General features: G+C 67.8%; 54 protein-coding genes (2 of these 54 only partly in view). 25 read left to right on the forward strand and 29 right to left on the reverse strand.

All coding sequences use genetic code 11. The annotated features are described in order from the left end of the window. A protein-coding gene (locus tag D5S18_RS20180) for a DUF2332 domain-containing protein (protein ID WP_120042603.1) crosses the window boundary here: on the forward strand, positions 1–641 show its 3' portion. Its footprint begins 325 nt before the window's first position; the window shows 641 of its 966 coding nt (coding positions 326–966); its start codon lies beyond the left edge, outside the window; it ends in the stop codon at positions 639–641. Positions 642–659: 18 nt separating this feature from the next. Here the strand turns inward: D5S18_RS20180 and D5S18_RS20185 are convergent, their stop codons facing one another. Next, positions 660–1,628 carry a helix-turn-helix transcriptional regulator gene (locus D5S18_RS20185; protein WP_120042604.1) on the reverse strand — a complete coding sequence of 323 codons (969 nt, stop codon included), beginning with the start codon at positions 1,626–1,628 and terminating at the stop codon, positions 660–662. Between the two features lie 63 nt (positions 1,629–1,691). Here D5S18_RS20185 and D5S18_RS20190 point away from each other — a divergent pair, with 63 nt between their 5' ends. Beyond that, complete coding sequence (locus tag D5S18_RS20190) at positions 1,692–4,016, forward strand: ATP-binding cassette domain-containing protein (RefSeq protein WP_120042605.1); 2,325 nt, start codon at positions 1,692–1,694, stop codon at positions 4,014–4,016. Between the two features lie 5 nt (positions 4,017–4,021). Further along, positions 4,022–4,885, forward strand: a complete 864-nt coding sequence (locus D5S18_RS20195) for a family 43 glycosylhydrolase (protein ID WP_239003890.1) — start codon at positions 4,022–4,024, stop codon at positions 4,883–4,885. A gap of 24 nt (positions 4,886–4,909) precedes the next feature. Here D5S18_RS20195 and D5S18_RS20200 read toward each other — a convergent pair whose 3' ends face one another. The 4 genes from D5S18_RS20200 to D5S18_RS20215 all read right to left on the reverse strand — a co-directional run bounded on the left by D5S18_RS20200 (position 4,910) and on the right by D5S18_RS20215 (position 9,334). Next, the gene (locus D5S18_RS20200; RefSeq protein ID WP_120042607.1) at positions 4,910–5,905 is read right to left on the reverse strand and encodes a glycoside hydrolase family 172 protein; all 996 of its coding nucleotides are present in this window, start codon (positions 5,903–5,905) and stop codon (positions 4,910–4,912) included. Between the two features lie 7 nt (positions 5,906–5,912). Continuing rightward, positions 5,913–6,371: a thioredoxin family protein gene (locus tag D5S18_RS20205; RefSeq protein WP_120042608.1), complete on the reverse strand. Its 459-nt coding sequence runs from the start codon at positions 6,369–6,371 to the stop codon at positions 5,913–5,915. Positions 6,372–6,440: 69 nt separating this feature from the next. Then, on the reverse strand, positions 6,441–7,922 hold the full coding sequence (locus D5S18_RS20210) for an FGGY-family carbohydrate kinase (RefSeq protein ID WP_203236823.1): 1,482 nt from the start codon (positions 7,920–7,922) through the stop codon (positions 6,441–6,443). After that, the gene (locus D5S18_RS20215) at positions 7,922–9,334 is read right to left on the reverse strand and encodes an L-fucose/L-arabinose isomerase family protein (RefSeq protein ID WP_120042886.1); all 1,413 of its coding nucleotides are present in this window, start codon (positions 9,332–9,334) and stop codon (positions 7,922–7,924) included. The genes D5S18_RS20210 and D5S18_RS20215 overlap by 1 nt, the downstream gene beginning before the upstream one ends. 185 nt (positions 9,335–9,519) lie before the next feature. Between D5S18_RS20215 and D5S18_RS20220 the strand changes: the two genes are divergently transcribed. Further along, positions 9,520–11,100: a peptide ABC transporter substrate-binding protein gene (locus D5S18_RS20220; protein ID WP_120042609.1), complete on the forward strand. Its 1,581-nt coding sequence runs from the start codon at positions 9,520–9,522 to the stop codon at positions 11,098–11,100. A 150-nt stretch (positions 11,101–11,250) separates the two neighbouring features. On the opposite strand, the gene D5S18_RS20225 is transcribed toward D5S18_RS20220, so the two are convergent. After that, complete coding sequence (locus D5S18_RS20225) at positions 11,251–11,691, reverse strand: hypothetical protein (RefSeq protein ID WP_120042610.1); 441 nt, start codon at positions 11,689–11,691, stop codon at positions 11,251–11,253. 49 nt (positions 11,692–11,740) lie between these two features. Between D5S18_RS20225 and xylB the strand changes: the two genes are divergently transcribed. The 3 genes from xylB to D5S18_RS20240 all read left to right on the forward strand — a co-directional run bounded on the left by xylB (position 11,741) and on the right by D5S18_RS20240 (position 15,382). Continuing rightward, positions 11,741–13,123 (forward strand): xylulokinase, encoded by a 1,383-nt coding sequence (xylB, locus tag D5S18_RS20230; protein ID WP_120042611.1) that lies wholly within the window; start codon positions 11,741–11,743, stop codon positions 13,121–13,123. 79 nt (positions 13,124–13,202) lie between these two features. After that, a complete protein-coding gene (locus D5S18_RS20235) occupies positions 13,203–14,807 on the forward strand; it encodes an esterase/lipase family protein (protein WP_147404030.1) in 1,605 nt (534 codons plus the stop codon). 50 nt (positions 14,808–14,857) lie between these two features. Beyond that, complete coding sequence (locus D5S18_RS20240) at positions 14,858–15,382, forward strand: DinB family protein (RefSeq protein ID WP_120042613.1); 525 nt, start codon at positions 14,858–14,860, stop codon at positions 15,380–15,382. A gap of 37 nt (positions 15,383–15,419) precedes the next feature. Here the strand turns inward: D5S18_RS20240 and D5S18_RS20245 are convergent, their stop codons facing one another. Further along, on the reverse strand, positions 15,420–17,171 hold the full coding sequence (locus D5S18_RS20245; RefSeq protein WP_120042614.1) for a 2-isopropylmalate synthase: 1,752 nt from the start codon (positions 17,169–17,171) through the stop codon (positions 15,420–15,422). Positions 17,172–17,351: 180 nt separating this feature from the next. Between D5S18_RS20245 and D5S18_RS20250 the strand changes: the two genes are divergently transcribed. After that, entirely contained in the window at positions 17,352–18,020 is a 669-nt protein-coding gene (locus D5S18_RS20250) for a FadR/GntR family transcriptional regulator (protein WP_120042615.1), read from the forward strand. A 19-nt stretch (positions 18,021–18,039) separates the two neighbouring features. Continuing rightward, positions 18,040–18,825: an ABC transporter ATP-binding protein gene (locus D5S18_RS20255; protein WP_120042616.1), complete on the forward strand. Its 786-nt coding sequence runs from the start codon at positions 18,040–18,042 to the stop codon at positions 18,823–18,825. A gap of 24 nt (positions 18,826–18,849) precedes the next feature. Here the strand turns inward: D5S18_RS20255 and D5S18_RS20260 are convergent, their stop codons facing one another. Beyond that, a complete protein-coding gene (locus D5S18_RS20260; RefSeq protein ID WP_203236824.1) occupies positions 18,850–19,506 on the reverse strand; it encodes an HAD family hydrolase in 657 nt (218 codons plus the stop codon). Between the two features lie 142 nt (positions 19,507–19,648). Here D5S18_RS20260 and D5S18_RS20265 point away from each other — a divergent pair, with 142 nt between their 5' ends. Further along, entirely contained in the window at positions 19,649–20,320 is a 672-nt protein-coding gene (locus D5S18_RS20265) for a PaaI family thioesterase (RefSeq protein WP_120042617.1), read from the forward strand. 46 nt (positions 20,321–20,366) lie between these two features. Here the strand turns inward: D5S18_RS20265 and D5S18_RS20270 are convergent, their stop codons facing one another. Genes D5S18_RS20270 through D5S18_RS20280 form a run of 3 tightly spaced genes read right to left on the reverse strand, consistent with a single transcriptional unit; the run spans position 20,367 to position 23,492 of the window. Continuing rightward, positions 20,367–21,530, reverse strand: a complete 1,164-nt coding sequence (locus D5S18_RS20270) for a sulfotransferase family protein (RefSeq protein WP_239003891.1) — start codon at positions 21,528–21,530, stop codon at positions 20,367–20,369. Between the two features lie 22 nt (positions 21,531–21,552). Next, positions 21,553–22,329, reverse strand: a complete 777-nt coding sequence (locus D5S18_RS20275; RefSeq protein ID WP_120042890.1) for an SDR family oxidoreductase — start codon at positions 22,327–22,329, stop codon at positions 21,553–21,555. Next, a complete protein-coding gene (locus D5S18_RS20280; protein WP_120042618.1) occupies positions 22,329–23,492 on the reverse strand; it encodes a hypothetical protein in 1,164 nt (387 codons plus the stop codon). Before D5S18_RS20280 ends, D5S18_RS20275 begins: the two co-directional genes overlap by 1 nt. 105 nt (positions 23,493–23,597) lie before the next feature. On the opposite strand from D5S18_RS20280, the gene D5S18_RS20285 reads away from it, so the two are divergent. The 7 genes from D5S18_RS20285 to D5S18_RS20315 all read left to right on the forward strand — a co-directional run bounded on the left by D5S18_RS20285 (position 23,598) and on the right by D5S18_RS20315 (position 31,527). Next, positions 23,598–24,512, forward strand: a complete 915-nt coding sequence (locus tag D5S18_RS20285) for a helix-turn-helix domain-containing protein (RefSeq protein WP_203236826.1) — start codon at positions 23,598–23,600, stop codon at positions 24,510–24,512. Between the two features lie 25 nt (positions 24,513–24,537). Next, positions 24,538–25,470 (forward strand): sulfate adenylyltransferase subunit CysD, encoded by a 933-nt coding sequence (gene cysD / locus D5S18_RS20290; RefSeq protein WP_120042619.1) that lies wholly within the window; start codon positions 24,538–24,540, stop codon positions 25,468–25,470. A 1-nt stretch (position 25,471) separates the two neighbouring features. Further along, complete coding sequence (gene cysC, locus D5S18_RS20295) at positions 25,472–27,331, forward strand: adenylyl-sulfate kinase (protein WP_120042620.1); 1,860 nt, start codon at positions 25,472–25,474, stop codon at positions 27,329–27,331. 193 nt (positions 27,332–27,524) lie between these two features. Next, positions 27,525–28,370: an alpha/beta fold hydrolase gene (locus D5S18_RS20300; protein ID WP_120042621.1), complete on the forward strand. Its 846-nt coding sequence runs from the start codon at positions 27,525–27,527 to the stop codon at positions 28,368–28,370. A 174-nt stretch (positions 28,371–28,544) separates the two neighbouring features. Then, positions 28,545–30,335 (forward strand): acyl-CoA dehydrogenase, encoded by a 1,791-nt coding sequence (locus D5S18_RS20305; protein ID WP_120042622.1) that lies wholly within the window; start codon positions 28,545–28,547, stop codon positions 30,333–30,335. 53 nt (positions 30,336–30,388) lie between these two features. Then, positions 30,389–30,997: a TetR/AcrR family transcriptional regulator gene (locus D5S18_RS20310; protein ID WP_120042892.1), complete on the forward strand. Its 609-nt coding sequence runs from the start codon at positions 30,389–30,391 to the stop codon at positions 30,995–30,997. A gap of 38 nt (positions 30,998–31,035) precedes the next feature. Then, positions 31,036–31,527 carry a phosphoribosyltransferase gene (locus D5S18_RS20315; protein ID WP_120042623.1) on the forward strand — a complete coding sequence of 164 codons (492 nt, stop codon included), beginning with the start codon at positions 31,036–31,038 and terminating at the stop codon, positions 31,525–31,527. 6 nt (positions 31,528–31,533) lie between these two features. Here D5S18_RS20315 and D5S18_RS20320 read toward each other — a convergent pair whose 3' ends face one another. Both D5S18_RS20320 and D5S18_RS20325 read right to left on the reverse strand, forming a co-directional pair. Then, the gene (locus tag D5S18_RS20320) at positions 31,534–31,965 is read right to left on the reverse strand and encodes a DUF4254 domain-containing protein (protein WP_120042624.1); all 432 of its coding nucleotides are present in this window, start codon (positions 31,963–31,965) and stop codon (positions 31,534–31,536) included. Positions 31,966–32,154: 189 nt separating this feature from the next. Next, positions 32,155–32,556 (reverse strand): MarR family winged helix-turn-helix transcriptional regulator, encoded by a 402-nt coding sequence (locus tag D5S18_RS20325; protein WP_239003916.1) that lies wholly within the window; start codon positions 32,554–32,556, stop codon positions 32,155–32,157. Positions 32,557–32,887: 331 nt separating this feature from the next. Between D5S18_RS20325 and D5S18_RS20330 the strand changes: the two genes are divergently transcribed. The 5 genes from D5S18_RS20330 to D5S18_RS20350 all read left to right on the forward strand — a co-directional run bounded on the left by D5S18_RS20330 (position 32,888) and on the right by D5S18_RS20350 (position 39,627). Next, the gene (locus tag D5S18_RS20330; protein WP_120042626.1) at positions 32,888–33,217 is read left to right on the forward strand and encodes an ArsR/SmtB family transcription factor; all 330 of its coding nucleotides are present in this window, start codon (positions 32,888–32,890) and stop codon (positions 33,215–33,217) included. Between the two features lie 91 nt (positions 33,218–33,308). Then, the gene (locus D5S18_RS20335) at positions 33,309–35,138 is read left to right on the forward strand and encodes a phosphoenolpyruvate carboxykinase (GTP) (protein WP_120042627.1); all 1,830 of its coding nucleotides are present in this window, start codon (positions 33,309–33,311) and stop codon (positions 35,136–35,138) included. Beyond that, positions 35,135–36,793, forward strand: a complete 1,659-nt coding sequence (locus D5S18_RS20340; protein WP_120042628.1) for a SulP family inorganic anion transporter — start codon at positions 35,135–35,137, stop codon at positions 36,791–36,793. The genes D5S18_RS20335 and D5S18_RS20340 overlap by 4 nt, the downstream gene beginning before the upstream one ends. Beyond that, entirely contained in the window at positions 36,790–37,170 is a 381-nt protein-coding gene (locus D5S18_RS20345) for a DUF5313 family protein (protein ID WP_120042629.1), read from the forward strand. The genes D5S18_RS20340 and D5S18_RS20345 overlap by 4 nt, the downstream gene beginning before the upstream one ends. A 135-nt stretch (positions 37,171–37,305) precedes the next feature. Then, positions 37,306–39,627 (forward strand): FdhF/YdeP family oxidoreductase, encoded by a 2,322-nt coding sequence (locus D5S18_RS20350; RefSeq protein WP_120042630.1) that lies wholly within the window; start codon positions 37,306–37,308, stop codon positions 39,625–39,627. 15 nt (positions 39,628–39,642) lie between these two features. On the opposite strand, the gene paaI is transcribed toward D5S18_RS20350, so the two are convergent. The 11 genes from paaI to D5S18_RS20405 form a co-directional block, all read right to left on the reverse strand. After that, a complete protein-coding gene (gene paaI / locus D5S18_RS20355; RefSeq protein WP_120042893.1) occupies positions 39,643–40,014 on the reverse strand; it encodes a hydroxyphenylacetyl-CoA thioesterase PaaI in 372 nt (123 codons plus the stop codon). A gap of 53 nt (positions 40,015–40,067) precedes the next feature. After that, positions 40,068–41,372 (reverse strand): phenylacetate--CoA ligase PaaK, encoded by a 1,305-nt coding sequence (paaK, locus tag D5S18_RS20360; protein ID WP_120042631.1) that lies wholly within the window; start codon positions 41,370–41,372, stop codon positions 40,068–40,070. Between the two features lie 116 nt (positions 41,373–41,488). Then, complete coding sequence (gene paaE, locus D5S18_RS20365; RefSeq protein WP_120042632.1) at positions 41,489–42,565, reverse strand: 1,2-phenylacetyl-CoA epoxidase subunit PaaE; 1,077 nt, start codon at positions 42,563–42,565, stop codon at positions 41,489–41,491. A 1-nt stretch (position 42,566) separates the two neighbouring features. Further along, the gene (gene paaD, locus D5S18_RS20370) at positions 42,567–43,073 is read right to left on the reverse strand and encodes a 1,2-phenylacetyl-CoA epoxidase subunit PaaD (protein WP_439651151.1); all 507 of its coding nucleotides are present in this window, start codon (positions 43,071–43,073) and stop codon (positions 42,567–42,569) included. Further along, positions 43,070–43,987, reverse strand: coding sequence for a 1,2-phenylacetyl-CoA epoxidase subunit PaaC (gene paaC, locus D5S18_RS20375; protein WP_120042634.1), 918 nt, complete (start codon positions 43,985–43,987; stop codon positions 43,070–43,072). The genes paaD and paaC overlap by 4 nt, the downstream gene beginning before the upstream one ends. A gap of 9 nt (positions 43,988–43,996) precedes the next feature. Then, positions 43,997–44,290 (reverse strand): 1,2-phenylacetyl-CoA epoxidase subunit PaaB, encoded by a 294-nt coding sequence (gene paaB, locus D5S18_RS20380; protein ID WP_120042635.1) that lies wholly within the window; start codon positions 44,288–44,290, stop codon positions 43,997–43,999. After that, positions 44,287–45,225 carry a 1,2-phenylacetyl-CoA epoxidase subunit PaaA gene (gene paaA / locus D5S18_RS20385; RefSeq protein WP_120042636.1) on the reverse strand — a complete coding sequence of 313 codons (939 nt, stop codon included), beginning with the start codon at positions 45,223–45,225 and terminating at the stop codon, positions 44,287–44,289. The genes paaB and paaA overlap by 4 nt, the downstream gene beginning before the upstream one ends. Positions 45,226–45,236: 11 nt before the next feature. After that, positions 45,237–46,019 carry an enoyl-CoA hydratase/isomerase family protein gene (locus D5S18_RS20390; RefSeq protein ID WP_120042637.1) on the reverse strand — a complete coding sequence of 261 codons (783 nt, stop codon included), beginning with the start codon at positions 46,017–46,019 and terminating at the stop codon, positions 45,237–45,239. Then, positions 46,016–46,903 carry a 3-hydroxyacyl-CoA dehydrogenase family protein gene (locus D5S18_RS20395; RefSeq protein WP_120042638.1) on the reverse strand — a complete coding sequence of 296 codons (888 nt, stop codon included), beginning with the start codon at positions 46,901–46,903 and terminating at the stop codon, positions 46,016–46,018. The genes D5S18_RS20390 and D5S18_RS20395 overlap by 4 nt, the downstream gene beginning before the upstream one ends. Next, positions 46,900–47,628 carry an enoyl-CoA hydratase/isomerase family protein gene (locus D5S18_RS20400; protein WP_120042639.1) on the reverse strand — a complete coding sequence of 243 codons (729 nt, stop codon included), beginning with the start codon at positions 47,626–47,628 and terminating at the stop codon, positions 46,900–46,902. Before D5S18_RS20400 ends, D5S18_RS20395 begins: the two co-directional genes overlap by 4 nt. After that, entirely contained in the window at positions 47,625–48,842 is a 1,218-nt protein-coding gene (locus D5S18_RS20405) for a thiolase family protein (RefSeq protein ID WP_120042640.1), read from the reverse strand. Before D5S18_RS20405 ends, D5S18_RS20400 begins: the two co-directional genes overlap by 4 nt. A gap of 107 nt (positions 48,843–48,949) precedes the next feature. Between D5S18_RS20405 and D5S18_RS20410 the strand changes: the two genes are divergently transcribed. Continuing rightward, positions 48,950–49,564 (forward strand): TetR/AcrR family transcriptional regulator, encoded by a 615-nt coding sequence (locus tag D5S18_RS20410; RefSeq protein WP_120042641.1) that lies wholly within the window; start codon positions 48,950–48,952, stop codon positions 49,562–49,564. A gap of 98 nt (positions 49,565–49,662) precedes the next feature. Continuing rightward, a complete protein-coding gene (paaZ, locus tag D5S18_RS20415) occupies positions 49,663–51,675 on the forward strand; it encodes a phenylacetic acid degradation bifunctional protein PaaZ (RefSeq protein ID WP_120042894.1) in 2,013 nt (670 codons plus the stop codon). Positions 51,676–51,770: 95 nt separating this feature from the next. Here the strand turns inward: paaZ and D5S18_RS20420 are convergent, their stop codons facing one another. Continuing rightward, positions 51,771–53,315 carry a long-chain-fatty-acid--CoA ligase gene (locus tag D5S18_RS20420; RefSeq protein ID WP_120042642.1) on the reverse strand — a complete coding sequence of 515 codons (1,545 nt, stop codon included), beginning with the start codon at positions 53,313–53,315 and terminating at the stop codon, positions 51,771–51,773. Between the two features lie 257 nt (positions 53,316–53,572). Between D5S18_RS20420 and D5S18_RS20425 the strand changes: the two genes are divergently transcribed. Next, complete coding sequence (locus D5S18_RS20425; protein WP_282434870.1) at positions 53,573–54,424, forward strand: helix-turn-helix domain-containing protein; 852 nt, start codon at positions 53,573–53,575, stop codon at positions 54,422–54,424. Between the two features lie 22 nt (positions 54,425–54,446). On the opposite strand, the gene D5S18_RS34940 is transcribed toward D5S18_RS20425, so the two are convergent. The 4 genes in view from D5S18_RS34940 to pdhA are tightly spaced (at most 24 nt apart) and all read right to left on the reverse strand, a layout consistent with a single transcriptional unit that may run on beyond the window. Continuing rightward, positions 54,447–54,584, reverse strand: a complete 138-nt coding sequence (locus tag D5S18_RS34940; RefSeq protein ID WP_158607911.1) for a hypothetical protein — start codon at positions 54,582–54,584, stop codon at positions 54,447–54,449. Positions 54,585–54,608: 24 nt separating this feature from the next. Continuing rightward, positions 54,609–55,931, reverse strand: coding sequence for a dihydrolipoamide acetyltransferase family protein (locus tag D5S18_RS20430; RefSeq protein ID WP_120042644.1), 1,323 nt, complete (start codon positions 55,929–55,931; stop codon positions 54,609–54,611). Then, positions 55,928–56,932 carry an alpha-ketoacid dehydrogenase subunit beta gene (locus D5S18_RS20435; RefSeq protein WP_120042645.1) on the reverse strand — a complete coding sequence of 335 codons (1,005 nt, stop codon included), beginning with the start codon at positions 56,930–56,932 and terminating at the stop codon, positions 55,928–55,930. Before D5S18_RS20435 ends, D5S18_RS20430 begins: the two co-directional genes overlap by 4 nt. After that, positions 56,929–57,186, reverse strand: the end of a protein-coding gene (gene pdhA, locus D5S18_RS20440; RefSeq protein WP_239003892.1) for a pyruvate dehydrogenase (acetyl-transferring) E1 component subunit alpha. 864 nt of this gene lie beyond the right edge of the window; only the last 258 of its 1,122 coding nucleotides appear in the window; its start codon lies off the right edge, out of view — the gene reads right to left on this strand; its stop codon occupies positions 56,929–56,931. The genes D5S18_RS20435 and pdhA overlap by 4 nt, the downstream gene beginning before the upstream one ends.

The following is a 57,186-nucleotide window of genomic DNA, read 5'->3' on the forward strand; positions in this document are numbered from 1 at the left end:
ACGAACAGGTCGCGCTCATCGAGATCGGCGCCGCGGCCGGGCTGTGCCTGTTTCCGGACCGCTACAGCTACCGCTACGGCGATATCGAGCTCGATCCCGACGACGGGCGCAGCTCGGTGCTGCTGCCGTGCGCGACCACCGGTCCGGTGCCGATTCCGAAACGGTTGCCGCAGGTCATCTTTCGCGCGGGGATCGACCTGCGTCCGCTCGATGTCCGCAATCCGGAGGATATGCGCTGGCTGGAATGCCTGGTGTGGCCCGAACAGCATCATCGGCTCAGCCGGCTGCGCGATTCCGTCGCCATCGCGCGTCGGGAGCCGCCCCACCTCCTCGCCGGTGATCTGCTCGAAACGGTGGCCGATCTGGTGCACAGTGCGCCGCAGGATGTTCCGATCATCGTGTTCGGCGCGGCCGTGCTGTCCTATCTCGCGCCGGAGGCGCGCGCCCGATTCATCGAGAGTGTGCGCAAGCTGCCCTGCACGTGGATCTCCTACGAAGCGCCCGGCGTGGTGCCATTCGATCCGGCGCTGCTGCCCCCTACCGGGGAGGCCCATAGCCGCCAGTTCATTCTGGCCCGCGACGGGGAACCTCTCGCCTACGCGGGGCCGCACGGCCAGTCCATCGACTGGCCTGCGAACTGACCCGAAAACTCGCGAGCGTCACTGCGAATCTCCCGCCGCGCGTAGCAGTTTCGCGCCGAGATCGCGCAATACCCCGGTCAGTTCCGGTGGTTCGCGCACCTCGAACTCCAGATCGAGGTGCGCGAAACGCAGACTGGTCCATTCCAGTGATTCGGCGGCGGTGCGCAGCAGGCAGGTGCGGTCGTCGATCGGTTCCACCTCGGCCGCCCGCACCGGGAATGCCTCGATCAATTCCGCCGCCGAGGCATGCACCAGCAGGACGACCCCGTACGCCGGGCGCGCGGCCGACAGTTGCCTGCCGACGAAAGCGGCCGGAGCCGCATCGGGCAATTCCCTTGGGGAGCAACGCACTCCGGTCGGCTGCGGTTGGGCGACCCGATCCACCCGGAAGGTGCGCCAGTCGGCTCGATCGATATCCCACGCGACGAAGTACCAGCGTCGGCCCGCGGTGACCAGACTGTGGGGTTCGACGTGGCGACCCGATTCGCGAGCGTCCTTGGCGGTGTAGCGCAGGCGCAGCCGCTCGTGGTCGCGGCAGGCCGCCGCCAGCACCGTCAAAACCTCCGGATCGACCAGCGGTCCGGCAGGCGGGCCGCCCAGCGCGGTGGTGGCGCTGTCGAGCGCGTCCACCCGGCGACGCAACCGGTCCGGCAGCACCTGCTGCAATTTCACCAGGGCGCGGGCTGCCGATTCCGCGCCGCCCGCGACGGCGCCGTAGGCGGCGGACCGCAGTCCGAGGGTGATGGCCACCGCCTCCTCGTCGTCGAGCAGCAGCGGCGGCAGCGCCGTCCCGGTGCCGAGTCGGTAGCCGCCCGCCGCCCCGCGCTCGGCCGCGACCGGATAGTCGAGCGCGCGCAGCCGATCAATATCGCGACGCACGGTGCGCACGGTCACCCCGAGGCGCTCGGCCAACTCCGGCCCCGACCATTCGCGTCGGGTCTGCAGCAGCGACAGCAGGCGCAGCAGCCTGGCAGCGGTATCGGTCACGCTCCCAGTATCACCCGATAATCAGGACCGAATCCGACCTGATCGGCCCATACCGTGACGGCTGTGCCGCACCAGAACCAGACGCACCCGGACACCATCGACATAGTCGGCGCGCGCGCCCACAACCTGCGGAATGTGTCATTGCGGCTGCCCAAGGGCCGCATCATCGTCTTCACCGGCGTCTCCGGCTCGGGCAAGTCGTCGGTGGTCTTCGGCACCGTCGCGGTGGAATCCCAGCGTCAGCTCAATGAGACCTTCACCTGGTTCATCCGCAACCGACTGCCCAAATACGAGCGGCCCGACGCCGACCTCATCGACAACCTGAGCCCCGCCGTGGTCGTCGATCAGCGCCCGATCGGCGGCAACTCCCGCTCCACCGTCGGCACCATGACCGATATCCAGTCGATCGTCCGGGTGCTGTTCTCACGCCACGGCACACCGAGCGCGGGCGCGGCCACCGCCTATTCGTTCAACGACCCGCAGGGGATGTGCCCCGAATGCGGCGGCCTCGGCCAGGTGGTGCGCGTCGACCTGGACCGGCTCCTCGATCCGGACAAGTCGCTGAATGACGGCGCGATCGCGTTCGCGCCGTTCGCCGTCGGCACATGGCAGTGGCAGCTCTACGCCCAGTCGGGTCTGTTCGACCCGAACAGGCCGCTGCGCGAATTCAGCCAGGAACAGTGGCGGCTATTTCTGCGCGGCAATGGTTTTCGCGTGCCGCGGGCGAACAAGACCGGCGCGCAGGGCAGCAACGCCTACGAAGGGCTGCTCGACCGCATCGACCGGCTCTACATCAAACGCGACCTCGGCTCGCTGTCGGAGAAGAATCGGGCCGCCGCGCAGGCGATCGTCAGCGAACAGTGCTGCCCGCTCTGTCACGGCGCACGCCTGAACCAGGCCGCGCTCGCCAGTCGCATCGGCGCGTACGGCATCGCCGACTACGGCCGCTTGGAGATCAGCGAACTCATCGAGGTGCTCGACGCCATCACCGACCCGGTGGCCGAACCCCTCGCGGCGGCCGCGGCCACCCGGCTGCGCCGCATCGAGGAGGTGGGGCTCGGCTATCTCTCGCTGGATCGGGAGACCGCGACACTGTCCGGCGGAGAGGCGCAGCGACTGAAGGTGGTGCGCCACTTGGGTTCCAGTCTCACCGGGATGACCTACATCTTCGATGAGCCGAGCGTCGGCATGCACCCGCGCGATGTCGGCAGGCTCAATCGACTGCTGATCCGGTTGCGCGACAAGGGCAATACCGTACTGGTGGTCGAACATTCGCCCGATGTCATCGCCATCGCCGATCACGTGGTGGATATGGGGCCGGGCGCGGGCGCGCAGGGCGGGCAGGTCATGTTCGAGGGCACCGTCGAAAACCTGCGCACCTCGGGCACTTCGACCGGTGAGCAGCTGCGCCTGGTTCGTCCGGTGCGGGAACGCACCCGCGCTCCGAAGGGTTGGCTGACTGTCACGGGGGCCGACCGGCACAACCTCAAGAATGTGAGCGCCCGCTTCCCCAGCGGTGTGCTCACCGCCGTGACGGGCGTGGCGGGCTCCGGCAAATCCAGCTTGGTGTCGGGCGCGTTCGCCGCCGCGCATCCCGAGGCTGTCGCGGTGGACCAGTCCGCCATTGCCGCCTCACGGCGCTCCAGCCCGGCCACCTACCTCGGTCTCATGGACCCGCTGCGCCAGCTGTTCGCCGCGAAACACAGTGTCAAACCGGGGCTGTTCAGCTTCAACTCCGATGGCGCCTGTGCCGAATGCGGCGGCGCGGGACTGATTTTCACCGATATGGCGTATATGGATCCGGTCACCACCGTGTGCCGCGCCTGCGACGGCCGCCGCTATCGCCCCGAGGTGCTGGCCTACACGGTGCGCGGCGCATCGATCGCCGACGTCCTGGCGATGACCGTCGAGGAGTCCATCGAGTTCTGGAACGGCCACGGCGACAACCGGATAGCGACCCGGCTGCACGCGCTCGCCGAAGTGGGCCTGGGCTACCTGCCCCTCGGCCGCGCCCTGAGCTCCCTGTCCGGCGGCGAACGGCAACGCATCAAACTCGCCGACCGGCTGCGCCACACGGGCACGATCTACCTGCTCGACGAACCGACCACCGGCCTGCACATGGCCGATGTCGATACGCTGCTGGCCCTGCTCGATCGCCTGGTGGATCGGGGCAACACCGTCATCGTCATCGAACACGATCTGGAGGTGGTCAAGCACGCCGACTGGGTCATCGACCTCGGCCCCGACGGCGGAAAACACGGCGGCGAGATAGTTTTCGCGGGCACTCCGCGCGACCTGCTCGACAGCGAGCATTCGATCACCGCGGAATATCTGCGCCGCAACCTCACCCAACCGACCGACCTGAGACCACCGCGCGCGGCATCATGAATTCCATGACAGCGCGCGAGTCGGTGCGGGCCGGGTTCACCGGGATCTACGATCCGAGTGTCGGGGAGGCGGCGCCGTGGTACATCAACGACCACACGCTGATTCGGGATGGTGCGGGCCTGTGGCACCTGTTCGGCATCACCCACCCCGAACCGGCCGATCCTTTTGGCGAAGTGGAATTCGCGCACGCCACCGCGCCGGATCTGCTCGGTCGGTGGCGCAAGCTCGATCCGGCGCTGCGGGCCGATCCGGACTACGGTGAGACGCACCTGTGGGCGCCGCATGTAATCGCCGACAACGGCACGTATTTCATGTTCTACGCGGGCGGCGGGCCGGACCGGACCGCCGCGGCCATCAATCTCGCCACCTCCGAGGATCTCTACCAATGGCAGCGGCATCCGGAGGGTCCACTATTCCCGGACGGCTACGACGCACGCGATCCGATGGTGGCGCGGGTCGGCGAGCAGTGGGTGATGTACTACTGCGCGACCAGTGCTCCGGAGGGCGGGAACCATGTGGTGGCGTATCGGGTCAGCACGGACCTGATCCACTGGGGTGAGCGCGAGATCGCCTACACCGACCCGACTTCGGGGACCGAGGCGGGAAATACCGAATCCCCGTTCGTGGTGCGGGAGGGCGACCGGTGGTATCTGTTCATCGGGCCGCGTCCGGACTATGTGGGCACCGATGTCTTCCGCAGCGACGACCCATTCCACTTCGATATCGACAACAGGGTCGGCCATATCGACGCGCACGCCGCCGAACTCGTGCGCGACGCGGATCGCTGGTGGATCACCTCGGCGGGCTGGGGGCGGGGCGGTGTTTCCATCGCACCGGTCGACTTTCCAGATACCCCTGCGGGACAGTAATATTCCGCGCTGGGATATCCCACGCTAGCCGAGGTACATCCAGGATACCGTGGTGATCTCCGCGTTCACCAGCGGCAGGTAGAGGTTGCCGTCCTGCCAGCCGAGCGCCTGCATCGTCACCCGCAGGCCGCTGGAGAAGCAGATCGGATCGGGCACATGCCACCGGTACATGCCGAATCGCTGTGTCGCGCCGTAGATCTCGTCGGGCGGCAGCACCTGATGCAGGCCGGTGTACGGGCCGGAATAGGTGCGATAGACATGGTCGATATCGAAATTCCAAGCACCGCCGAAATAGTCCTCGGTGCCGGTGCCGCAGATGGTCGGGAATTCGATATCCCCGTCGAAGTAGAACTTGAATTCGCCCTCGCCCCACCAACCGGGGGCATTCGGGCACATGGCGAGGTAGGTGCCCACATAGCGGCCAGGACCGGTGATCTCGTCGACGAGGTTGTGCACCGCCGGATCACCGAGGGGCGCGCTGCGCCGACGACTCGTGTGCAGACGGCCCGCCTCGGCGGGGACCGGCTCCTCGGTGTAGGTGATCTGGAAGTACACCGGCACCTGGCGGCCGCTCGCATTCTCCAGCGTGATGCGGGCGTTCGTATCGAAAGGCATGGGCCAGTAGCTGTTCAGGCCACCGGCGGGCGCGACGACCACCATCCGCGAACTCAGCAGCGCGAGTTCGTCCCAACCGTTGCAGAAGAATTCGCCGAGCGGCAGTTCGACGGCCGCCGGGCCGCCGTCCCAGAATATGCGCAGCGTCAACTGGCCCAGCACTTGGCGATCGGTGGTCAACCAGAAGTGCCGGATCACGCCGGGACCGGAAATATCCGCGAGCGTGGCCGTCTCACCCGCGCCGAGCAGGATGGACGGCGAGACCTTCCAACCGCGGCCGAGCAGCCGCGCCGCCTCCGCGCCGGTGCCCGTGACGGCCATCCCGCCCGAGCCGGGCGCACCCGTCGGATTCTCCGGACTCACCGACCGGGTGCGGGTGCCATCCAGCCGCCACAATTCGTCCATCGTCGCCTCACAATCCTGGCCATCCGTATCCGATCGGTCCCGCCACACCCGCGCGCGGCCGCGCCGGGGCGGGCGGCGCGGGTGCGTTCTGCTGCGGCTGCTCCTGGTCCGCCTGGCGGGCCACTTCGCGCCGCACCTCGTCCATATCCAGCCAGATCACCTGCTGCACCAGGTCTTCCAGCTGGTCGGGTGCGAGGTAGCCCGCACCGCTGTAGACCATGAGACCGTCGCGGAAGACCATGAGCGTCGGGTACTGACTCACCCCCGCCATACCGACGAGCGCTCGCTCGGCCTCGGAATCGACCGTGGCGTACACGATCTCGGGATGTCGCCGGGCCGACTCCTGGAAGACCGGTTCGAAATGCCGACACGGTTCGCACCAACCCGCCCACCAATCGACGAAGACGACCGGATGCCCGTGCACCACCCGGTCGAAAGTGTGCTGGGTGAGAGTCTGGATCGGCATGGCTTCCTCCCTGGATGGGCCGCACGCATCCTCGCACGCCCCGCCACCGGAGGGAACCCGACGGCGCGGTCACGGCGCATCCCGATGCTGCCGCGCCGCCAGGAAATGCGCGATATCGACCGTGTCCCGGTACAGCTCGCGATACCGCCGATAGAACTCGTCGTAGTCCGCGCCGCGGCCCGGATCGGGTTCGACGGTGGCGATCACCGGATTCCAGCCGGAGGTGTCCACCCCGTCGGCCGCGGCCGCCAGCATGGCGTCGCCGAGGGCCGCGCCCATCGTCTCGGCGGGTATCTCCTGCGGCAGCCCGGTGACATCGGAGACGATGCGCGTCCACAGTCCCCCCTTGGTGCCGCCGCCGACCGCGACCAGCCGTCGCGCCCGACCGCCGGCCTCCGTCATGGCCTCGAGATTGTGGCGCACGCCGTAGGCGATCCCCTCGAGCACCGCCCGGTACAGGTGGGCGCGCCCGTGCGCGAGGGTCAGTCCGGCGAGGATCCCGCGTGCGTCCGGGTCGAACAGCGGTGTGCGCTCCCCCGCGAAATACGGCAGCACCAGCAGTCCGGTGCTGCCGGGCGGCACCCGGTCCGCCTCGACCACCAGATCGCCGTAATCGCCGCCGACCAGTCCGCGCAACCAGTCTGTCACCGCTCCCGAAGTGGCCATGCCCGCCGCGAGGGTGTAGGTGTCGGGTCGCAGGCCGCAGGTGCCCCACAGGCCGGGGTGCGGGCGCGGATCGGTGAGCACCTGCACCAGGAACATGGTGGTGCCGTACATGACCATGGCCTCGCCCGGCGCGCGCACGCCGACGCTCTCCGCCTCGGCCCAGGCATCGATGGCGCCCGCGGCGACCGGCAATCCGACGGGCAGACCCGTTGCCGCAGCGGCCTTTTCGGTGACGTGGCCGACTATCTCGGTGGGCCAGGCGAGTTCGGGGAGCGGCAGGCCCGGCGCGACGGCCTGCGCCCATTCCGACCAGTCCTGCGCCCGCAGGTCGTACATCGGCGTGCATTGGCTGGCCGAATGATGGTCGAGCACATAGCGTCCGGTGAGCCGATGGACCAGGAACGAACTCGCCATCAACAGCATGCGCATCTCGGCCGCGACCTCAGGCTCGTGCCGGGCCAGCCAGCGCAGCTTCGGGCCGACGGCCTGACTCGACAGGGGCGATCCGCAGCGTGCCAGGATCGCGCCCGCACCCAGCTCCGCTGTCAATTCCGCTATTTCGGTGGTGGCCCTGGTATCCACGCCGTACAGGATGGCCGGGCGCAGCGGCGTGCCCGAGGCGTCGGCGGGCAGCAGGCACGGGCCGATCCCGCTCACCGCGAGGCCCGCCAGTGGTTCGGTGCCGAGTTCGGCGAAGACAGCGGAGAGTTCGGCGGCGATGGCCCGAAACTCGGCCCACCACACCGCCTCCGCATCGTGCTCGACCCAGCCGGGGCGCGGCGTCGAAACACTGTGCGCCCGTTCGGCTCGCGCGACGATCAGCCCGTCCCTGGTGACCAGCACACCCTTCGAGCTCGCTGTCCCGATATCGATGCCGAGATACATCAGCGGCCGAATTCGTCGACCCGCACGCCGAGCAGCCCGCAGGCGGCCCGCACGGCCGCGCGGTGGTCGCCGGGGACGGCGTGGATGTGGTTCGCGCCGAAGCGGGTCAGGAAATCCTCGGCCCGCGCGTCCAAGCGGGCGAAGGCGTGCGGCCACTCCCGCGTCGACTGCCGCATCAGCGCCTCGTTGGTCGGCTCGTCGTAGGTCTCGAAAGCGCCGCGCAGCAACTGCATTCGATACTCGCCCGCCAGGCGGGTGAGCCGGGCGAATGTCATCTCGCCCGGTGCCGCCAAATGCTGCACCGACGCGCCGCCCGCGGGGAAGAAGAACACCTCCGGATACAGATGCACCCGCGCCAGATTCTCCGCCGGGTCGGCACTGCGCGCGGCGAACCAGGTGGCATGCTGACCGGAGTTGCACAGATCCCAGATATCGCGATCGGCGTGGTAGTGGCGCACATCGGCGAAAAGCACCGGCGTGCCCGCGATCCCCTTCAGCAACTGCATGGTGAGCGCGCCGTCCATATCCGCCTCGGTCGCGCACACATGGGTCTGCTTCGGGCCGTTCCAGTCGTAGGGGTCGTTGAGGATGGCCTCGGTGATATCCATGGTGGCGAAATGACCGGTGAGCTCCGGCTGCCCCTTGATGCCGGAGAAATCCAGCCGCCACTCCGAAATCAGTTCGCGCACCGCGAGATACGAACGGATCTGCCGCTCCAGCAGCTCCGGGGTGAGCTTGACGCCGTCGTAGTGCACGCCCGCCGCGTACCGCTCCAGCCATTCGCGGCCCGCGCGGGCCTCACCCGGATCGGCGAGTTCGGCGCGGCGCACGATCTCCCACTGATCGATCTCCTCGACATCGATGCCGAAGAGCCGCTGCCACTGATCGGTATTGGCCACCGCCGTATTCATCCCCATCGGGCGGCCGCCGAAACGCCCGAAAGTGCTGCCGCGCAACGCGCCGACCGCCGCCGCGGCGCGCGCGTGCGCGCCGATGGCCGCGATCAACTCCGGGTCGGCCGGATCGCCCCACTCGCGCACATGCGCGCGGCCGATCTGATCCAGTGCGCCGCCCGCCGCCAACATGCCGACCATGCCCGGCTGCACCGGGTCGATATTCGACAGCAGCAGCAGCGGACCCGGCGTCGCACCCGCCGCCAGCATGGTGAAATGCGGGAACGCCCACACGGCGTAGTGCAGCACGGTGAGATCGACACCCGCCGCCGCGACCTCGCGCGCCACCGCCGTGGCCAGTGCGTTGTCGCTGACCGGGGCGCGGCCGCGCACGACACGGTGCCCGGCCGCCGCCAGAGCGGCCGCGAGTCTGTCCTCGGCGGCGCGGAGGAAATCCGCGATACCCGCGTGCACATAGTCGCGTCCGTCGGAAATGCTGATCACGCCGATACGGGCCATGCCGGTCCTCCAGGGATGGTCGGACTTCTCGACTCGGTCCTCCAGTATGCCGGACAAGCGGCCGTGAAATGGCTAGTGTCCGAATACATCCCATGGCGGGTTCGTTCGGTGGCCGGAAGATCCCGGCCCGCCGCCGCCCGCCGCCTCCGCTACTTCGGGAGCATGTGTTGAGACTGACCAGAGCAATGGCGCTTGCCGCGACCGGGATACTGGCCGCGGGCCTAGGCCTGGCGGGCTGTTCATCGGCCGAGAAGGCCGATTCGGAGATCGTCACCGTCAACGGCGGCGAACCGCAGAATCCGCTGGTACCCACCAATACCAATGAGAATATGGGCGGCCGGGTGGTCGACCGGCTCTTCGCCGGACTCAAGTACTACGACGGCAATGGCGTCGCGCACGATGAGATGGCCCAGTCCATCGAGACGACCGACCGCAAGAACTACAGGATCACCGTCAAACCCGACTGGAAATTCACCGACGGCACCCCGGTCACCGCCAAATCCTTCGTCAACGCGTGGAACTTCGGCGCCTTGGGCGCCAATGCCCAACTCCAGAGCTACGTCTTCTCGCTCATTGCGGGCTTCGACGAGGTGAACGCGAAAAATCCGACCGCGCAGACCCTTTCGGGCCTGAAGGTGCTCGACGACCGCACCTTCACCGTCGAGCTCAAACAGCCGTCCATCGATTTCGAGACCTCGCTGGGCTTCTCGCCGTTCTATCCGCTGCCCGATGCCGCCTTCACCGATATCAAAGCATTCGGCCAGAATCCGATCGGCAACGGCCCGTACAAGTTCACCAAGTGGGAACACAACGTCAAGATCGACATGGTGCCCAACCCGGACTACAAGGGCGGGCGCGCGCCGAAGAACAAGGGCCTGCGCTTCGTCATGTACCAGTCCTACGACACCGCCTACGCCGACCTGCAATCCAATAATCTGGACGCGCTGGATCTGGTGCCCGACAGCGCCCTGACCACCTACAAGAAGGACCTGGGCGACCGAGCCATCACCAAACCCATCGCCTACAAGCAGGCCATCGGCATTCAGACCAGCGCACCGCACTTCGGCGGCCAGGAGGGTCTGCTGCGGCGCAGGGCGCTGTCGCTGGCCATCGACCGGGATCTGATCTGCGACAAGATCTTCCATGGTTTGCGCGAACCCGCCCGCGACTTCACCGCCCGCACGCTGCCCGGCTTCGACGGCAATCTTCCCGGTGTCGACGTGCTGAAATACAATCCGACCGAGGCCAAGAACCTGTGGGCGCAGGCCAATAGCATCGCACCGTGGTCGGGCCGCTACGAGATCGCCTACAACTCCGACGGCAATCATCAGCCGTGGGTCGATGCCGTCGCCAACAGCATCAAGAACACCCTGGGCATCGATGCCGTCGGCACGCCGTACCCGATCTTCAAAACCATTCGCGACAAGATCAACACCCGCACCATCGGCACCGCCTTCCGCTACGGCTGGCAAGGCGACTACCCGACCATGCTGCAATTCCTCACCGCGCAGTACTACAGCTTCTCCGACACCAACGACGTCGACTACAAGAGCCCGGAATTCGACGGCCTGCTCAATGCCGCGCTCGCCGCACCGAATCTCCAGGAGTCCTACAGGATCGTGGCGCAGGCTCAGACGCTGATGCTCAAGGATATGCCGGATATCCCGCTGTGGGATTACATCGCCCCGGCGGGCCGCTCGGACAAGACCAAGGCGGCGCCGCTGTCGTGGAGCGGGCTGTTCGACTTCGAGAATATCGAGAAGTAGGAGTTCGAGTTCCCCTCGGCCACACGGTGACTGGACCCGCATTCTTTCGAGAATGCGGGTCCTGTCCTGGCTGCTCGGTCATCCGATGATTTCGGCCATCGAACGCCGCGCACACTCGTCCGCACCAAGATGGTTATGCGGATAGAGGGTTCACTCGCCCGAGAGGAGTTCGTCCGCACGGGCCAGGGCGGCATCCAGGGTCGTGCCCCATTCGCCCAGCGCGGCGAATTCGTTCAGGAAATCGGTCAATTCGCCGCGCAGCGCGGTCAGTTCGGCGACGGCGGGATCGAGGGGGAACCAGGCGGGGGTCCGGCGCCACCAGTTCGTGCCGTCGAGCCAGGACCACAGGATGTCGCGGACCAGGATCGGGTCCGGGGTGTAGAGCTGGAAGTCCGCTTCGTCGGCGCGGTATTCCAGCTCGTAGCCGCCGTCGGGGAGCAGGCGGGCGCGGATGCGTTGGTGGGCGCCGCGTTCCAGGGTCAGGTGGGCACAGTGTTCGACGAGGTCGGTGAGGGCGGCCCTGGTGGTGGGCGGCGGGACGGGGCCTGCGCCGAGGTCGGCCCGTGTCGGTTCGGGCGGATCCGCTGACATCCGAACAGTATCGCCGACCCGCGGGCGGATCCTTTGGCAAGGTAGGGCGATGGTGACCGTGGCCGGTGTGGACAGTTCCACCCAATCGTGCAAGATCGTCGTCTGCGATGCCGAGACCGGTGCGGTGCTGGCCCGCGCGCAGGCCCCGCATCCCGACGGCACGGAGGTGCCCGCCGAATCCTGGTGGCGGGCACTGGAATCGGCGGGCGCCGGTCGGCTCGACCGGGTGGACGCGCTTGCCGTCGCCGGACAGCAGCACGGATTGGTCGCACTCGACGCGCGGCACCGTCCGGTGCGAGACGCACTGCTGTGGAACGACACTCGCTCCGCCGGAGCGGCCGAGGATCTGGTGCGCGAACTCGGTGGGACGGGGGCGTGGGCCGAGGCGGTTGGCAGCGTACCGCTGGCCGCCTTCACCGTGACGAAACTGCGCTGGCTGGCCGATCACGAACCCGAGGCGGCCGATCGGACCGCGCGGATACTGCTGCCGCACGACTACCTCACCTGGCGGCTGCGCGGCGCGGACGCCGAGCCGACCACCGATCGCGGCGACGCCTCAGGGACGGGCTATTGGTCGCCCGCCACCGATTCCTATCGAGAAGACCTACTCGCGCTTGCCTTTCGGGGCCGCACACCCGAACTGCCGCGCGTCGCCCGACCCGCCGAACTCGTCGGCCGGACCGCGGCGGGCACACCGGTGGCCGCGGGCACCGGCGACAATGCCGCCGCCGCTTTGGGTTTGGGTCTGGGCGATGGCGATATCGCGATCTCGCTCGGCACCAGCGGCACCGTCTTCGCGCGCAGCGCGACGCCGAGTGCGGACCCGAGCGGGGCCGTCGCCGGATTCGCCGACGCCACCGGGGCCTTCCTACCGCTGGTCTGCACGCTCAATGCCGCCCGCGTCCTCACCTCGCTCGCCGATTTGCTCGGCGTGGACCGCGCGACCATGGAAACGCTTGCTGCACAGGAGAATCCGGGTTCTTCCGGGGTGGTGCTGCTCCCCTACCTCGGCGGTGAGCGCACCCCCAACCTGCCGCACGCTTCGGGCAGCCTGCACGGACTGCGCCCGGACAACATGCGCCCATCGGTCCTGGCTCGCGCGGGCTACGAGGGCATGCTCTGCAATATGGCCGACGCGCTCGACGCCCTGCGCATGGTCCCGCGCCGGGTGCTGCTCATCGGCGGCGCGGCGCGCTCTCCGCTCGTCGCCCGACTCGCCGCCCAGATCTTCGGCGTCGCCGTGACGGTGCCGGAACCCGACGAATATGTCGCCATCGGTGCGGCGCGTCAGGCGGCGTGGGCGCTGTCGGGCGCGCCCGAACCGCCCGACTGGTCAGCCCGCACCTCGGCCGAGGTACCCGCGCCGGAGGATTCTGCCGCAGGCCAGGAAGTCCGCGCTCAATACGCGCGAGCCCGGCAATCCCTGTACTGAGCGCACGGTTCGGTAATCGGAATCTCGTGAGAACAATCCGACCGAAAATGCCGATACTGCTGGTAGAAGCAGCAAATGCGTGGCAAGGGGGACCGAGGCGACGATGGCACCGAAACGACTATTCATCTATGTGGGCGGGGCCTTCGAGAAGCCGGGCATGATCACCCCGCTGTTCGATCGGCTGCGCGCGGAACCCGGCTACGGCGCGGACGAAGCCCTCTACTGGGAGTATCCGGACCCGGTGCACGCGTTCACCGGCGGCACCATGGCCGAGCACAGTCGCGACCTCGCCGACCGCATCGACGCCTACCACACCGGCCCGCGCCGTACTCCCGAGATCGTGCTCGTCGGACACAGCCTGGGCGGAATACAGGTGCGCTACGCCTACATCCAGGCGCTGCGGGGCATCGACGGCCCGAAACTCGACTGGGCGCGGGCGGTGACGCGGATCGTGCTGTTCGCCACGCTGAACCGCGGTATCGAACCTTCGCGCCTGCCCTGGTGGCAGCACCTGCTACTCGTGTTGGCCACGCCCTATGTCCGCACGCGCGCCTTCGGCGATCTGCTGTCGGGTTCGCCGTTCATCACCAATATGCGCATCCGCTGGATGCACGAATTCGCCGTGCTCGGCAAGCACGCCCCGAAGGTGGTGCAACTGCGGGCCGACGTGGACGACCTGGTGGAGGACGAGGACAGCCGCGATCTGGAGTCCATGCCCACCGGGGTGCAGAAGGTCATTCCGCGCGCCACCCACGCCGACGTCATCTCGGTGGACACCGCGCGAGAGGACTATCCGGGTCAGCGTTTCGACATTCTGCGCTGGGCACTGACCGAACCGGTGCGCCCCACCGATCCGGCCCCGGTGCCGCCCACCGAGGCGGCGAAGACCTCGGTCGTGTTCGCGCTGCACGGAATTCGTTCCGGCAGCGGGGACTGGCCCACCGAAATCGCCACGATCCTGTCCGAGAACGATCACAACGCGCTGGTGGTGACACCCTCCTATGGGCGCCTGTCGGCCTACGATTTCGCCCTGCCCTTCACCCGTAGACGCAATCTGCGCTGGTTCGCGGACCGATACAGCTACTTCCTGGCCAGACATCCGGACAAACCGTTTCACTTCGTCGGCCACAGCAATGGCACCTACCTGTTCGGTCGAACGCTGGATCAGATTCCCGCGCTGCGGTTCGACCATGTCTTCCTCGCGGGCAGCGTGCTGCCGCGCGAATTCGACTGGTCGCGCGTCGCCGACCAAGGGCAGGTGGGCACCCTGGTGAATGTGTGCGCCAGCGCCGACAAACCCGTCGCCTGGCTGTGCAGCGCGCTGCGCGGCTTCGGCATACGCGATATCGGTGTCGGCGGTTTCACCGGCTTCGACTCCGTCCCGCCCTCGGCCGTGCAGGTTCGCTCCATCAAGGGCGGCCACGGCGCGGCCCTGACGCCCGACCGCCTCGCCGGTGTCGCCGAGTTCGTCCGCAGCGGCGACTCCCCGAACGAAGGCCCATTGGTCACCCCCACCGAGGCATTCGGCGTCATGTCCCGCTTCGCCCCCACCGCGGGCTGGCTCGCCACCGGCGCCCTGCTCGCCCTCGGCTGGCTCGGTTTGCTCACCCTCGGCGCCCTGTGCACCACCCTCGTCCTCGCCGGGGTCCTGATCGTGACCTATGGCGCGCTGAAGGTGATGTGATTGCGGAAAACCGAGCGACTCGGGCATCGGGGTTCGCTACAGTGCGGCGGGTGACTTGGATTGCCCCCGAGGTTGAACGGATCTGGCCGCCGAGTGTGGGCGGCGAGCGGGAAATGTTGCAGGGCTGGCTGGATATGCACCGGCGCACGCTGCTGTTCAAATGTTCCGGACTGGAGGCCGAGCAGTTGCGGCAGCGCTGCGTCGCGCCGTCGACACTGTCGCTGCTCGGACTGGTCCGGCATATGACCGAGGTGGAGCGCGGCTGGTTCCGTCGCACGTCCGCCGGTGAGAACGTCGACCTCATCTACTGTTCGCAGGACAATCCGGACGGCGATACGGAGGATGTGGCCGAGGCCGATCCGGCCGCCACCTTCGCCGCCTACGAAAACGAGATCAAGCTGTGCGACGCCGCCGTCGCCGAAATGTCATTGGATGCCAACACCCTTCCGCATCCGCGCCGCGACCAGGTCTTCAGTCTGCGCTGGGTCTATCTGCACCTGATCGAGGAGTACGCCAGGCACAACGGGCACGCCGACTTCCTGCGCGAACGTATCGACGGGTCCACCGGGGTGTGACCCGTCCGCGCCCCCGCACCGGGGGCGCGGACGGAGCCTAGTTGGCTGCGCGCAATACCGCCGCCAGCGACGCCGCCAGCACGGAATCGCTTCGACCGCAGGCCCATCCGGTCACACCGTCGACGCGGTATTCCAGATAGGTGATGGCCGTGCTGTCGTTGCCGGAGCCGATGGACTGCTGGGTCAGGCTCAGGATCTCCACGGCCCGGCCCACTTTCGCCAGCGCCTCGGTCAATGCCTCGACCGGACCGGTTCCCCGATGCGCGGATTCGACCGTCGCGCCATCGGCGATCAGGGTGATCTCGGTGCACGCCTGCGCACCCGATCCGGCGGTGCGCCAATCCTTCAGCACCACACTCGATTCCGCGTCGTCGAGGTACGCGGCCTCGAACAGGTCGCGCAACTGCGACGCGGTGACCTCCAAACCGGTGTCGTCGGTGTGGCGCTGCACGTGCTTGGCGAAATCGATCTGGAGCCTGCGCGGCAGATCCAGGCCGTACTCGGCCTGCAGCAGATAGGCGATACCGCCCTTGCCCGACTGCGAATTCACCCGAATGACCGCATCGTAGCTGCGGCCGATATCGGCGGGATCGATGGGCAGATACGGTACCCGCCACTCGATTTCGCGTTCCGAACGACCGGTCGCGGCGGCGCGGGCGCGATGTTCGGCCATCCCCTTCTTGATCGCGTCCTGGTGCGTGCCGGAGAAGGCGGTGTGCACGAGATCGCCCACGTACGGGTGCCTTTCGTGGATCGGCATCCTGGTGCAGTATTCGACGGTGCGGCGGATCTCATCGATATCGGAGAAGTCGATCATCGGATCCACGCCCTGCGCGTGCAGATTCAGTGCCAGCGTCGCGATATCCACATTGCCGGTGCGCTCCCCGTTGCCGAAGACACAGCCCTCCACCCGCTCGGCACCCGCCAGGACGGCCAGTTCGGCGCAGGCGATGCCGGTGCCGCGATCATTGTGCGGATGCACCGACAGGATCACGCTCTCGCGCCGGGACAGATTGCGGTGCATGTATTCGATCTGGTCGGCGTAGACATTCGGGGTGGCGACCTCGACGGTGGCGGGCAGGTTCAGGATGACCGGCCGCTCGGGATCCGCCGACCACAGCTCCGTCATCGCGTCGCAGATCTCGAGCACATAGTCCGGTTCGGTCAGGTTGAAGACCTCAGGGGAGAACTGGAAGCGCACATTCGGCATATCCCCGGCCTCGTCGAGGATGGCGCGACCGCCGTCGAGGATCAGCTCGCGCAACTCGGCACGGTCCTTGCCCAGCACCACATCTCGCCAGGCGGGGGCGGTGGCGGTGTACATGTGGATGACCACGTCGTTGTCGATGCCGCGCACCGAGGCCACGGTGCGCTCGATCAGGTCGCGGCGGGCGGGGGTGAACACCACGATCGTGACATCCGAAGGGGCGATATCGGTTTCGGCGATCAGCCGGACGAAGTCGTAGTCGGTCTGCGATGCCGACGGGTAGCCGACCTCGATCTCCTTGTAGCCCATGGCCACCATGAGTTCGAAGAAGCGACGCTTGCGGGCCGGGTCCATGGGTTCGGCCAGCGCCTGGTTGCCGTCGCGCAGGTCGACCGGAACCCACAGCGGCGCGGCGGTGATGCGGGCGGTGGGCCAGTGCCGCTCGGTGCGCGGGACCGCGACCCGGTCGTAGACATCGCGGTAGCGATGCGACGGCAACTGCGAATGACGCTGCCGATTCCAGGCGGGCGCGGCCTCGGGGACCGCGCCGACGGGGGTGTCGATGGTGGGGAAAGTACGCATATCTGCTTCCTCGGCTGACGCTGCGAAAGGGATTGACCGGCCACGACGAAGCCCCACGGCGGGCGGACGGTCGTGTCAGGCCCCGCCGTGGCGGCTAAGGAGGAGTGCGTGCGTCATGATGGCTAGACTATACACAACTCCTCAGACAAGCAGAGGGGTGGAGAGGAGCGGAGAGGTTCCATGGTCGAGCAGGTTCGCCGTCACCCCCTGGCCGCGCAGACGGCCGAACTGCTGATGACGCGCATCCGCGCCGGTGAATGGCCGCTCGGACACCGCCTCCCCGGCGAGACGACCCTGGCCGTCCAGCTCGGCGTCGGCCGATCCACCCTGCGCGAGGCGGTGCGCGAACTGGCGGGCAAGGGCGTGCTCGACAGTCGCCAAGGCGCGGGCGTCTTCGTCACCGCGCTCGAGGCCACCGAGAACTGGGATACGGTGCTGCGCCACACCGCGATCGTCTCGGTCATCGAGGCGCGCATCGCCATCGAGGCCGAGGCCGCCGCACTGGCCGCGGACCGCCGCACCCGCGCCGACCTGCGCGTCCTACGCGCGAGGCTGGCCGCCCGCGCCGGGCACACCGAATCCGCCGCCCTGGTCGACGCCGATATGGCCTTCCACCGCGCCGTCGTCGTGGCCGGGCACAACGACGTGCTCACCCAACTGTTCGACAGCTTCCTGCCGCGACTGCGGTCGGCCATGATCGATATGCTCGATATCGCGCCCCTCCGATCCGAATCCGCCGACCACGCCGCCCATCAGCGGCTGCTGGACGCCATCGTCGCCAAAAACGCCTCGGCCGCAGCGGAATTCAGTCGCACCCATCTGACCTCACTGAAAGCCGCGTTCTGTTGAACGCCGAGAAAGGCCGCACATGTCCATCGTCCTCGAATTGTCCGAGGTGACCTTCCGCCGCGAAGGCAAGCAGATCATCGACGGCATCTCCCTCACCGTGCGATCCGGCGAACACTGGGCGCTGCTCGGCCCGAATGGCGCGGGCAAGAGCACCCTGCTCGGGTTCTGCGGCGCCGTCACCTTTCCCACCTCCGGCGCCGTGCACGTGCTCGGCGAACAGCTCGGCCGGGTCGAACTGGCCCGCCTGCGCCACTCCATCGGGCATGTCAATCCGCGCCACAGCCTCCAGCATCCGCTGACGGTGCGGCAGGTGGTGCTCACCGGGATCACCGCCACCATCGATACCCCGATGCGCTGGCGGCCCTCCCCCGACGAATCGCGCCGCGCCGACGCCATGATCGAGACGCTTGGCCTCAAGGGCAAGGGCGAGGAACTGTGGCCCACACTGTCGCAGGGCGAGCGCGGACGCACCCTCATCGCCCGCGCGCTCATCGCCGAACCCCGGCTGCTGCTGTTCGACGAGCCCTCCACCGGATTGGATCTGGCGGCCCGCGAACAACTGCTGGAGACCATCGACACGCTGGACCAGACCCATCCCGAGGTCGCCTCGATCCTGGTCACCCATCATCTGGAGGAATTGCCCAGCACCACGACGCATGCGCTGCTGATCGCCGAGGGGCGCACGGTGGCGGCGGGTCCGGCGCGCGCGGTGGTGACCACCGAGAATGTCAGCGCGGCGTTCGATCATCCCATCGACGTCCGCCACGATCAGGGGCGATGGACGGCGCGAGCGTCCCATCGGTAGGAATGCGTTCCGCCGCAGCGTGATTCAGGTAAGGTCTGCGAGCAGCGCGGGAGTCAGCTCGTCCAGCGTGGCGAGGGTGGCGCGGGCCAACGCGGCAGCGTCCGGGGCCGGTGGGTACTCGGGACGGGGCACGGCCACTACCCGAAGGCCCGCGGTATGGGCGGCGCGCAGACCGTTGCTGGAATCCTCCACTGCGGCACAGGTTTCCGGAGAATGCCCCAGGGCATTCGCTGCGGCCAAGTAGACATCGGGGGACGGTTTGCCGCGCGGCACCTCCTCGGTGGAGAAGGTCGCCGCGAACCGCGGCAGCAGGCCCGTGCTCGTCAGGACGGCGTCGATGAGGGTGCGCGGCGAGGAACTGGCGACGGCCAGCGGCAAACTCGCGCCCAGACGGATCACCGCGGCGGCGGCACCGGCAAGCAGTGGGACCTCGACGGCGTAGTGGGCCGCCATTCGGGCGATGACCTCGCGGGCCACCTGCTCGGGCGCGGCGTCGACACCCAGCTCCGCACTCAGGTAGGTCGACCATTCGGCGGTGCTCATACCCATCAGCCTGGTCTGGGTGTCGGGCAGCCAGCGGCCGCCGCGTTCGGCCACGTAGGCGCGGCGCACCCGCTCCCACACCGGTTCGGAGTCGATGAGGACGCCGTCCATATCGAAGACCACCGCCGCGATCACCATGGGGACCTTTCGCCGTCGGAGCAGTCCCGCCAAGATGCCGGTCGCGGGGCGTGCGTGTCAATTCACCGCCGCGTCGACCTCCCACAGCGGTGATCGACCACGCTGCCGTCAGCGACCCGCCAGTGAATTATATGGTGTATAGATGAGCATTGACCACGTCGGCCCGGATCCACTGCCGACCGAGGACCAGCACGAGGGCGGATTCCGGCCCATGGCCGAGCTGGTCCGCGCCGCGGCGGAGGCCGATATCGACCGCGGCGGCCCCCACTACGGCGAATTCATCGAGCAGGTGCGCGGCCTGATGGACCGGGTTCGCATGGCCTGCCCCTCGGACGAGCTGGCGCTGGAGTCGATCGGAATCCTCAAGCAGCTCAACGACAAACTCGACGACGCCGTCGTGGACGAGTGGTCGAATCCGCAGTGGACCCGCGACGATCTGCCCGCCCGCGGCAATATCACCCTGCCGCCCTATGTGGTGCGCCGCGCGGACCGCGACGGCGTGGACGCCGTGATCACCTACCGCACTTACCATTTGGGCGGCAACGCGGCAGCGCACGGCGGTCAGATCGCGGTCGGCTTCGACGATCTGATCGGGATGGCCGTGGCCCTGCACACGGGAGAGGCCAGCCGCACCGCCTCGCTGACCATCGACTACCGCTCGATCACGCCGCTCAATACCGAACTGCGGCAGCGCACCTGGGTCGAGAAGCGGGAGGGCCGCAAGGTCTACGTGCGCGGCACGCTGCACCATGGCGAGCGACTCTGCGCGGAGGCGCACGGCCTGTTCCTGGTGCTCAAACCCGGGCAGCCCTAGCAATATTCGCGGGCCGGTACCGGAAACATCCGGCACCGGCCCGTTCTCACTTTCCCGGAAAGTACACGTCCCGATACTCGGCGAAACGCCGATCGACCTGTTCGGCCGTGAGCCCGAACTCCTCGAGGGTGTACCGGTGCGCGGGTCGGGCCGCGCCGGAGGTGCTCTCGGAGTGCAACTCCCCCATGGCCGTTCGCGCCGCGTCGGTCAACTCCAGCCCGAAGTGCGCGTAGATCGAGGACACGGTGCCGATCGGATCCGCGACGAACGCGCCGTAATCCACATCGCAGAACTGGGCGGCATCGTAATTGCGCCGATCCTCCTGGAAGCGCGCCGCACCGCGCGACCACAGATCCAACTGGGTCCGCCCGACGATCTCGCCGCGGAATCGCTCCGACCAGCCCGCCGCCGCCTGCTCGTTCAGACTGCACACCGAGGCGATGATGGTGCGCGGATCCCGATGCATCTGGATGACCAGCGCGTCGGGATAGACGGCGAAGATGGCGTCGAGTGCGAACAGGTGGCTCGGATTCTTCAGCACCCAGCGGCGATTCGCATCGGGCAGCCCGATCAGTTGCAGATTGCGCCGATGCCTGCGGTAAGCCGGGGTCCAGTCGCGCTCGCCGAGCCACTGCGAGTATCCGGGCACGTGGCCGAGGCATTCATAGGACACCGACATGGCCGACTGCCGCAGCAACTGCCAGCACTCCTCCACCTGGTCGGCCGAAATATGGTGCACGCCCATGAATTCCGGATGTTCGACATGGTGTTTGTCGAAGGCCGCCGAGATGCGCTGGTAGACCGGATCGTCGGCCCAGCTCTCGCGCGGCGGACGCGGCTGCGGCATCTCCGTCAACCACATCTGTAGACCCTGATGCGCCGGATCGGCATTGAGCAGCCGATGCACGGCCGTGGTACCCGAACGCGGCAGACCCGTCACGAAAATGGGCCGCTCGACGGCGACTTCGACGTGTTCCGGAAACTGTTTCCAGGCCGCCTCGCTCAGCAGGCGCGCGATCAACGCCCCCCGCAGGAAGGCACGATTGACCTTGTTGCCGAATGGGGTCAGTTCGGCTTCGTTGGCGTAGGAGTCCAGCAGCACCCCCAAACCTTCGCGGTAGTCGTCGGCACCGAAGTCGTCGAGGCCGACCACCTTCGTCGCCGAGGCATGCAGATCGTCGAGGGTTCCGACGTCATCTCTCCCGATCACGATTGTCTCCTTGTAGCCACGCCTAATGGTGGAATTCGCCGCCGTTGACATCCAGACACGCCCCGGTGATGGCCCGCGCCAGCGACGAGGCGAAAAAGACCACGGCATCGGCGATCTCGTCCGGTTCCGGTAGTTTGCGCAGGTCGATCGTGGCGGCGGTCTCGGCGTAGACCTCCTCGGCGGTGATACCGCGCTGCTGGGCCAGGTAGTTGAAATACCACTTCAGGTTGTCGGCCCAGATGTAGCCCGGTGCGATGGTGTTGACGCGAATGCCCTGCGGCCCCAACTCGGTGGCCAGGCTCTGGGCCAGCGCGAGCAGACTCGCCTTGGCCATCTTGTAGGGGCCGAAGGTGCGCCGGGAGTGCCGCAGCACTGCCGAATTGATCATCACCACCGAACCCTTCGACTCGGCCAGCGCGGGCACGAACAGGCGCGTCAACCGCAGGGCCGCCAGGACATTGGTCTCGAATCCGGCCCGGACCTGATCCAGGTCGACCTCGGCCAGATCCGCGATCGGCGGAATGGCGAAGGCATTGTTGACCACGGTGTCGACCCGACCGAAGGCGCGCAGCGCCGAGTCCACCAGATTCGCCGCCGCGTCCGCGTCGTCGATATCGGTGGGCACCACCTCGGCGCGCCGCCCCAATTCGACGATCTCCTTGGCGACTTCGGTCAGCCGCGATTCGGTGCGCGAGGCCAGCACCACATCCGCGCCCGCGCGGGCGGCCTGCACCGCGATGGCCCTGCCCAGCCCGGGACCAACCCCCGAGACCACGACCACCCTGTCCCGCAACAACATCAGCCCAGCATCCTTTCCGCCACGGCCGCCTGCCGCGCCGCGATCCGCGCCCGCCATTGCTCGGGCGTCGTTTGTGCCTGTTCGTAGTAGGGAAGTCGGCGCGCCAGTTCCTCGAGCGGCACCACCTGCACCGTCGGCCCGTCCTCGGGCTTCATCTCGCGCGCCAGCCGCTGCCAACGGAACTGAAGATAGCCGCGCTCGTGCCCGGTGCGCTCGATCCAGTTGGTCAGTCCCGGATTCCGCTCGCTCACCACCAGGCGAATCATCCCGTCCGGATCCACTCGCGCCTGATCGGCGGTGAGGCTGGTCTGGTGGTTGATGTAGTCCAGCGAGACGTACCACATGCTGCCGAGCTGGAAGCCCTGATACGGCGCATCGGATTTGGGCACGGTGATGATCATGGCCTGGTCGTCGTCGAGTTCGTAGTGTCCGGCCGAGGAGAACTGGGTGCTGAGTCCGCCAGGGGTGGCGCGCGGTTCGGTCATCGTATTGACCGGCAGGTTCAGGTAGAACCATTTGGGAAAGGCCAGAAAGGTATTCAGCCGCGAGAGCAGCATCTTGCCCGCGACGCCGTAGCGTTTGGCGAGCAGGTCCTTGGTGAGCGGCGGCGGCGCCTCGCCCGCCTTGTCGACCCGCTGGATGCGAATCGTGCCAGGACGTTCGGTATCCCAGTCGCTGAAGACCTCGCGGACCACCAGCATGGCCGAATCCGGTGCGAGCTGCACATAGCCGGGGCGCGAAGCCGCTGGGCCGAAACGGATTTCGTAGCCGCCGTCGGGTCGCACCTCGAGTTCGCGATCGTCGAAGGCGGTCAGGCTGTCGGGAACGTCGACAGGCGAATAGTCGCCGTTGAGCACCTGGAAGCTGAGATCGCGTGTGGTGCCACGCGTTCCGGTGACCAGATATTCCGCGTCGGGGCGCAGGTAGGAGTGGAAGTAGAGGGTGTCCGGGTTGTCCAGGCCCATTTTGGTGTAGGGACCGGTGGAGCGGACGAAGAAGGGGAAGTCCCGCTCGTAGGCCCACGCCATCTGCTGGGCCGCGCGAATACTGCCCGCGAGGTAGTCGTAGCCCTCGATCAGGTCCTGCTCGGTGCGCAGGTGCGGGGCCTCGGTGATGATCTGCTCGGCGGCGGCGATGGCGTCCGCGAACGGCTGTGTCAGCAAGTGGCGCTCCGGTCCTGTTCCAAATATGTACCGCTCTGGTACATTTCGATAGCAGCAAGATTAGAACCTGTTACAGAAATTGTCGAGTGATCCAGGAGTTGTCGCGTGATTCCCAAGGTTGCCCGCCGATCCGCGCCGACGGTTCGCGTGATCCAGGTGCTGGACTTCCTGGTCGAGCGCCGCGGCAAGCGCTACGGCCTGTCCGAACTGGCCCGCGAATTGAACCTGGCGAAACCCACCTGCCTGGGCATACTCACCGAACTCAGCGCCGCGGGCTACCTGGTGCGCGATCCGAACACCCACACCTACGGCCTCGGACCGGCGCTCATCGAGGCCGGACGGGTAGCGCAGGAGGGCTTCGCCATCGCCGCCATGGCCCGCGCCGAACTCGCCGAACTCAGCGCCCGCTACCGCGGCACCTGCACGGTCTCGGCGGTGACCGGCGGCCGGATCACCGTCCTGGAGAGCGCGGGACCCGGCCTGGCCAAACTCGGCGTAAAAGTCGGGGCCACCTACGATTTCGCGCCGCCCGTCGGCCTGATGTACGTGCTGTGGGATACCGACGCCGCCTTCGACGCCTGGCTGGCCACCCCGCCGACGGTGCCGCTGCGCCAGGACGAGACCCGCCTGCGCCAGGTGGTGACCGAATGCCGGGAGCGCGGCTACCTGGTGGAGAGCATGACGGCGGCGGGGCGGCGGCTCTATTCGCTGCTGGCCGGGGTCGCGGCCCACGATCTCCCCGACGACCTGCGCCGACTCGTCGGCGAGTTGGTCACCAGCCTCGGCGAGCGGGTCTATCTCGGGGTCGATCTGCGCCCGCGCAAGGAGCATCCGGTGAGTCTGCTCGCCGCGCCCACCTACGGCGGGGACGGCAGACAGAACATGGTGCTCACCATGTATGTCGGCAGATCCATCACGGGCGCCGAAATCGCAAGGCGGGGCGCGGCTCTCGTGGCGGCGGCGGATGCGGTCACGGCGCGCTCGGGCGGCCGCGCGCCGAATCGATCCATTGACCATTGACCGGAACGTGTTCTAATTTTGTGGCGTGAGCCAGTACGCGAAGTCGGCGGCGAACACCTACGAGCTCCCGCATCTGGAGGCGCTCGAGGCCGAGTCGGCACATATATTCCGTGAAGTCGCGGCAACTTTCGAACATCCGGTGCTGCTGTTCTCCGGCGGCAAGGATTCGGTGGTCATGCTGCATCTGGCGGCCAAGGCCTTCTGGCCCGCGCCGCTGCCGTTCCCGGTGCTGCACATAGACACCGGACACAACTTCGACGAGGTCATCGCCTACCGCGACGAGACCGTGCGGCGGCTGGGGCTGCGACTGGTCGTCGAGCGGGTCCAGGACGATATCGACGCGGGCCGGGTGGTCGAGCAGACCGGTCCGCGCGCCTCCCGCAACCGATTGCAGACCACCACCCTGCTGCGCGGCATCAAGGAGGGCGGCTTCGACGCCGTCTTCGGCGGCGCCCGCCGCGACGAGGAGAAGGCGCGCGCCAAGGAGCGCGTCTTCAGCTTCCGCGACGAATACGGGCAGTGGGAACCGCGCAACCAGCGCCCCGAACTGTGGAACCTCTACAACGGCCGCCACCGGCCCGGCGAACACATCCGGGTGTTCCCGCTGTCCAATTGGACCGAACTCGATATCTGGAGCTATATCGCGGCCGAGGACATCGCCCTGCCGCCGCTCTACTACGCCCACCGCAGACCGATCGTGCAACGAGACGGAATGTTGTTGGCGCACACCAGATTCCTGCAACTGCTCGACGGCGAGCAGCCGTACGAGGCCACGGTGCGCTTCCGCACCGTCGGCGATGCCACCTGCACCGGATGCGTGCAGTCCGACGCGGCCACCCCCGCCGACGTGGTCGCCGAGGTCGCCGCGGCCAGGATCACCGAGCGCGGAGCCACCAGGGCCGACGACCGAATCTCCGAGGCGGGCATGGAGGATCGAAAGCGAGAGGGCTATTTCTGAGATGGACACCAAAGCACCCAATCGGGACCATGCCACCATGCTGCGGCTGGCCACGGCGGGCAGTGTCGACGACGGCAAGTCCACGCTCATCGGCCGACTGCTGTTCGACTCCAAGACCATCTTCACCGATCAGCTCGCGGCGGTGGAGCGCACCAGCCGCGACCGCGGCGAGGACTATCCGAATCTGGCGCTGCTGACCGACGGTCTGCGCGCCGAGCGCGAGCAGGGCATCACCATCGATGTGGCGCACCGCTACTTCGCCACGCCCAGACGGAAATTCATCATCGCCGACACGCCGGGGCACATCCAGTACACCCGGAATATGGTCACCGGCGCCTCCACCGCCGATGTCGCGCTGATTCTGGTGGACGCGCGCAAGGGTGTGCTCGAGCAGACGCGGCGGCACGCCTTCCTGTCCAGTCTGCTCGGCATCGCGCACCTGGTGCTGTGCGTGAACAAGATGGATATGGTCGACTGGTCGCAGGCCCGCTTCGAGGAGATCCGCGAGGAATTCGCCGGATTCGCCATGAAACTCGATATCGCCGATCTCGCCTTCGTACCGGTCTCGGCGCTGCTCGGCGACAATATCGTGCACCGGGGCGCGAGTATGCCCTGGTACGAGGGCACTCCGCTGCTGCACCACCTGGAGCAGGTGCATATCGCCTCCGACCGCAACCTGATCGACGCGCGCCTGCCGGTGCAGTACGTGATCCGCAGTCACGCACAGGATTTCCGCGGCTACGCGGGCACGGTGGCGGGCGGGGTGTTCAAGCCCGGCGACGAGATCGTGGTCCTGCCATCGGGTTTCACCTCCACCGTGGCGGCGGTGCACGCACCCGGCGGGCGCACCGTCGCGGAAGCCTTCGCACCGCAGGCGGTCACCGTCGAACTGGCCGACGAGATCGATATCGCGCGCGGGGATATGATCTGCCGCCCCAACAACCGACCGCAGGTGGGTCGCGACCTGGACGCCATGGTGTGCTGGTTCGCCGAGGACGCCGCCCTCACCCCCGGCGCCACCTACACCCTGCGCCACACCACCCGCAGCGTCACCGTCGAGGTGCGCAGCTTGGACTACCGCCTCGATGTGAACACCCTGCATCGCGACGAGCAGGCGGATTCATTGGCGCTCAACGAGATCGGGCGCGTGCAGTTGCGCACCCGCCAGCCGCTGCTGTTCGATCCGTACCGGCGCAATCGCAGCACCGGCAGCTTCATCCTGGTCGACGACGCCACCAACAACACGGTGGCCGCGGGCATGATCACCGGGCCGACGCTGCCCTCCGCGCGCGTGGTCTGGCACGCCACCGCCGTGGGCCGCGAGGAGCGGGCCTCCCGAGGGGTGACGGTGTGGTTGACCGGACTGTCGGGATCCGGGAAGTCCTCTGTCGCAGTGGAACTCGAACGCCGCCTGGTCGCGGCGGGTCGCCCCGCCTTCCTGCTCGACGGGGACAATCTGCGCCACGGCCTCAACTCCGACCTCGGTTTCAGCGCCGCCGATCGGGTGGAGAACGTGCGCCGCGTCGGCGAGGTGGCGCGCCTGTTCGCCGAGGCGGGCGTGGTCGCGGTGGTCTCCCTCATCAGCCCCTACCGCGCCGATCGCGACCGCGTCCGAGCCGCGCACGAGGCGGCGGGCCTGCCCTTCTTCGAGATCTTCGTGGACACTCCGCTCGAGATCTGCGAATCCCGCGACCCGAAAGGTATGTACGCCAAGGCTCGTGCGGGCGAGATCCGCGGCTTCACCGGTATCGACGATCCCTACGAGCCGCCGACGACCGCCGAGGTGACCCTGCGTCCCGCCGACGGCGACCCGGCCGCCATGGCCGCCGCCATCCTGGCGCTTCTCGGCGAACACGCCTGAATTCGTGGCCCGGCCGGGCGGTTTCGTCGACCACCCGGCCGAACCAATCCGACTGGTCGAATATGTGCGCGCCACTGAATAATTGGCAAATGGACATCGAAACTCCAAGGCGCACAGTACCGTTGGTCGGGATTTGCGGATGTGAATCGAAGCTCGATTGTTCCCGATATCAGTCACGATTCGGAGGGTTGTCATGAGCGATGCGCAGGACCGGTTCGCCGACCTGAACGAAGTCAAGATGTGTTACCGCGACGAGGGTGATCCGCAGGGCAAACCACTGCTAATGATCATGGGCCTGAGTTCGCAACTGATCCACTGGCCACAGGAAATCGTCGACCGCCTCGTCGAGGCGGGCTTCCGGGTGATCCGTCCCGACAACCGCGACAGCGGTCTGACCGAATGGAAGAAAACGCCGAGCCAGTACTATCTGGCCGCGATCGCACGCGACTGCGGCGAATTGCTGGATCATCTCGGCATCCAACAGGCGCACGTCGTCGGGGCGTCGATGGGCGGGATGGTCGCGCAGCGGTTCGCGATTGACGACAAGGACGACCGCGTGCTGTCGCTGTGCTCGATCATGAGCACCCCGCACTTCCTGATCGGCATGGCCGACGGCGAGGTCCTCGAGCAGGTGGCCAAGCCGCTGCCGCCCGAGCGCGAGGCCGCCATCGCGCAGCTCGCCGCCCTGTACGCGCTGCTCGGATCCAAGACCTACGCGGACAGCGAACGTGAGCGCCGCCTCGCGCTGGCGACCAGCGGCTACGACCGCGCCCGGCATCCGGAGGGTGGATCACGGCAAATGACCGCGATCGCCATCGCCCCCGACCGCACCGACGCCCTGGCGAAGCTGCGGCTGCCCGCGCTGGTGATCCACGGCGCGGAGGATTCGATGATCAAGATCGCGGGTGGCGAGGCCACGCACAAGGCCATCCCGGATTCGACCTATCTTCCGCTCGACGCCATGGGTCACGACTTCCCCGAGCCGCTGTTCGATCAGATCGTCACCGCTATCGCGGAGAACGCGGCCAAAGCCGACTGACTCAGTACATTCCATCCCTGCGGCCGTATCCGGTTCCTCTCGGATACGGCCGTGCAGGCGCACGAAATCGAGACACACTGGGGCGCGTGTACCATCGCAGCCGGGTCGCGATCACGCCGGATTCGCGTGATCGCCGCACCGCGCTACTGACCTTCGGTGAAAGGAATCCGCCGCATGCGTTCCAGTCTGCTCTCGCGCCGCGATCTCGATTTTCTGCTCTACGAATGGCTCGAGGTCGACAAGCTCACCACGCGGGCGCGCTTCGCCGAACATTCCCGCGAGACCTTCGACGATGTGCTCGATTTGAGCGAGCAGTTGGCGACGAAGTATTTCGCACCGCACAACAAGCGCAATGACGCGCAGGAGCCGAGCTTCGACGGGGAGCGGGTGCACATCATCGCCGAGGTGGCGCAGGCACACGAGGCGCTGGCCAAGGCCGGGTTGATCGGCGCCACGCTGGATTTCGAACACGGTGGCGCGCAATTGCCCACCACCCTCGCACAGGCGAGCGCGGCGTGGTTCTCGGCGGCCAATATCGGCACCGCGGGATACGGCTTCCTCACCACCGGGAATGCGAATCTTCTCGTCGCGCACGCCGATCCGGCGCACGTCCGCAAGTATGTCGGACCGATGCTCGCGGGCAGGTACTTCGGCACCATGTGCCTGTCGGAGCCGCAGGCGGGTTCCTCGCTCGGCGATATCACCACCAGGGCGCAGCCGCAGCAGGACGGCACCTACCGCCTCTTCGGCACCAAGATGTGGATCTCCGGTGGGGATCACGAAATGGGCGAGAACATCGTGCATCTCGTCCTGGCCAAGATTCCGGGCGGCCCGGCGGGGACCAAGGGGATCTCGCTGTTCATCGTGCCGCGCTACCTGGTGGACGAGGACGGTGCGCGCGGCGAACGCAATGATGTCGCGCTCGCGGGGATCAATCACAAGATGGGCTACCGGGGCACCGTCAACACGCTGCTGAATTTCGGCGAGGGCAAATTCACGCCGGGCGGTGCGGCGGGTGCGGTGGGATACCTTGTGGGACAAGAACATCACGGCCTGTCCTACATGTTCCATATGATGAACGAGGCGCGCATCGGCGTCGGACTCGGCGCGGCCGCCCTCGGCTACACCGGCTACCTCAAGGCACTCGACTACGCGCGCACCCGCCCCCAGGGCCACGTCAAGAGCAGGCCGGGCGGCGGGCAGGTACCCATTGTCGAACATACCGACGTCAAGCGAATGCTGTTGGCACAAAAGGTTTATGCCGAAGGCGCTCTGGCATTGGTCCTGTATTGCGCGCGGCTCGTCGACGAGCAGCGCACCACCGAGGACGCCGAACAGCAGGCCCGACTCGGCCTACTGCTCGACCTGCTCACCCCGATCGCGAAGAGCTGGCCATCCCAGTGGTGCCTGCAGGCCAACAGTCTCGCCATCCAGGTGCACGGCGGCTACGGCTACACCCGCGAATACGATGTCGAACAGCACTACCGGGACAATCGACTCAACCCGATCCACGAGGGCACCCACGGCATCCAGGGCCTGGATCTGCTGGGCCGCAAGGTCGTCCAGCGCGAGGGCGCGAGCCTGCGCGAACTCGATGCCAGGGTGCGCGCCACCGTCGCCGCCGCGCGCGCGGCCGGGGTGGAGGCGGCGACCCTTGCCGCCCAATTGGATTCGTCCTGGCATCGACTCATCGAAGTGACGGGCGCGCTGTGGGCGGGCGGCGATCCGGAGACCGCGCTCGCCAACAGTTCGGTCTATCTCGAGACCTTCGGCCATATCGTGCTGGCCTGGATCTGGCTCGAGCAGTTCCTGGCCACCGGCACCGGCACCGACGATTTCCACGACGGCAAGCGGCACGCGGCCCGCTACTTCTTCCGGCACGAACTGCCCAAGACCGGTCCCGGTCTGGAATTGCTGGCGAGCCTGGATACGACCGCCCGCGATATGCGCACCGACTGGTTCTGACCGCGCGGGACGCCGCTTTTCGATACACAGAATGGTAGATGTATCATTCGGCGATGCCTGCCGCCCGTCGCACCCCGACCCGCTCCCCCGGCCGCCCCGCCGCGGCCACCAGGGAGCAGGTCCTCGAACTGGCCAGGGCGAGTTTCCTGGCGGGCGAGCGGGTCGACGTGCAGGCCATCGCCGCACGGCTCGGACTCAGCCGCGCCTCGATCTACCGCTGGTACCGATCCCGCGACGGACTGCTCGGCGCGGTCATGGCGAGCGAATACGAGATCATGATCGCGCGGGCCGAGGCCCGACGGCGCACCCGAGGCGTGCGGCGCATAGTCGAAGTGCTCAATGAGGTCGACCGCTGGATGGTGCGCAGCACCGCATTCCGCCACTACTTCGACAACGAACCCCTCTCCGGCCTGCGCGTGCTCACCACCGGCGACGGCCCGGTCCAACCCAGGGTGGTCGCGGCCGTGGCCGCGCTCATCGCCCGCACCGAAGCCGAGGACGACTACCGACCGCCGCTGGACCGCGACCTGCTCGCCTACGCGTTGGTTCGCCTGGGCGAGGCCTTCCTCTACAACGACTCGGTGGCGGGCATCCGCGGCGATATCGAAAGACTGGGCGCGGTGCGGACCGCACTGCTGGGCGGTGAGCCCGAACCGCGGTGACCGTATGCTCTCGGTCAGCGACGAAGGAGGCGGGCCGCGTGGCCGATCGGGAAGTATTGACCTGGGAATTGTTCGGGACGGCGAGCCGCGAACTGGCCGTCATGATCGCCGAGGACGGTTTCGAACCCGATCTCATCCTGTCCATCGCGCGCGGCGGACTCTTCGTGGCCGGAGCACTCGGCTACGCCTTGGACGTGAAGAACCTGCACGTGATGAATGTCGAGTTCTACACCGGTGTCGATCAGCGCCTCGACCTGCCGGTCATGCTGCCGCCGGTGCCGCAGGCGGTCGACCTGAAGGGCGCCACCGTCCTGGTCGCCGACGATGTCGCCGACACCGGTGCGACGCTGAAGCTGGTGCGCGACTTCTGCTCCCACCATGTCGCCGAGGTGCGCTGCGCGGTCATCTACCAGAAGCCGCGCTCGGAGGTCGACTGCGAATACGTCTGGCGCCACACCGATCGGTGGATCAATTTCCCGTGGTCCACCGAACCGCCGGTGGTCGGGAGGGGCGGCGCGCGCGAGGCCTGACGGGGCTCACACCGGCAGCCGACGCAACCCGGCTCCGATCGCGGTGACCAATTCCCCATAGGCGATCTCGAGTTCGGCCAGCCGCGCCCACGCCGCGTGCATGCGCGGGGTGCCCGGATCGATGGCCAGCAGCGCGAAGGCGTGGTCGGCGGCGGCGGCGACCCGGTCGATCACGGTGCCGAGCGTCTCCGGATGCAGCCGCGCCCCTGCAGACTGGGCCAGATGCCTGGCGATCCACCCGTCGATCTCGCCCACGAGTTCGCCTCGGAAATCATCGATCTTACCGGCACGATCCGGGTCGACGCGGCGCAGCCGGTGCAACTCGGCCAGACCGAATGCCTGCACGCACAGCGGACCGTGCAGATAGTGCCCGCGCAGGGCGGTCAGCAGCTCATCGTTCGTCGGGAGGGCCGAGCGGACGTGATCCGGCGCGATCATCGACCGGTATTCCTCCCGTCGCCTCGGCAGTGGTGTCTACCCCGACTGAGTACCACGCGGAAGCGACCTTGATACCTGTAATCTCGGCCACCGGCGAAAACGACGCATCGGCCCAGGACACGATTCATTTCGGGTCGGGGCCTGCCGGGCGCGGCGCACCCGTCCCCTGGACACCCGGATCGAATCCGGTCACTGCGCGGCGGGACGGCCCGTCCGCTCGGCGACCACGGCGTCCAGGCGCGCGCCGAGCGCGCCGACCTGGTCGCGCAATTCGATGAGCGTCTCGAGCGGGTAGCCGACCTCGGCGAGCACCGATTCGATCATGTGCCTGGCCCGATCGCGCAGCGCGGCACCCGTTTCGGTGGCGCGCAACTCGACGGCGCGGCGATCGTGGGCGCTGCGCACGCTCTCCACCAGGCCGTGCGCCTGTAGGCGCTGGATGAGCGGGGAGACGGTGCCGTAGTCGAGTCGCAGATGCTCCCCGAGTTCCTTCATGGTCATGCCGGGGTGCTCCCAGAGCGCGAGCAGCGCGAGGTACTGCGGGTAGGTCACCTCCATCGCCTCGAGGAAGGGCCGGTACGCCGCGGTCATGGCCCGCGACGTGGAGTACAGGGCGAAACAGAGCTGCGAGGTCAGCGACAGCAGATCGCGGTCTGATGCGGGGGCGGTTGCGACGGCCGCTCCGACACGCACCTCAGCAGATGGATGCGCAACTTCGGGCATAGAAAGCACTGTACGCATACGCCTACCTCCGCATTCGCTCCGGCCATGCGCAGGTCTGGGGACGGCTACGCCGACGGCGCCCGTTTTGCGGCTCGAACATGGCGTGCGTCCTACGCGGGCAACGGCCTGTGAATCGAGTGGATTGCATGGTTTGCTAAACTCCGCAAGTAACCGAGCCCGCACCGGAAAGGAGCGGCTGATGCCGGGTTTGAGCAGGCCGCTCTATCAAATGAAGGCCGACTTCTTCAAAACCCTCGGCCATCCGGTGCGCATCCGGGTCCTGGAATTGCTGAGTCAGCGCGAGCACGCCGTCTCGGAGATGCTCAATGAGATCGGCGTCGAGCCCGCGAGCCTGTCCCAGCAGTTGTCCATCCTGCGCCGCGCCGGTCTGGTGACGGCCCGGCGCGAGGGCCTCTCGGTCACCTACGCACTCACCTCGCCCCAGGTCGCCGAGTTGTTGACCACGGCGCGGGCCATCCTCGGTCGCTTGGCGGCCGGACAGGTCGAGGTGTTGCGCCACCCCGCCTGAGATCACCCGACCGCGTTCGATTCCGTCCACACCCCTGATTGCAGTTTTTCTAAACTCGATACCTAGTAGTTTTGCGAAGGAGAAAAACGTCGTGACCGAACACTCCGGCATCGGGACCATCCAGCCCCCGACCGACCACGCGGACATCCTGACGTGGGTGGCCGAGGTCGCCGAACTCACCGCACCCGAGCGCGTCGTGTTCTGCGACGGCAGCGGCGCGGAGTGGGACCGACTGACCGCGCTGCTGGTCGAGAAGGGCACCTTCGTCGCGCTGAGCGCCAAACCGAATTCGTTCTGGTGCGCCTCGGATCCGGAGGACGTCGCGCGGGTGGAGGATCGCACCTTCATCTGCTCGCACGATCGCGCCGACGCGGGTCCGACGAACAACTGGGTCGACCCGCTGGATATGCGCACGGTCATGACCGAGCACTACCGGGGCGCGATGTCGGGGCGCACCATGTACGTGATCGCCTTCTGCATGGGACCGCTCGACGCCGCCGACCCGAAATTCGGTGTGCAGATCACGGATTCGGAATATGTCGCGGCCTCCATGCGGGTGATGACCAGGTCCGGCGCGCCGGTCTGGGCCAAGCTCACCGGCGGCACCGAGTTCGTCAAATGCCTGCATTCGGTCGGCGCGCCGCTCGCGCCGGGACAGGCCGATGTGCCATGGCCGTGCGACAAGACCAAGTACATCGCGCACTTCCCGCAGACCCGCACCATCTGGAGCTACGGCTCCGGCTACGGCGGCAACGCGCTGCTCGGCAAGAAATGCTTCGCCCTGCGCATCGCCTCGGTGCTCGGCCGCGACGAAGGGTGGCTGGCCGAACACATGCTGATCCTGAAATTGACCTCGCCGCAAGGCCGCACCCACTACGTGGCCGCGGCCTTCCCGTCCTCGTGCGGCAAGACCAACCTGGCCATGCTCGAATCCGCGCTGCCCGGCTGGTGGGCCGAGACGATCGGCGACGATATCGCCTGGCTGCGCTTCGGCGCGGACGGCCGCCTCTACGCGGTGAACCCGGAAACCGGATTCTTCGGCGTGGCACCGGGCACCGGCGCGAAGACCAATCCCAATGCCATCGCCACCATCGCGCGCGGCAATTCGATCTTCACCAACACCGCGCGCACCGACGACGGTGATGTGTGGTGGGAGGGTCTGACCGACGCGCCGCCCGCCCATCTGATCGACTGGCGCGGGCAGGATTGGACGCCGGACTCGGATTCCCCGGCGGCCCACCCGAATTCGCGCTACTGCACGCCGATCGAGCAGTGCCCCTCGGTGGCCCCGGAGTGGAACGATCCCACCGGTGTCCCGCTCTCGGCCATCTTCTTCGGCGGGCGGCGCGCCAATACCGTTCCGCTCGTGGCGGAATCCTTCGATTGGGCGCACGGCGTCTTCACCGCCTCGGTGCTGTCCTCGGAGACCACGGCGGCGGCCGCGGGCCGCGTCGGAGTGGTGCGCCGGGACCCGATGGCCATGCTGCCCTTCCTCGGCTACCACATCGGCGACTACTTCGCGCACTGGCTGCGCCTGGGCGCGGCGGCCGATCCGGCGAAACTGCCGAAAATCTTCCAGGTCAACTGGTTCCGGCGCGGCGCGGACGGGAAATTCCTGTGGCCCGGATTCGGTGACAATGTGCGCGTGCTGAAGTGGGCACTCGAACGCATCGACGGCACCGCCGCGGCCGAGTGGACCCCCATCGGTCATATCCCGACCGCCGACGCGCTGGATCTGGACGGCCTCGCCGCGGGCTACCGCGACCTGCTGCCTGCCGCGCTCGCGGTCGATATCGAGGAGTGGGTGGCCGAGACCCGCTCCATCGACGAGTGGTACGCCACCATCGGCGGCAACCGGCTGCCCGAACACCTGCGCGAACAGCTCGCGGCGCTGAAGCTGCGCCTGGTCCAGGCCAGATGAGCGTCGGCGAACTGCTGCCGCGCCGGTCGGATTGGCGACCGGCGCTGCGCGCCCCCGGCCCGGACCTGCTCTCGGGTTTGATCGTCGCGCTGGTGGCGCTGCCGCTGGCGCTCGGCTTCGGTATCGGATCCGGACTCGGCGCGGCGGCCGGGTTGGCCACCGCGATCGTGGCCGGTGTCGTAGCAGCGGTGTTCGGCGGTTCGCGCTTGCAGGTCTGCGGGCCGACCGGCGCGATGACGGTGGTGCTGGCGCCGATCTTCCACCAGCACGGGGCGAGCGGGGTGCTGACCGTCGGCCTCATGGCCGGACTGGCCCTGGTGATGCTCGCGGTGATCGGCGCCGGGCGTGCGGTGCGCTATCTGCCCGCCCCGGTGCTCGAGGGGTTCACCGCGGGGATCGCGGTGGTCATCGCGCTGCAGCAGTTCCCGGCGGCCCTCGGTATCGCGCACGCCGAGGGCGACAAGGTGTGGCAGTCGGCATTCGACGCCCTGCGCCGGTTCATCTCGCAACCGCACTATCCGGCGCTGCTCACCGCGCTCGCGGTGGCCGCGGTGGTGCTGATCGGCGGGCGTTATCTGCCCCGGCTGCCGTTCGCGCTGCTCGCGGTGGCGGCCGCGACGGTGACGGTTCGACTGTCCGGATCGGATCTGAGGACCATCGGCGCAATACCTGTCGGCTTGCCCGCGCCCAGCCTCGGATTCGTACACCTCGACCAGATGGGGGCACTGATCGGTCCGGCGCTGGCGGTGGCCGCGCTGGCCGCGCTCGAATCGCTGCTCTCGGCGACGGCCGCCGACGCCATGGCCGTGGGCACCCGTCACGATCCGAATCGCGAACTGTTCGGCCAGGGGTTGGCCAATATCGCCGCCCCGCTGTTCGGCGGGGTGCCCGCCACCGGCGCCATCGCACGCACGGCGGTCAATGTGCGCTCGGGCGCACGCACCCGACTGGCCGCGCTCACCCACGCGGTCGTGCTGGCGGCGGTCATCTACCTGGCCGCTCCCCTGGTCGCCGATATCCCGCTGGCGGCGCTGGCCGGGGTGCTGTTGGCCACCACGGTCCGCATGGTGGAGACGGCCTCGGTGGCCGCCATCGCCCGCGCCTCCAAGGGCGACGCGGCGATCATGGCGGTCACCTTCCTGGTCACCGTGGCACTGGATCTGGTGAGCGCCGTCGCGGTCGGCGTCGGCATCGCCGTGCTGCTCGCGGTGCGCGCGGTCGCCAAAGAGGCTCGGCTGCAACAGATTCCGATCGAAGCCCCGACCGACGACACCGAGCACCCGACCGAGGAGCGGCAACTGCTCAACGAGCGGATCATCGCCTACCGCATCGACGGGCCGGTGTTCTTCGCCGCCGCGCACCGGTTCCTGCTGGAGTTGGCCGAGGTGTCCGACGCGCACGTGGTCGTGCTGCGGATGTCGCACATCACCGCGTTGGATACCACCGGCGCGCTGGTGCTCAAGGATGCCATCGGCAAACTCGAGCATCGCGGCATCACCGTGTTGATGTCGGGCCTGCGGGCGGACCATCGGCGGCGGCTGGCCGCGGTCGGCGCACTGCCCGCGGGCGGGGCCGATCAGCTTTTCGAGCACACTCCCGACGCCGTAGCCCACGCACGCGGAGTTTCCCTACCCATGGAAGAGTCTTTACCGTGACCGAACGAACCACACCGACATTCGCACAGCGGATTCGCTATATCTGCGGCGGTACCCTGCCGCCGCAACTGTCGGACTGGGTGATCAACGATCTCACCGGTCCCGGCGCGGCGGGTCGCTATCTCATGCGGATCCTCATCCCGATCATTCCGCCCCTGTGCCTGTTCCTGCTGATTCCGGGGCCGCTGTGGATGGGGTTGTCCATGATGGCGCTGCTGTATCTGCCGCTGATCTACTTCACGGTGGCGCTCATGTACGTCTACCGGCGGCACCGCCTCGCCAAACACGGTTTGGACCCGCATCTCGCCGATGCGCGCGAACGTCAGCGCGGGTCTGCCGAGCGCCTGGACTACGAGCGCAGGCACGGCCGGGCCTGACGGCCCGATTGCCCACGATTCGCCTGAGCCGCGAGTAGCCTCACCAAGGGAATTCGGGGCCGTTCGCAGGGCAGCGGCCCCTCGATCAATTCGGAAATCGCGTCTTTCACGGGAAATCGTCGAAAGGGTTGCGCTATGTCCGGTACACCCGAGGTGTCGGCCGACGGCCATGAACCCCCTTCCTTCCAGCCGGGTCAATCGCCCGCCCCTTCCTTCCACCCGTACCACCATCCCGCCGCAGGCTGGGGCGCGGCCAAAAGCGTGACGCGATTCCTGGTTCGCGAGCGCGAGGGTATCGACGGCCCGCGCGCCATTCTGAAGATGAATCACGAGAACGGCGGCTTCGACTGTCCCGGCTGCGCGTGGCCCGACGATCGCAAGGGCCTGCACCTCGATATCTGCGAGAACGGCATCAAGCACGTCGCCTGGGAGATGACCCACAAGCGGGTCGGACCGGATTTCTTCGCCGCGCACACCGTCTCCGAATTATCGGGGTGGAGCGAATTCGAACTGGAGAATCAGGGCAGGCTCACCGCGCCGATGAGCTACGACCCGGACACCGACACCTATGTGCCGATCGCGTGGGACGCGGCATTCCATCTCGTCGGCATGGCACTGCGCGAATTGGCGAATCCGAATCAGGCCGCCTTCTATACCTCCGGTCGCCTCGGCAACGAGGCGACCTTCCTGTATCAATTGCTGGCGCGCGAACTGGGCACCAACAATCTGCCCGACTGCTCGAATATGTGTCACGAGGCGAGCGGGCGCGCCCTGCAGGCCGCCCTCGGCACCGGCAAGGGCACCGTCGACCTCGCCGACTGGGAGACCGCCGACGCGCTGATCCTGCTCGGCGTCAATGCCGCCTCCAACGCGCCGCGCATGCTCACCGCGCTCACCGAGGCGCATCGGCGCGGCGCGGCGATCGTGCACATCAACCCGCTGATCGAGGCCGCGGCCCGGCGCGCCATCATCCCGCACGATTTCCTCCAGATGGCCACTTTTCATGCGACGCCGACCAGTTCGCTCAATCTGCAACCCCGCATCGGCGGCGATATGGCGGTCATCCGCGGGATGGCCAAGGCGGTGTTGGAACGGGCGCGCACCGAGCAGCACGCCATCGACCGGGAGTTCATCCAGCGCCACACGTCCGGATTCGAGGAGTATCAGACCCTTTGCGAGGACACGCCGTGGGCCGAGATCGAGCGGGGCTGCGGGCTGAGCGAAGGCGAGATCCGCAGGGCCGCAAGGATCTACTCCGAATCCGATCGCACCGTCATCAGTTGGTGTCTGGGCGTGACCCAGCACGAGCACGGCGTGGACACCGTGCGCGAGATCGTGAATCTGCTACTGCTGCGCGGGAATCTGGGCCGGGAGGGCGCGGGTCCCTCGCCGGTGCGCGGGCACAGCAATGTGCAGGGCAACCGCACCTGCGGGATCGATCACCACCCGAAACCGGAGTTCCTGGATCGGCTCGCCAGGGTATGCGGCATAGATCCGCCGCGCGCACCCGGTTTGGATACCGTCGGCGCGATCGAGGCCATGCACGCGGGCAAGGTGCGGGTATTCGTGGGCATGGGCGGCAATTTCGCCATCGCCGCGCCGGACACGGCCTACACCTTCGCGGCGCTGCGCAACTGCGATCTCACCGTCCACGTGAGCACCAAACTCAATCGCAGCCACCTGGTGCACGGCCGTCGCGCGCTGATCCTGCCGTGCCTGGGTCGCACCGAACGCGACGAGCAGCGCGCCGGCCTCCAGGAGAGCTCCGTGGAGGATTCGATGAGCATGGTGCATCTGTCGCGGGGGATGAAGCGGCCCGCCTCACCGCATTTGCGCTCCGAACCCGCGATCATCGCGGGCATAGCCCGCGCCGCACTGCCCAACAGCGCCACACCGTGGGAGAAGTACGTCGAGGACTACGACCTCATTCGCGACACCATGTCCGAAGTCCTCGACGGCTTCGAGGATTTCAATCGCCGCGTGCGCCTGCCGCTCGGCTTCCGAATCCGCCAGCCCGCAAGGGAATTGACCTTCCATACCCCCTCCGGACTCGCCGAGTTCTCCGCCGCGCCGCTGCCCGATCCCACCGTGAGACCGGGCACGCTGACGCTGGCGACGGTGCGATCCCACGATCAGTGGAACACCACCATCTACAGCGACAGCGACCGCTATCGCGGCGTCGGCAACCTGCGCACCCTGGTCTTCCTGAACGCCGACGACATGCGCGAACGCGGCCTGGCCCAATTCGACCGCGTCGACATCACCAGCTTCGCCCGCGACGGGAGCACCCGCAGGCTCAACGGCTACACCGCCATCGCCTACGACATTCCGCGCGGTTGCGCGGTGGGCTATATGCCGGAGATGAATGTGCTGTGCGCCATCGGCGATTTCAGCACCCAGAGCGATCAGCCGATCATGAAGAATCTCACCGTCACGGTCGAGCGCGGCGCGGACTGAGTTCTCCGGAGGCGGCTATCGGGGGCCGAGTTCCCTGCTGTTGCCACGGAATTCGGCGATCACCGTCTCGCCGCGCCGGACGGTGACATCGTAGACGCCGCTGCGGCCGTAGCGGATTCGCTCGACCGCCTCGGCCACCAGCTCGTCACCGACGGTAGTCGGCGCGATATAGGTGATGGTGGCCCCCGAGGAGACGGTGGTGCGCCCATATCCGTTGACCGCCACCGCGAACGCGGTATCGGCCAGCAGGAAGACGTAGCCGCCGTGGGTGATGTCGTGCCCGTTGGTCATCTCCGCGGTCACCGTCATGGTCACGGTTGCCGAGCCGGGAGCGTTGCGCAGCAGCCGGATTCCGCAGCGGGTCGACGCACGGTCCTCCGCCAGCATGGCGCGCGCAAATTCGGCGGGGTCCTGGTCGGTTTCGACGCTCGTCCCGCTGGTCAACGGGGCCGCCGATCGATCAGCCTGCGCGCCTTGCCCAGTGAACGCTCGAGCGCCTCCGGATCGAGCACCTCCACCGGGACGCTCACCCCCACTTCGGCTTTGATCAGCCGACACAGCAGCTCCGCCGCCGCATCGCGGTCGGCGCCCGCGGCGTCGGCGCGCGCCTCCACCCGCACCGTCAGCCGATCGAGCCGACCGGGCCGGTCCAATACGCATTCGAACTGCGGCGCCAGCGCGGGCACCCGCAGGATCAACTCCTCGATCTGCGTGGGGAACAGGTTCACCCCGCGCAGGATGATCATGTCGTCGGTACGCCCGGTGATCTTTTGAATACGCCGCATGGACCGCGCGGTGCCCGGCAGCAGGCGGGTCAGATCGCGGGTGCGGTAGCGGATGATCGGGAAGGCCTCCTTGGTCAGGGAGGTGAACACCAATTCGCCTTCCTCGCCGTCGGGCAGCGGCACACCGGTCTGCGGGTCGATGATCTCGGGATAGAAGTGATCCTCCCAGATGTGCAGGCCGTCCTTGGTTTCCGCGCACTCCATGGCCACGCCGGGACCCATCACCTCCGAGAGCCCATAGATATCGAGCGCGTCGATGCCGAGTTTGCCCTCGAGTTCGCCGCGCATGGACTCCGTCCACGGTTCGGCCCCGAACACGCCGACTCGCAGCGAGGTTTTCGCGGGATCGATACCGTGCTGCTGCATGGCGTCGACCAGGGTCAGCATGTAGGACGGGGTGACCATTATGGCGTCGGGCCGGAAGTCCTGGATCAACCGGACTTGACGCTCGGTCATCCCGCCCGACATGGGAATCACCGTGCAGCCCAGCCGTTCCGCGCCGTAGTGCGCGCCGAGGCCACCGGTGAACAGGCCGTACCCGTAGGCGATGTGCACGATATCGCCGCGCCGCACCCCGGCGGCGCGCAGACTGCGCGCGATGAGGTCGGCCCAGTTGTTCAGGTCATTGCTGGTGTAGCCGACGACGGTGGGCTGTCCGGTCGTGCCCGAGGAGGCGTGGATGCGCGAAACCTGTTCGCGCGGTACGGCGAACATGCCGAAGGGATAGTTGGCCCGCAGGTCGGACTTGGCGGTGAACGGGAATTTCGCCAGGTCGGACAGTTCGCGCAGATCCGACGGGTGCACACCCGCGTCGTCGAATGCCTTGCGGTAGTGCGCGACATTCTCGTAGGCATGGCCGAGCGACCAGCGCAGCCGTTCCAGTTGCAGGGCGGAAATGCGGTCGCGGCCCGCGAATTCGATCTCTTCGGCCGGGACGGGAGTGGGAGCGGCGGTGCTCATCGGCAGTCTTTCGTTGGTGTTGTCCGGGATCGATGCGACGCATCACGGTGACTGAGGTGCAGAGCACCAAGGTGACTGGTGCGCGGCACCGAGGGGCCGAATCGACAGGGCGGGTATCAGGCGTCGAAATCGACGACGAGGGTTTCGGAGGTCGGATAGGTCTGGCAGGTGAGTACGAAGCCCGCGGCCACCTCGGCGTCCTCCAGGGCGTAGTTGCGGCGCATCTCTGCCGTGCCGTCGGTGATCTTGGCCCGACAGGTGCCGCACACACCGCCCTTGCAGGCGAAGGGCAGATCGGAGCGGACCCGCTCGGCGGCGTCGAGAATGGTGCGGTCGCAGGGCAGGTCGGCGGTGCTGGAGCGGCCGTCGAGGGTGATGGTCACCTTGCTGCTCGGGCCGGTCACACCGGGTTCGCGATGGAGTTCCGGCGGCGGTGGGGTGTCGCCGACGAAGAACAGTTCGCGATGGATGCGGTCGGTGGGCATGCCGTGGGCGCTCAGGACGGTGGTGGCGTCCTGCACCATGCCCAGCGGCCCGCACAGCCACGCGTGGTCGACGGTGTCGAGTGCGATGAGCGCGCCGATGATCGCGCCGATGCGCTCGGCGTCGAGTCGGCCGCTGAACAGTTCCACATCGCGCGGCTCCCGCGAGAGCACGTGGATCAGCGAGAAACGCGCGCCGTACTGGTCTTTCAGATCGGCCAATTCATCGGCGAACATGACCGTGCCGCTGCGCCGGTTGCCGTAGAGCAAGGTGACGCTGCTCGCGGGATTGGCCAGCAGCGAGGCGGCGATGGACAGCAGCGGCGTGATGCCCGAACCCGCACCGATCAGCAGATGGTCGCCGCCCAGCGCGGGATCGGCGGTGAATCCGCCCGAGGGTGCCTGCACCTGCACCGTGTCGCCCGGCGCGAGCTCGTGGACCAGCCAGCGCGAGAACAGGCCCTCGGTCACCTCCCGGACCCCGACCCCGGGTGCATCGCCCTGCGGGGCGCAGATGGAATAGGACCTGCGCTCCTCCACGCCGTCCACCGTCCGCCGCAGCGTCAGGAATTGTCCGGGGCGGAAACGGAATTCGTCGGTCAGATGGTCCGGCACGGCGAAGGTCACCGCGACGGCGTCCTCGCACAGATGCCGCACCGCCGCCACCTGTAGCGGATGGAAGGCGCGGACTCTGGTCTCGGCAGTGCTCACCTCAGATTTCCTTCACGTGATCGAATGGCTCCAGGCACGCGCGGCAGCGGTAGAGCGCTTTGCACGCGGTGGCGCTGAATTCCGAAATCAGTTCTGTCTCAGGGGAATCGCAGCGCGGGCAGCGGATGGCGCGCGCGGGCGGAAGCAGGGTCAGCGCAATGGGTCCCGCGGTCGGGCGCGGCGCCGGGCCGGGTTCGGAGTAGCCGTTCTCGCGCAGTTTGCGCCTGCCCTCCGGGGTGATCCAGTCGCTGCTCCACGCGGGGGCGAGGACGGTGTCCACCCTTACCTCGGTGAAACCGTGCACACGCAAGGCGGATTCGATATCCAACCGGATGGCGCCCATGGCCGGGCAGCCGGAGTAGGTGGGCGTGATCCGCACGACCACACCCGCATCGCTCACCTGAACATCGCGCAGCACACCGAGATCGGCGATGGTGAGCATGGGCATCTCCGGATCGAGCACCGACTCCACCACCGCGCGGGCCGCCGCGGGGTCGGTCGCGGTCACCACACGCCCTCCGGATGTTCGCGGGCCACACTCTGCATCTCGGCGAGCATCCGACCCAACCCCTCGGTGTGCACGCCTTGACGACCGGCGCGACCGGCAATCCCTGCGGCCGAAACACCCTCGGGCGCCTCCACTTCCGCCGCACCGAGAATGGTGGCCAGTATCTCTTCGACCTCCGCGGCGATCTCGGCGGGGTCCACCGCGACACCGACGGCGGCCAATGCGCGTTCGTCCTCAGTCCCGACGAACAGTTCGGGCAGGAACGGCCAGACCTGGCGCAGGGCCGCCCCGAGTCGACGCTGCGACTCGGGCGTGCCGCCGCCGAGGACCACCGTCCAGCGGGCGGCATAATCCCGGTGGTAGGTCAGCTCTTTGACGCCCTTGTGCGCCACCGCCGCGAGCACCGGATCGCGCGAATCGCGCAGCCGGGCGAAAACCGCCAGCCGCCAGGTGGTCAGCACGAGGGTGCGCACCACCGTCTGCGCGAAATCGCCGTTGTCGAGTTCGCACAGGCGCACATTGCGGAATTGCGATTCGGCGCGGAAGAAGGCCAGCGCGTCCTCGTCCGGAATCGGCGAGGATTCGGGCAGCCGCGGCACGGCGCTCGGATCGGCGGCCGCGGCGCGCGCCAACAGCAGACGCGCCTGGCCGAGCAGGTCGAGCCCGATATTGGCGAAGGCCACCTCCTCCTCCAACTCCGGTGCGTGCGTGACGAATTCGATGAGCCGCTGCGCGCCGATCAGCGCGTCGTCACCGAGCATCAGGCAGTAGCGGGCCAAGGCGGGTAGGTCGACGTCGCGCGGGACGGTGGTGTCGACGCCCGCCAGCGGGTCGTCGAAATCGGTGCCGAAGGCCCAGCGGCCGTCACCGTCGCCCCCGACCAGACCGTCGAACGGATTGTCGTGATCGATCATGGTCGGGCCTCACATATGGGGGACGTTGTCGGGAATCCGATAGAACGTCGGATGCCGGTAGATCTTGTCGCCGCTGGGCGCGAAGTACGGGTCGCGCTCGGCCGGACTGGACGCGGCGATGGCCGAGGAGCGCACCACCCAGATACTCACACCCTCATTGCGCCGGGTGTACACATCGCGCGCGTGCCGCAGCGCCATCTCGTCGTCCGGCGCGTGCAGCGAACCGACATGCACGTGGTTGAGCCCGCGTTTGCCGCGTACGAACACCTCGTACAGCGGCCACTCGGAGCGAGTTCCGGTCATGGTCGCATCTCCTTGTTCTTGTCGGCGAAAGCCGCGGCGGCTTCGCGCACCCACGCGCCGCCCTCGTGCGCGGCCCGCCGCACCTCGATCCGCTGCGCGTTGCACGCGCCATTGCCCGCGATCACCTGGGACAGTTCGGCCCAATCCGGTTCGCCGAAGTCATGGGACCCGCGCTCGTCGTTCCAGGACAGCTCCGGATCCGGCAAGGTGACCCCGAGCGCCTCGGCCTGCGGCACGCTCATATCCACGAACCTTTGGCGCAGTTCGTCATTGGTGTGTCGCTTGATGCGCCACCGCATGGAGCGCTCGGTATTGGGCGAATCGCCGTCGGGCGGACCGAACATCATCAGCGCGGGCCACCACCACCGATCCACGGCCTCCTGGACCATGTGCCGCTGGGCATCGGTGCCGCGCATCATGGTCATCAGCAGTTCGTAGCCCTGCCGCTGATGGAAGGACTCCTCCTTGCAGACTCGGATCATGGCGCGGCCGTAGGGGCCGAACGAACTGCGGCACAGCGGCACCTGGTTGCAGATGGCCGCACCGTCCACCAGCCAGCCGATCACGCCGACATCGGCGAAGTTCAGCGTCGGGTAGTTGAAGATGGAGGAGTACTTCTGGCGACCGGAGATGAGCCATTCGGTGAGTTCGCCCCGGTCGGCGCCGAGGGTCTCCGCCGCCGAGTACAGATAGAGTCCGTGCCCGGCCTCGTCCTGGATCTTCGCCAGCAGGATGGCCTTTCGGCGCAGCGATGGCGCGCGGGTCAGCCAGTTGGCCTCGGGCTGCATGCCGATGATCTCGGAGTGTGCGTGCTGGGCGATCTGACGAATCAGGTTGGCGCGGTAAGCGTCCGGCATCCAGTCACGCGGCTCTATGCGCTGGTCGGCCGCGAGGACGGCGTCGAAGTACGCCTGCTCGTCGGTGGGTGCGGTCATGGAATCGTCCTTCAGTGGCCTGTGAACACGGGGGTGGATTTGGTGAGGAAGGCCGTGACGGCGGCGCGGTGATCGGCGCCGGCTCCCAGGAATTCCTGGGCGACGCGCTCACGCTCCAGCGTCTCGGCCAGCGGCGCCTGCGCCGCGAGCAGCCGCTTGACCTCGCGGTAGGCCGCCGTCGGGCCGGAGGCCAGCTGCTGCGCGAGATCGCGTGCGGCCGATTCCAGTTCGGCGTCGTCGACCACGCGGTGCACCAGTCCGAGCTCACCGGCCTGCGCGGCGGTGAGGCGGTCGCCGAGCAGCATGAGCCCGGTGGCGCGGGACAGGCCGAGCGAGCGGACCAGCGAGTAGCTCAGCCCGGAGTCGCTGGCCAGAGCGATCCCGGTGAAGGCGGTGGCGAATTTCGCTCCCGCACCGGCGATCCGGATATCACCCGCCAGCGCCAAGCCGAGACCCGCCCCCACGCACCCGCCCTGGATGGCGACGACCACCGGCACCTCGAGGGCCGAGACGGCCGCGATAAGTGGATTGTAGTGCGCCCCAACGGTGCTCATGGCGGTGCTCGGATCGGCGTCCAGCGCCGCGCTGTGCTCGGCGAGGTCCTGGCCGACGCAGAAGTTCTTGCCCTCGGCGCGCAGCAGCACCGCGCGCACGGTCGGGTCGGAGGCCAATTCCCCGACCGCGGCGAGCAATTCCTCCTTCAGCGCCCGGTCCAGCGCATTGGAGGCGGCGGGCCGCGACAACGCCAGTTCGGCGAGGCCGTCGGCGCGGGCAAGGGATACGGTGGCGCTCATCGGGTTCCTTTCGTCGCGTCCGCCCACTCGTGGAAGCCGCGACCGCTCTTGCGGCCCAGTTCCCCTCGGGCGACCTTGTCCCGCAGCAATTGCGGCGGCTCGAAGCGCGGGCCGAGCGTCGCGGCCAGGTGCTCGGCGATGGCCAGCCGCACATCCAGGCCGACCAAATCGGTGGAACGCAGCGGTCCCATCGCGTGCCGATAGCCCAATTCCATGGCCCGGTCGATGGATTCGGCGTCGGCGACGCCCTCCTCCAGCATCCGGATGGCCTCCAGACCGAGGCAGACACCCAGTCGGCTGGTGGCGAATCCCGGTGCGTCCTCGACCAAGACCTCTCCCTTGCCGAGGGCGGCCACCCAGTCGCGCACCCGCAGCACCACTTCGGGTGCGGTCTCGGGTGCGCGCACGATCTCGACCAGTGCCGAGGCCGGAACCGGGTTGAAGAAGTGGGTGCCGAGGAACCGGCTCGAATCCTTCAGCACCGCACCGAGTTCGGCGATGGACAGCGAGCTGGTGTTCGAGGCCAGCACGGTCCGCGGGCCGACGACCCGTTCGGCGGCGGCGAGCACCTCGGCCTTGAGCCGGGCGTCCTCGGGCACCGCCTCCACCACCAGGTCCAGCTCGGCAGTCAGCTCGGCGATATCGCCCACCACCGCGACGCGCCCCATGATGGCGTCGATCTCGGCCGGATCCACCGTATTTCGCGCAGCGGAGGCGCGCAGACCGCGCCGGACCCGCTCGCGGGCCGCATCGGGATCGGCGGGTTCGGCGGGTTCGGCGATGCGCACGACGCTGCCGAGGGTGGCGAAGACCTGCGCGATACCCGCGCCCATCCGGCCGCCGCCGATCACCCCGACCGCAGCCGGAATCACCTTGTCCGTCATCGTTTTCCCTTCTCCAGGAAGGCGGTCATCCGCTCGTACTTCTCGGCGCTGTCGAACAGCACCGCCTGGGCGATGTCATCGGCGCGCCCGCCGTCGGCGACGAGTTTGCTCAGTCGCAAGGCCAGCGGGGACTGACGGAGCATTCGGTCGATGACGGCGTTCGCGGCGGCGATGTGCGCACCCTCGGGCACCACCTCCAGCACCAGACCGCAGCCGAGCGCCCGCGCGGCATCGAGTCGAATCCCGGCGAGCAGCACCTGTTTGGCGATCGAGGCGCCGACCAGCTCGGCCAGCCGGTAGCTCGCGCCCGCTGCGGCCATGATGCCGAGTCCCGGTTCCGGATTGGCGAATACGGCGGTGGTCGTGGCGATTCGGAGGTCGCAGGCGTATGCCAGTTCCGCGCCGCCGCCGAACGCGCACCCGCTCACCGCCGCCACGGTGGGTTGCGGCAGCGCGGCCACCCGATCGAACAGTCGCCGGTTGATGCCCGCCAGTGCCTCCGGGACCCCGCGTGCGCGCAATTCGGCGATATCCGCACCGCCCGCGAAGTGTTCGCCGCGTCCGGTGAGCAGCAGCGGCTTGGGATCGCGCTCCAATCGCGCGCAGACCTCGTGCAATTCGCCGATCATCGCGGCGTCGATGGCATTGCGGCGGGCGGGCCGATCCAGCACGACCACCGTGCGGTCCGCCAGTTCGCTCACCTCGATGGTGGTGAAGCCGGTCACGGCGCCTCCACCAGCATCGCGACCCCCTGGCCCACACCGACGCACAGCGTGGCGAGTCCGCGCCGCGCGCCCTCGCGCCGCATCCGACCCAGCAGGGTCAGCACGATCCGCGCACCCGAGCAGCCGAGCGGATGTCCGAGCGCGATGGCGCCGCCATCGGCATTGACCAGATCCGGGTCGAGCTTCAATTGCCGCATGACACCGAGCGATTGGGCGGCGAACGCTTCGTTCAGTTCGATCGCGCCGACGTCGTCCATCGACCAGCCCGCCCTGGCCAACACCTTCCGGGTCGCCGGCACCGGACCGAGGCCCATGATGTTCGGTGGCACACCGGCATTCGCCGCGGCGACGATGCGACCGCGCACCGTGAGTCCGTGCGTGCGAACCGCCTCGCCGCTCGCGAGCACCAACGCGGCGGCGCCATCCGAGAGCGGCGAGGAGGATCCGGCCGTGACAATGCCGTTCGCCCGGAAGACCGGACGCAACGCGGCCAACTTCTCGGCGGTCGTCGCGCGCCGCACCGTCTCGTCGGCGACGAATTCGCCGCCGCGCACCGGGACCGGCACGATATCCGCGCGAAAGTGCCCGGCATCCATGGCCGCGGCCGCGCGCTGCTGGCTGCGCAGCGCGAACTCGTCGCTCTCGGCGCGGGTGACGCCCTCGGCGACCGCGACTTCCTCGGCGGTCTCCCCCATCGTCAAGGTGACTTTGCGCACCTCGGGCGGCGCGTCGCGCACGCAAGCATCGGCGGCGGTGAACTTCGGATTGGTGAACCGCCACCCCAGGGCGGTATCTGCCACTTCACCCGGTTTCGCCCACGGCGCACCGGGTTTGGCCATGACCCACGGCGCGCGCGTCATCGATTCCACACCGCCCGCCACGATCAGATCGGCCTCGCCGCCGCGAATCATGGCCGCGCCCGTGGCCAGCGCGGTGAGCCCGCTCGCGCACAACCGATTGACGGTGAACCCCGGCACGCTGTCCGGAAGTCCGGCCAACAGCGTCGCCATGCGCGCGACATTGCGATTGTCCTCGCCCGCCTGATTGGCCGCGCCGAGAATCACCTCGTCCACCGCGTCGGCGGGAATTCCGCTCCGGCGCACCGCCTCCCGGATGACCAGGGCCGCCATATCGTCGGGCCGCACCTCGGCCAGCGCACCACCGTAGCGGGCGAGGGGCGTCCGCGCCCCGTCGACCAGATAGACCTCACGCACTCGCACACTCCTGTCGTCTCCCTCCATAATTACCGAATGTTCGGTCGGTAATCAAGTGCGGGAGAGGAGACTGCCGCAAGTTCGCCGGAAACTGACAAGATGGTCCGATGAGTTCTCCCCGCACCACCGCGCGATCGGGCCCCGGCAGGCCGGGCTACGACCTCGACTCCCTGCTCTCGGTCGCCGTCAAGGTGTTCAACGAGAAGGGCTACGAGGGTACGAGCATGGAGGCGCTGGCCCAGCGGCTCGGGATCACCAAATCCTCCATCTACCACCACGTTTCCGGGAAGGAGGAGTTGCTGGACCTGGCGCTGGGACGGGCGCTGAACGGATTGTTCGGGGTCACAACCGAACTCGAGGTGACCTCCGGCCGATACATCGACCGGCTCGAACACCTGGTCCGACGCAGCGTGCGGGTGCTCGCCACCGAACTGCCCTACGTAACGCTGCTGCTGCGGGTGCGCGGAAACAGCGCGGTGGAGCGGCGCGCCCTGGCCCGCAGGCGCGAATTCGACGAGATCGTCACCCGACTGGTGACGGCGGCGGTCGAGGAGGGCGATCTGCGCCCGGATATCGACCCCGCCCTGATCAGCAGGCTGATGTTCGGCATGGTCAACTCCATTACCGAGTGGTATCGGCCGCGCGGGGACACCTCGGTCGACCAACTCGCCGACGCCGTCGCGCATATGACCTTCGACGGTTTGCGCACGCGAGTTCGCTGACCCCGGTTCACCGAACTCCTACCCCTATGCCGCTTGACACTCGCTAGAGTGGGAGCGATGGTAATTACCGACCGAATGGACGGTAGATGGGAGATATCGTGAGCAGGCTGTTGCAGAGCTATGTGCGCGGAGGGTGGCATACGCCGCCGGACAGCGGCACGCCGATACTCGGCGCAGTGGACGGCGGCGAGGTCGCCCGAATCTCCTCGACGGGCATCGACTTCGCCGCCGCGCTCGACTACGCGCGCACCGTCGGCGGACCCGCGCTGGCGCGGCTCACCTTCCACGAGCGCGCCGCCCTCCTCAAAACACTCGGCCTCGCGCTGCTGGCACAGAAAGAGGAGTTCTACGCCGAATCCCGCCGCACCGGCGCCACCGACCGCGACTCCGGCATCGATATCGACGGCGGTGCGGGCACCCTGCTCAGCTACGCCAGCCGCGCCAAGCGCGAATTGCCCAATGACACCGTGTATCTCGACGGCGCCGTCGAACCGCTCGGCAAGCGCGGCACCTTCGTCGGCCAGCACCTCTACACCTCGCGGCGCGGGGTGGCGGTGCAGATCAACGCGTTCAACTTCCCGGTCTGGGGTTTCCTGGAGAAGTTGGCCCCCGCCTTCCTCGCGGGCGTGCCGACCATCGTCAAACCCGCCAGCCCCACCGCGTATCTCACCGAACTGGTCTTCCGGCGCATTATCGAATCCGGCGTGCTGCCCGAAGGATCGGTGCAGCTCATCTGCGGCGGCGTCGGCGATCTGCTCGATCACCTCGGCGGACAGGATTCACTGCTGTTCACCGGGTCCGCGCACACCGCCGCACTGCTGCGCGCCCATCCCGCGATCGTGCGCAACAGCGTGCGCATGACCGCCGAGGCCGATTCGCTCAATGCCTCCATCCTCGGCGCCGACCTCACCGCCGAAGCACCGGAGTTCGATCTCTATGTGCGCCAACTGGTTACCGAGATGACCGCGAAGGCGGGCCAGAAGTGCACCGCCATCCGGCGGGCGCTGGTGCCCGAAGCGCTGGTCGAGCCGGTGATCGAGGCGGTGCGGGCGCGGCTGGACAAGGTGCTCGTCGGCACGCCGGGCGCCGAGGGCGTCACCATGGGCGCACTGGCGAGCACGGGTCAGCGCGACGAGGTGCTCAAAGCGGTGCGAGCGCTCGAGACGAGCAGCAGCATTGTCGTCGGCTCGGCGCAGGCCCCCGAGGGACCCGGCGCATTCCTCTCGCCGATCCTGCTGCGCTGCAACAGTTCCGACGCGGCCGAACCGCACGAGATCGAGGCATTCGGTCCCGTCGCCACCGTCATCGGCTACCGCGACACCGCCCACGCGATCGAACTGACCGCCCGCGGACAGGGCAGCCTGGTGGCCTCGCTGGTCACCGCCGACCCGACCGTGGCGCGCGAAATCGTTCTCGGACTTGCCCCCTACCACGGCCGGGTCTTGGTGCTGAACAGCGAGGACGCCAAGGAGTCGACCGGACACGGCTCACCGCTGCCGGTGCTGGTGCACGGCGGTCCGGGCCGCGCGGGCGGCGGCGAGGAACTCGGCGGCATTCGCGGCGTGCTGCACCACATGCAGCGCACCGCCGTTCAGGCCTCGCCGAATATGTTGACCGCCATCGGCGGACGCTGGGTCACCGGCTCGGCACAGGCCGAGGACGGCGTGCACCCGTTCCGAAAGAGCCTGGTGCAGTTGCGCATCGGCGATACCATCCGGTCCGGCCCGCGCCAGGTCACCGGCGCCGATATCGATCACTTCGCCGAGTTCACCGGCGACACCTTCTACGCCCACACCGATCCCGTTGCCGCGGCGGCCAATCCGCTCTTCGGGGGCATCGTGGCGCACGGCTACCTCGTGGTCTCGCTGGCGGCGGGCCTGTTCGTCGATCCGGCGCCGGGTCCGGTGCTCGCCAATTTCGGCGTGGACAACCTGCGCTTCCGCACCCCGGTCAAGGTGGACGACAGCCTCAGCGTCACCCTGACCGCCAAGGCGATCACCCCGCGCGCGAGCGCCGACTACGGCGAGGTCCGCTGGGACACCGTCGTCACCAACCAGGATGGCGACCCGGTCGCGACCTACGACGTGCTGACGCTGGTGGCCAAGTCCTGAGCGATCGGGGGTGCGGTGCCCACCGCACCCCCGACGCGCCGGGCGTACTCCGCCTTCGCTCCGGCCGTGCGCGAGATTTTGGGCCGCGGCGCCTGCTAAACGTTGGAAAGCCGGTCGCGCAGTTCACGTTTGAGGATCTTCCCGGCGCCCGACAGCGGCAGCGATTCGGCGAGATCCATACTGCGCGGCACCTTGTATCCCGCGATGAGATCCTTGCAGTGCGCGCGCAACTCCTCGATCTCCACTCGCACACCGGATTTGGGGACGACGACCGCGTGCACGCGCTCGCCCCACCGATCGTCCGGCAGGCCGATCACCGCGCACGCGGCCACCGCCGGATGTTTGGCCAGCGCGTTCTCCACCTCGATGGAGTAGACGTTCTCCCCGCCGGTGATGATCATGTCCTTGATCCGGTCCACCACGAACACGTAGCCGCGCTCATCCATGAATCCGCCGTCGCCGGTGTGCATCCAGCCGCCGCGCAGGGCGCGCCGCGAGTCCTCCGGTTTGTTCCAGTAGCCGAGCATCACGTGGTCGCCGCGCGCGACGATTTCGCCCACGGTGCCGCGCGGCACCTCGATATCCGCGTCGTCCACCACGCGGACCTCGGCGTGCGGCACCGCGCGCCCGGCGGCCCGGCGCAGCGCGGGCTCGTCGTGATCGGACGGGGACAGCAGGGTCGTGATCGGCGACAGCTCCGTCATCCCGTACGCCTGCGCGAATTCGGCGGCCGGGAACAGCGCGCGGGCGCGTTCGAGCACCGTCTCCGAGATCGGTGACGCGCCATAGAGGAAATGCCGCATGCTGCCGGTGTCGTGCTCGATGCCTGCGGCAGTGCCCCCGGAAGCGAAATCCACCAGCATCTGAATCATGGTCGGCACCAGCAGCGTATCGGTGACGCGATGCGCCGCCATGGCCTCGAGTGCGGCCGCCGCGGTGAAGGACGGGATCATGACGTGGGTCGAGCCCGCCAGATTTCCGATGGTCCACATGGCGATATCGGCCATATGGAACATCGGGGCCGCGTGCAGGACCCGACCGCCGGGCGTCGCGGTGAATCCCGTCGAGAGCGCGCCGAGGCCCGAGGTGACGAGATTGGTGTGACTGATCATCACACCCTTGGGTTCGCCGGTGGTGCCGCCGGTATAGAACAGGCCGAGCAGTGCGTCACCGCCGGTGCGGGTATCCGGGACCGGCGGTGTGCCGTCGATCAGGTCCTCATAGCTCAATGCGCCGTCGGGTAGCGGTCCATCGCCCGTGTGGATCACCGTCGACAGGTGCGGGACCCGATCCCGCAGTGCGGGCGCCTTGTCGATGAACGCGTCGTCCACCAGCAGCACCTCGGTCGCCGAATCGATGAGCGAGTACGCGATCTCGGCCGCGGACCACCGGGTATTGACGGGATTGACCACGCCACCGATCCACGGCACGGCGAACAGGTATTCGTGGTACCGGTCCGAATTGAGGCCGAGGTAGGCCACCCGATCCCCCGCACCCACCCCCAATTCGCGCAGCGCTCCCCCGAACCGCGCGATCCGATCCACCGACTCCCCTACCGTGCGGACCCGCGCACCGCAGATCGTCGCGATCCGATCCGGATTCTGCTGCCGCGCACGATGCAGCGACTGGGTGAGATACATCGGTGTTTCCTCCAACCGGCCGAACTCCGCGCCTGCTTGCGGCGCGTCCGCGACACCTGTGTCGCGTCAACGGAATTCCAACACGCCACCGCCCGACCGCCGGTCGAATTCGCGAATCCCGCTCGCACCGCAGCCATCTGTAAGTACATTTGCAAGTGCATCGCCAGCACTTTCGGCAGGCGGGCCGGACGTGTCAGAATTTGGAGGTGCCAGCTGCGCAGAATGCGGGTCCAGGGCGGCTCTTGCCCGCCGGGCGCGTGCAAAACACCGACAGGACAACTGTTTTGCACCTGTTGCTGGGTGCTCGCCTGCGCCGGATGCGCCAGGATCTCGACATCAAGCAGCAGGCGGCGGGCGCGGCCATCTACGCCTCGGCCTCCAAAATCAGCCGCCTGGAGACCGGACTCACCAGCATCACCGAGACCGATGCCCGAAATCTGCTGCGGCTCTATCACGTGCCCGAATCCGAGCAGGCGCAGTACCTGACGTGGGTGCGCCAGGTCAATGCGATCCGGGGTTTCACCGAGGAGGATTCGCCCGAGAGCGGACTGGACGCGCTGCTCGATTTCGGCTCAGTGGCGACGCTGCGTCGCTATGAGCATCGCTGCGTCCCCGATATCCTGCAAACCGAGCAGTACGCCTGCGCCGCTTCGGAACTCACCAAACATCTCGGGAGGCCGGGCGAGGTCGAGCAGGCCCACACCCTGCGCCTGGAACGCCGCGCGGCCGTCCTCGGCGCGGCCCCGCCCACGGTGTGGTTGATGATCGAGGATTCCGCCCTGCGCCGCCGCATCGGCGGAACCGCGGTGTGGCGCGCGCAGATCGCCGAACTCATCGACCTGACCCGACTGCGCCACATCATCATCCAGATCATCCCCGACGACGCCCACGTGCCCGCCTTCTGCGCGAACTCGTTCACCATCCTGCGCTTCCGCGATCCGGATATGCCCGATGTGGTCTGCCTGCACCAACTCACCGGCACCCACTACCTGTCCACCACCACCCTGCTCCCCCAATTCCAATACCTCGCCAACCACATCTCCACCCTCGCCCCCACCCCGACCCACTCCCGCACCCTGCTCGAATCCCTACTGCGCGAAGATCCCTGACCCGCTCCGAGCGGTCGCCTGATCAGACCAACCATCGCTCGAGCTGTTCGGCAATGACCTTCACCTCATCGAGTTCACCTGTCGCGACAGCAATTACGAAGTCATAGGCATCGTCGGTGGACGCGTCGACGTCCGCGCCGTTTGGGTTCAGCATGCCCACGCACGACAAGGTCGTGGCCGGGAATCACATTCGGCCCAGTGCTGTGATCGGGTGTTCCAGATAGTCCGCGAACAGGCGTAGGAAGCCACCTGCTGTTCCGCCGTCGCAGACGCGGTGGTCGAAGGTCAACGAGACCTGGGTGACCTTGCGCAGCACCAGTTCTCCGTCGAGGGCCCAAGGGCGATCGATGATCCGTCCGATGCCGAGGAGTGCGGCCTCGGGATGGTTGATGATCGGGGTCGAACCGTCGACGCCGAAAACGCCGTAGTTGTTGAGGGTTATGGTGCCGCCGGTGAGCCTGGCGGGTGGGAGTTTGCCCGCGCGGGCCAGTTCGGTGGTCTCGCGCAACCGTGCCGCGAGTTCGACGGTTGTCAGGGAGTCGGCGTGATCGATCACCGGAACGACGAGTCCGCGCGGGGTCTGGGCGGCGAAGCCCAGGTGCACGTGGTCGTATCGGACGATTTCCGCGCGCGCGGTGTCCACCGTGGCGTTCAGGTCCGGATATCGGCGCAGCGCCGCCACCATCAGGCGTGCGATCAGCGGGAGCAGGCCGATCCGTTCCCCCTCGGGCAGCGTCGCATTGATCGTCGCGCGCGTGCGCAGCAGTTCCGTCGCGTCGAGATCCACCCAGGTGGTGGCGTCCGGAATCTCGCGCCTGCTCGTGGCGAGCTTGTCGGCGATCGCCTTTCGCACGCCGGTCAACGGGATGCGCACCACGCCATTCGCCGAACCGGCTCCCGCGACAGTGCGGGCGACCGAATCCCGTTCCATCCCAACCACACCCGCGCGAACGCCGTCCACATCGGCACGGGTGATGACACCACCGGCGCCGGTGCCGACCACCGAATCCAACTCGACTCCGCTCTCGCGAGCCAACTTCCGCACGAAAGGCGAAATCACCCGCGACGCGGACCGGTCGGGAACACCGGCCGCTCCCCCGTCGACCACCTGAACCCGGCGTCGCCGCTTGCGCACCTCGGTGCTCGTGCCGAATCCGATCAGCACATTCCCGGACCCGGCCCGCTCCTCTTCGCGATGCCGCTCGAATCCGGCTTCGCGAACCGCACTCTCGGCATCCGCCGCACCCGATGAATTCCCGCCATCGGAACTCCCGATGGTGATCAAGGCCGAACCCACGGCCAATGTCTCGTCCGCGGCCGCGTGCAGCGCGACTACGGTGCCCGCGAACGGAATCGGCACCTCCACCGCCGCCTTGGCCGTCTCGACCTCGACGACCATCTGATCGACCTCCACCGTATCCCCTACGGCGACAAGCCATTCCAAGACCACCGCTTCGGTGAGCCCTTCACCCAGATCGGGCAGGGTGAATACCTGATCGACACTCATGCCGTCACCGCCCAGCGGGTATCGGGCGCGTCATTCCACTGGAGCCGGTCCAGATAGTCCAGTACCCGGTCTACGCTCGGCAAATAGAGCCTTTCGAGTCTCGGCGCGGGATAGGGGATATCGAATCCGCCGACGCGAAGCACCGGGGCGAGCAGATGATGGAAGCACCGTTCCTGAACTCGCGCCGCGATCTCGGCACCCACCCCCGCGAACCCTTGGGATTCCTGGATCACCAGGCAGCGCCCGGTCTTGCGGACCGACGCGGTCACCGTCTCGTCATCGAACGGCACGATGGACCGCAGGTCGATCACCTCGATATCGCGCCCGTCGGCGGCGGCCGCCGATGCCGTCTCCAGGGCGATGGCGACCGACGGCCCATAGGCGACGAGGGTCGCGTCCCGACCGGGACGCAGTACGGCGGCCCGTCCGAGCGGCGCGCCGGGCGCGAGGTCGGTCTCGGCGCGAACGTGGTACAGGCGTTTGGGTTCGAGGAAGATCACCGGATCCGGATCCTCGATGGCCGCGCGCAGCAGACTGTAGGCGTCACCGACGGTGGCGGGCGTGACCACCTTGAGTCCCGGCGTGTGCGCGTAGTACCCCTCGCTGGAGTCACAGTGGTGCTCCACGCCACCGATGCCGCCCGCGTAGGGAATCCGGATCACCATGGGCACGGTCAGCGCGCCCCGCGTGCGATTGCGGATCTTGGCCACATGGGACACGATCTGCTCGAAGGCCGGGTAGGCGAACGCGTCGAACTGCATCTCGATGACCGGCCGATAGCCGCCCATCGCCATCCCGATGGCGAAGCCGACGATGCCGGATTCGGCCAGCGGCGTGTCGAAGCAGCGGCTCTCGCCGAAATGCGCGGTGAGCCCGTCCGTTACCCGGAACACCCCGCCCAGTGCGCCGACATCCTCGCCGAAGACGAGCACATTCTCATCGGCGGCCATCGCGTCGCGCAGGGCGTGATTGAGGGCCTGCGCCATGGTCAGCACGGTCATCGGATCTCCTCGGATTCGGCGGCCAGTTCGGCGGCGACCTGTGCGGCCTGTTCGCGCAATTGCGGTGTGGCGGTGGCGTAGACGTGCCGGAACAGGTCGTCGGGGTCGGTGGGGCGGTCGGCGTTCATCCGCTCGCGCAGTGTCGCGGCCGCGGTCTCCGATTCCGCGCGGATCCGCTCGACGGCACTGTCGTCGAGCAGATCCGCGGCGCGCAAATAGGTTTCGAGTCGCGCGAGGGGATCGCGGGCGAGCCA

Origin of the sequence: Nocardia panacis, assembly GCF_003598715.1 — a bacterium.
Lineage (GTDB): Bacteria > Actinomycetota > Actinomycetes > Mycobacteriales > Mycobacteriaceae > Nocardia > Nocardia panacis.

Excerpts from the sequence above, each read along its gene's own strand:
- D5S18_RS20195 (WP_239003890.1), top strand. The coding sequence starts at position 4,022 with ATGACAGCGCGCGAGTCGGTGCGGGCCGGGTTCACCGGGATCTACGAT.
- D5S18_RS20200 (WP_120042607.1), bottom strand. The coding sequence starts at position 5,905 with ATGGACGAATTGTGGCGGCTGGATGGCACCCGCACCCGGTCGGTGAGT.
- D5S18_RS20205 (WP_120042608.1), bottom strand. The coding sequence starts at position 6,371 with ATGCCGATCCAGACTCTCACCCAGCACACTTTCGACCGGGTGGTGCAC.
- D5S18_RS20210 (WP_203236823.1), bottom strand. The coding sequence starts at position 7,922 with ATGTATCTCGGCATCGATATCGGGACAGCGAGCTCGAAGGGTGTGCTG.
- D5S18_RS20215 (WP_120042886.1), bottom strand. The coding sequence starts at position 9,334 with ATGGCCCGTATCGGCGTGATCAGCATTTCCGACGGACGCGACTATGTG.
- D5S18_RS20220 (WP_120042609.1), top strand. The coding sequence starts at position 9,520 with ATGGCGCTTGCCGCGACCGGGATACTGGCCGCGGGCCTAGGCCTGGCG.
- D5S18_RS20225 (WP_120042610.1), bottom strand. The coding sequence starts at position 11,691 with ATGTCAGCGGATCCGCCCGAACCGACACGGGCCGACCTCGGCGCAGGC.
- xylB (WP_120042611.1), top strand. The coding sequence starts at position 11,741 with ATGGTGACCGTGGCCGGTGTGGACAGTTCCACCCAATCGTGCAAGATC.
- D5S18_RS20245 (WP_120042614.1), bottom strand. The coding sequence starts at position 17,171 with ATGCGTACTTTCCCCACCATCGACACCCCCGTCGGCGCGGTCCCCGAG.
- D5S18_RS20250 (WP_120042615.1), top strand. The coding sequence starts at position 17,352 with ATGGTCGAGCAGGTTCGCCGTCACCCCCTGGCCGCGCAGACGGCCGAA.
- D5S18_RS20255 (WP_120042616.1), top strand. The coding sequence starts at position 18,040 with ATGTCCATCGTCCTCGAATTGTCCGAGGTGACCTTCCGCCGCGAAGGC.
- D5S18_RS20260 (WP_203236824.1), bottom strand. The coding sequence starts at position 19,506 with ATGGTGATCGCGGCGGTGGTCTTCGATATGGACGGCGTCCTCATCGAC.
- D5S18_RS20265 (WP_120042617.1), top strand. The coding sequence starts at position 19,649 with ATGAGCATTGACCACGTCGGCCCGGATCCACTGCCGACCGAGGACCAG.
- D5S18_RS20275 (WP_120042890.1), bottom strand. The coding sequence starts at position 22,329 with ATGTTGTTGCGGGACAGGGTGGTCGTGGTCTCGGGGGTTGGTCCCGGG.
- cysC (WP_120042620.1), top strand. The coding sequence starts at position 25,472 with ATGGACACCAAAGCACCCAATCGGGACCATGCCACCATGCTGCGGCTG.
- D5S18_RS20300 (WP_120042621.1), top strand. The coding sequence starts at position 27,525 with ATGAGCGATGCGCAGGACCGGTTCGCCGACCTGAACGAAGTCAAGATG.
- D5S18_RS20305 (WP_120042622.1), top strand. The coding sequence starts at position 28,545 with ATGCGTTCCAGTCTGCTCTCGCGCCGCGATCTCGATTTTCTGCTCTAC.
- D5S18_RS20310 (WP_120042892.1), top strand. The coding sequence starts at position 30,389 with ATGCCTGCCGCCCGTCGCACCCCGACCCGCTCCCCCGGCCGCCCCGCC.
- D5S18_RS20320 (WP_120042624.1), bottom strand. The coding sequence starts at position 31,965 with ATGATCGCGCCGGATCACGTCCGCTCGGCCCTCCCGACGAACGATGAG.
- D5S18_RS20325 (WP_239003916.1), bottom strand. The coding sequence starts at position 32,556 with ATGACCGCGGCGTACCGGCCCTTCCTCGAGGCGATGGAGGTGACCTAC.
- D5S18_RS20330 (WP_120042626.1), top strand. The coding sequence starts at position 32,888 with ATGCCGGGTTTGAGCAGGCCGCTCTATCAAATGAAGGCCGACTTCTTC.
- D5S18_RS20340 (WP_120042628.1), top strand. The coding sequence starts at position 35,135 with ATGAGCGTCGGCGAACTGCTGCCGCGCCGGTCGGATTGGCGACCGGCG.
- D5S18_RS20350 (WP_120042630.1), top strand. The coding sequence starts at position 37,306 with ATGTCCGGTACACCCGAGGTGTCGGCCGACGGCCATGAACCCCCTTCC.
- paaI (WP_120042893.1), bottom strand. The coding sequence starts at position 40,014 with ATGCTGGCGGAGGACCGTGCGTCGACCCGCTGCGGAATCCGGCTGCTG.
- paaK (WP_120042631.1), bottom strand. The coding sequence starts at position 41,372 with ATGAGCACCGCCGCTCCCACTCCCGTCCCGGCCGAAGAGATCGAATTC.
- paaC (WP_120042634.1), bottom strand. The coding sequence starts at position 43,987 with ATGATCGATCACGACAATCCGTTCGACGGTCTGGTCGGGGGCGACGGT.
- paaB (WP_120042635.1), bottom strand. The coding sequence starts at position 44,290 with ATGACCGGAACTCGCTCCGAGTGGCCGCTGTACGAGGTGTTCGTACGC.
- paaA (WP_120042636.1), bottom strand. The coding sequence starts at position 45,225 with ATGACCGCACCCACCGACGAGCAGGCGTACTTCGACGCCGTCCTCGCG.
- D5S18_RS20390 (WP_120042637.1), bottom strand. The coding sequence starts at position 46,019 with ATGAGCGCCACCGTATCCCTTGCCCGCGCCGACGGCCTCGCCGAACTG.
- D5S18_RS20395 (WP_120042638.1), bottom strand. The coding sequence starts at position 46,903 with ATGACGGACAAGGTGATTCCGGCTGCGGTCGGGGTGATCGGCGGCGGC.
- D5S18_RS20410 (WP_120042641.1), top strand. The coding sequence starts at position 48,950 with ATGAGTTCTCCCCGCACCACCGCGCGATCGGGCCCCGGCAGGCCGGGC.
- D5S18_RS20420 (WP_120042642.1), bottom strand. The coding sequence starts at position 53,315 with ATGTATCTCACCCAGTCGCTGCATCGTGCGCGGCAGCAGAATCCGGAT.
- D5S18_RS20430 (WP_120042644.1), bottom strand. The coding sequence starts at position 55,931 with ATGAGTGTCGATCAGGTATTCACCCTGCCCGATCTGGGTGAAGGGCTC.
- D5S18_RS20435 (WP_120042645.1), bottom strand. The coding sequence starts at position 56,932 with ATGACCGTGCTGACCATGGCGCAGGCCCTCAATCACGCCCTGCGCGAC.